This window comes from Donghicola mangrovi, assembly GCF_013377535.1.
GTDB classification, from domain to species: Bacteria; Pseudomonadota; Alphaproteobacteria; order Rhodobacterales; family Rhodobacteraceae; genus Donghicola; species Donghicola mangrovi.
On sequence record NZ_JABCJE010000013.1, the window covers coordinates 55,511 to 98,425 of the forward strand.

Genomic DNA, 42,915 nt, shown 5'->3' on the forward strand with positions numbered 1-42,915 from the left:
CCGCTTGCAGCAGGCACATCCCGCTCTGGCGCAGGGTTTCGTCAAAGGTGTCCAGCAGCGCAAAGGGCATGTCCTCTTCGCTGCGGGTCATGTGCTTGGTCAGCTTGCCAGTGGTCGCCCCCGCAAAAGCGGTCAGCGCCTCGGCCGGAACCAGAAAAATCGGAACAGATGGAAATGGCATGGGGTCAGGTTTTCTTCAGATAATCTTCGACAAGGGTTTCGATGATCCTCTGGACGCTGGTCTCTTCTTCGATCGCGCGCAGCTTCAGGGCCTTCAGGGTTTTGCTGTCCAGCCGCAGAGAGGTGTTCTTTTTCTTGGATTTGTCCTCTTTGTCAGAGGACTTCTTCTCTTTGGCCATGGACCCACCCGTTGTGACGTAATGACGTCATTATTTCACCAATGCCGTGAATTTTCAACCGTTTCCAAGGTGTCCCGCCCCGACCCGAAGCCCCCGCTGACATAAAACCTTCGTTTTGGTGTCATTTGGCGTTCGCCTTGGGATGCTCTCTGCACACGTATGCACAAGAGCCAAGACCCGATCCAGATCACCTCTGTCAGCCGCGCATTCGGGGAAACCCATGCGCTGAAGGATGTCTCTGTTTGCCTGCAGCCGGGGGCGTTTTCGGTGCTTCTGGGGCCGTCGGGCTGCGGGAAATCCACGCTGCTTCGGCTGATCGCGGGGCTGGACCAGCAGACCAGCGGGACGATCCATATCGGCGCAAAGGAAGTCACCGGCACCTCGCCCAACGACAGGAACGTGTCGATGGTGTTCCAGTCCTATGCCCTGTTTCCCCACCTGAACGTGGCCGAGAATATCCTGTTCGGTCTGAAGGTCCGCAAAACCCCCAAAGCCGAGCGCACCCAGCGCCTGACCCGCGTGGCCGAAATGATGGGCCTGAGTGCGCTGTTGGACCGCAAACCGGCACAACTGTCGGGTGGGCAGCAGCAGCGCGTGGCCCTGGCTCGCGCGGTGATCAGCGAACGGCCGATTTGTCTGATGGACGAGCCTTTGTCGAACCTTGATGCCAAGCTGCGGACTGAAATGCGGGTGGAACTGCGCGCGCTCCAGCAACAGCTGGGACTGACGGTCGTTTATGTGACCCATGATCAGGTCGAAGCGATGACCATGGCCGACCAGATCATCGTCATGAACCAAGGCCGGATCGAACAGACCGGCACGCCCCACGACATCTACACCCGCCCCGCCACGACCTTTACCGCGGGCTTTATCGGCACGCCCCCGATGGCGCTGTTTGATCCTGCGGATTTGGCGGACGGCCCCTTGCCCGATGTGCGCCAGCCCCACCTGATCGGCCTTCGGGCCGAGGATATGCACGTGGCCCCCAGCGGCCCCTCAGCACGGATCACCGGCGTCGAATACCTTGGCGCGGATCGTCTGGTCAGCGCCACCGCGGGCCAGACACGGTTCATCATGCGGATGCCCGCCGCTGCCCCCGTGCCCCCGTCCGAGTTTCCCCTTGGCTGGTCGCCCGAGGCTGTCAGCGTCTTTGCCACCAACGGCCAGCGCCTGACCCAGTACGATTTTCCCACCCCGTCCCTAGCTCAAAAGGACACGACCCATGAAACTGCGTAACGTCTTCTTCGCAAGCTCGGCGATTGCCGCTCTGGGGACCGGTGCTTCGGCGACCGATCTGGAATTCTACTTCCCCGTGGCCGTTGGCGGCGCGGCGGCGGACACCATTCAGGCCCTGACCGAAGAGTACATGGCCAACAACGCGGACGTGAAGATCGACGCGATCTACACCGGCTCTTATGCGGACACCACGACCAAGGCGATCACCGCCGTCCGTGGCGGCAACGCGCCCCAGCTGATCATCTCGCTCTCGACCGACATGTTCACCTTTATCGACGAAGACATGATCGTCGCGTGGGATGATTTCGTCACCGAAGAAGAGCAGACCGACTGGATCGGCGGCTTCTACCCCGCGTTCATGGCGAACAGCCAGACCGAAGGCAAAACCTGGGGCATCCCCTTCCAGCGCTCGACCCCCGTTCTGTACTGGAACAAAGAAGCGTTCAAAGCCGCTGGCCTGAACCCCGAAGAAGGCCCCAAAAACTGGGCCGAAATGGTGGAAATGGGCAAAGCCCTGACCGTCAAGGACGACGCGGGCAACGTCACCCAGTGGGGCGTGCACATCCCGTCGTCGGGCTTCCCCTCGTGGCTCTGGACCGGCATCGTTGCGGGTAACGGCGGCAAACTGGCGGACGATACCGGCACGCAGGTGACCTTCAACTCTGACGCCGCTGTTGGCGCGCTTGAGGCTCTGGTCGCCCTGTCCGCCACCGACGAAGTCATGGCCCCCGGCATTCTGGATTGGGGCGGCACCCCCAAGGCGTTCTTCGACGGCCAAGCCGCGATGATCTGGACCACCACCGGCAACCTGACCAACGTGCGCACCAACGCGCCCTTCGACTTTGGCGTGGGCTTCCTGCCCGGCCTGCAGCAGAACGGCGCCCCCACCGGCGGCGGCAACTTCTACCTGCTGAAGGGCTCGAGCGACGAGGAACTGCAGGCCGCTGCGGACTTTGTCAAATGGGTCACCGCGCCCGAGCAAGCCGCCAAGTGGACCATCGCAACCGGCTACGTCGCGCCCCGCCCCGATGTCTGGGAAACCGACACCATGAAGGCATACACCGCCGACTTCCCGCAGGCGCTGGTGGCCCGTGACCAGCTGGAATACGCCGTTCCCGAGCTGTCGACCTTCGAAGGCCCCAAGGTCACCCAGCTGCTGAACTCGGCTCTGGAATCGGCGATCACCGGTCAGACCGAGCCCAAGGCCGCTCTGGACGGCGCGCAGGCCGCTGCCGAAGCGATCCTGAAGCCCTACTACTAAGTCTCTCTGGGGCCTCCGTCAGCGGAGGCCCCTTTTTTAGGGGTGCGTTATGATCAAACGGGAATGGATCTACGCTTGGGCGCTGCTCTTGCCGGCGTTCGTGTTCCTGATCACGTTCACCCACCTGCCTGCGGTTCAAACGCTGCTGAACAGCTTCTGGACCACGCCCAAAGGCCGCCGCGCCTCGGTGTTCACGGGCCTTGGCAATTATGAGCAGATGCTGACCGATCCGATCTTCATCAAGGCGATGGTGAACTCGGCGATCTATGCGGCGATCACGATCCCCGCCTCGATCGTTCTGGCGCTGGTCATGGCCCTGCTGGTGCACCGCTCGTTCCGAGGGGTCGGCCTGATGCGCATGTCCTTCTTCACGCCAACGGTTCTGCCCTTGATCGCGGTCGCCAATATCTGGCTGTTTTTCTACGCGCCGGGGTTTGGCCTGATCGACCAGATCCGTCTGTTCTTCGGCCTGCCCTCGGCCAACTACGCGGGCCAGCCGGACACCGCCCTTTATTCCGTGGCCATCGTCGCCATCTGGAAAGAGGCCGGTTTCTTCATGATCTTCTTCCTTGCTGCCCTGCAAACCGTCCCCCAAACCCTGCGCGAAGCCGCCGCGATTGAGGGATGCTCGCGCTGGACGTTCTTTCGCCGCGTGACCCTGCCGCTGATCATGCCCACGACCCTGTTCGTGTCGGTGAATGCGGTGATCAACGCCTTTCGCCTTGTGGACCATGTGTTCGTGATGACCAAAGGCGGCCCCGATAACGCCTCGATGCTGCTGCTCTACTACATCTACGAGACTGGCTTCCGGTTCTGGGACACGGCCTATGCGGCGGCACTGACGGTGGTGCTGATCGCGATCCTCGGGGTTGTGGGGATCGGGCAGTTTTTCATCGCGGACAAGCGGGTGCACTACAAATGATCCACGACACGCCCCTCGACCGCATCCTGATCCGTAGCGCGGGCACCCTGCTGGCGCTTCTCTGGATCGTGCCGCTGGCCTATGCGGTCTGGGCCGCGATCCACCCGCCCGCGTTCGAGGCCCGCTTTGACCTGACCGCCCCCTTAACGCTGGCCAACTTTACCAGCGCGTGGGACCAGGCGCCCTTTGCCCGCTATTTCCTGAACACGATCCTCTTGGTCGCGATCATCCTCGGCACCCAACTCGTGCTGTGCACGCTAGCGGCCTTTGCGTTCGCGCGGCTGGAATTCCCCGGAAAATCGCTCCTGTTCGCCCTGATCCTGATGCAGATGCTGGTGATGCCCGACATCCTGCTGGTCGAGAATTACCGCACCATGCGCAGCCTTGGGCTGGTGGACACCATCCTCGCCATCGGCCTGCCCTACTTTGCATCGGGCTTCGCGATTTTCCTGTTACGCCAGACCTTTATGACCATCCCAAAAGAACTGGACGAAGCCGCACGGATCGAGGGCTGCTCCCTGCTCGGCGTCCTCTGGCGCGTCTATGTCCCCTTAGGCAAGCCCGCGATGCTGGCCTTTGGCCTCGTGTCCGTGAGCCATCACTGGAACAACTTCCTCTGGCCGCTGATCATCACCAATTCCGTCGAAACACGGCCCCTGACCGTGGGCCTGTCGATCTTTGCCACCACCGATAGCGGCACCTCTTGGGCGGTGATTAACGCGGCGACCCTTATGACCTCTGCCCCGCTTTTGCTGGGATTTTTCCTGTTCCAACGCCAATTCGTGCAGAGCTTCATGCGCGCCGGCATCAAATAAAGGACCACCCTTATGGCTCTTTCGACCTTTGGCGCGGCTGTTGAATTTGACAGCTACCTGACCATCAAAGATTGGCTCTGCGAGGCGGATCGCCCCATCGAAATTCAGGATTTCGTCATGCCCGACGTGATTGCGGGTGATTGCAGCGACCTGATCGGCCAGTACCAAACCGCGCTCGACGGGCACAATGGCCTGCGCGGCATCCACGGCCCATTCTTTGGCCTTGAGCTGTCCAACCCCGACCGCGCCATCCGCGCCATCATTCAGGACCGCTTCCTCAAGGGGCTCGAGATCGCCGAAGCCTTGGGCGGCTCCCATATGGTCATTCACAGCCCGTTCACCATGTGGAACGTCCTGAACCGCCGCAACTACCCCAAGGTCGAGGCCCAGATGTTCGAGGCCGCGGCCGACTGTCTGGCCCCCGTTCTGGCCCGCGCGGCCGACATCGGCTGTACCCTTATGCTGGAAAATATCGAGGACACCGACCCCGCCTCACGCATGGATCTGGTCCGCCAGATCAACCATCCGAACCTGAAGGTCTCCATCGACACCGGCCATGCGGATCTGGCGCACAACAACTACGATGCACCGCCCGTCCCCGACTTCATCGCCGCCGCCAGCGGCCAATTGGGGCACGTCCACCTGCAGGACGTTGACGGCTATGCTGACCGCCACTGGCACCCCGGAGAAGGCCGCATCAACTGGGCACCTGTGTTGAACGGATTGGCGCAGTTGGAGGAAGCACCGCGCCTCATCCTTGAGGTGCGCGATCGTGCCGCCAAAATCCCGCAAACCGTTCAGTGGCTGGAAACGCTGATCTAAATCTGCTGCGGCGCCCGAAAACTAGGGGCGCCGCATCTAGAATTAGCCCTCCAGCAACGCCACCATGCGGTCGGGCAGCACCGGATAGTCATAGGCCCGCTTGCTCGTCGCATGGCTGATCGCGTTGATAACCGCGGCTCCGGCGCCAGAGATGCCCAGTTCCCCGATGCCCTTGGTCTGGATCGGGTTGGCCCAGTCATCGCGCTCCTCCAGGAACACCACCTGCATATCGCCGGGCACATCCGCGTGGGCTGGCACGTGGTAATTGGCAAGGTCGCGGGTCACGATATGGCCGTCGCGCGGATCGCTCTGCATCTCTTCGGTCAGGGCGGCACCGATACCCCAGATCATCCCGCCAAGCGCCTGACTGCGCGCGGTTTTCTCGTTCAGGATACGGCCCATAGACATCACCCCCAGCATCCGGCGCACGCGGATTTCTCCGGTCCATTCGTTGACCGCAACCTCGGCGAAATGCGCGCCAAAGCCCGAGGAAAAATGGCTTTTGGCGGTTTTCCCCTTTTGGATGGTCGCTTCGGCTAGGATTTCCTCGGACACAAGTTCCGTCAGGGCAGCCTCTCGGTTATCGCCACGGGCCTGACCGTTTTGCAGGGTCAAACCCTCCGCGTCACAGCCGAGCCGTTCAGCAATCTCTGCCCGCAGCTTTCTCGCAGCTAGGAACACGGCGGAGCCTGCGGAATTCGCTCCGAAGCTACCGCCAGAGCCCGACGCACCGGGCAAATCGGAATCCCCCAGACGCACCGTCACATTCGCGGCAGGCAAACCCAGCATCTCGGCCGTGATTTGCGCCAGAATGGCGTAGGTGCCGGTGCCGATATCGGTCATGTCGGTCTCGACGATGGCTTGATCGCCGGTCAGGCGCACGCGGGCCGAGGATTTCACCAGCATGTTCGATCGCGCGGCCGAGGCCATGCCGATCCCGATCAGCCAGTCCCCTTCGCGGCGAGTTCCGGCTTGCCAACGGTCGGCCCAGCCAAAACGAGCAGCGCCTTCGGTCAGGCAATCGGCCAACCGGCGGGCGCTATAGGGGCGACCGTCGATGGGATGCTTTTCGGGCAGGTTCTTTAGCCGCAGCTCCAGCGGGTCCATCCCCAGCGCATCGGCCAACTCGTCAATCGCGGCCTCGAAGGCCAGCATTCCGACAGCCTCGCCCGGCGCGCGCACGGAACCCGCAGGCGTTGCCGCAATGCGCGCCACGGTCTGGGTAAAGCTCAGTCCGTCCGCGCCATACAGGAACTGCGAGGCTTGGCTCACGGGCTCGGCAAACCCCTCTCCGTCGATGTTGGACACGCGGTCATCGTGGGAAATCGCGGTGATCCGGCCGTCCTTGGTGGCCCCAAGGCGGACGCGCTGCGCGGTTTCAGACCGGCGCAGGACGGTGTCGAACACTGTCTGGCGGGTCATCACAACGCGCACAGGGCGGCCCAATTTTTGCGCGGCGATGGCGGCGGCGGCAGCTTCGGGGCCAAGACCCAGCTTGGAGCCGAACCCGCCCCCGACAAAGGGCGCGAGGATGCGCACCTTGGAGGGGTCGATCCCCAGTGTGTCGGCTAGCTCGGCCTTGTTGAACCGCACCATCTGGAGGGCGCTGCGCAGGGTCACGTGGTCCCCTTGCCAATCGGCGATGGCGGCGTGGGGCTCCATCGCGGCGGCGGCCTGAGAGGGCGTGGTGTAGGCACGGTCAATCTGCACTTCAGCAGCGGACCAAGAACTGTCGAAATCGCCCGCGGTGACGGGATCGTCGGTTTCCGTGTCCGGCGTTGTCTCGGGCGAAACTGCGGCGGCTTCGGCATGATAGTGCACGGTCAGGCGCTGAGCGGCGTCCCGTGCGGCCTCGAAGGTTTCGGCGACGACCAGCGCGATGGGTTGGCCGTGGTAATGGACCTCGTCCCCGGTCTGCACGGGGGCTGATCCGGCCATGCCTTGGGCAGGGTTGCGGATCATGCGGGGGTCGGTGATCACGTCGATCACGCCGTCGATCCCGAGCACCGTATCACGGTCCATGCCGGTGATCCGCCCGCGCGCGATGGTCGCCCGCACCAGCACCCCGTGAGCCATCCCGTCCGGCGCATGATCGGCAGTGTAGTCCGCGGTGCCTGAGACTTTGCGCGGGCCATCTGGGCGATCCATCGGGGTGCCGATCACGCCTTGTTTCGTTTCGTCCAGCAGGCGGGGCTGCGGACTGTCCATGGTAAAGTGATCTTTCATGCCTCTGCCCTCGCGATGTCGGTGCCGGTTGTGTCGGCCAGCCCGGTCAGCTGGCGCATGGTGGCGACGAAGGTCCGGCGCAGCAGTGCGCGTTTGTATTCGGTTTCGGGGTGTGGCGCGGGATCAGGGGCCAAGAGGTCCGCCGCGCGGCGGAACAGATCGTCCGAGGCCGGTTGCCCCAGCAGCATCTGCTCCACTTCGGGGATCGTCCATGGCTTCGGCGCGACGCTGCCAAAGGCGAGGCTGACGTCCGTGATCGTGCCACCCTCCATCGTGACCGCTCCGGCCACCGACACCAGCGCAAAGGCATAGGACGCCCGGTCGCGCACTTTGCGATAGCCCTGCCGGCTGCCCGACTTCGGCGCGGGCAGGATCACTGCCGTGATCAGGTCGCCGGTTTCAAGGATCGTCTCGCGGTCCGGTCGGTCCGCGGGCGGGACATAGAGGTCTTGCAGGGGGACGCGGCGGGTGCCGTTCGCGCCGTGGATTTCCACCTCGGCGCCTAGGGCGGTCAGCGCCACCGCCATGTCCGACGGGTGCGCTGCAAGGCAGTGATCGGACGTCCCGAACAGGGCCAGCATCCGCCCACCCCCGCCAATGGCCGCGCAGCCCGCACCGGGGGTGCGTTTGTTACAGGGCTGCGAGGTGTCGTAGAAATACGGGCAGCGCGTACGTTGCAGCAGGTTGCCGCCGGTTGTGGCCTTGTTCCGGATTTGGGCCGACGCGCCCGCAAGGATGGCCCGCGACAGCAGCGGCCATCCGGCGCGCACGAGGGGATCGTAGGCCAAGGCGCTGTTCGTCACCAATGCGCCGATGCGCAGGCCGTCGCCCTCGGGCACGATGGCGGACAGGCCTTCAAGGCGGGTGATATCCACCAAGGCCTCGGGCGTCATGACCTGAATCTTCATCAAGTCCAGCAGGTTGGTGCCGCCCGCGATGATCTGCCCGCTGGTCACGTCATCAAAAGTTTCTGCGCGGTGATAGTCAAAGGGCCTCATTCCTTGCCCTCCGCTGCCATGGCGATCGCCTCGCGGATCAGCGGATAGGCCGAGCAGCGGCAGAGGTTGCCGGACATACGTTCAGCAATCTCGGCGTCGGTCAGGGCCGCGCTGTCCAGATCATCGCTGACGTAGGAGGGCGCGCCATTGGCGATCTCTTGCAAGAGCGCGGTGGCGGACATGATCTGGCCGGGCGTGCAGAAGCCGCACTGGTAGCCGTCTTTCTCGACAAAGGCCTTTTGCAGTTCAGACAGCAGTTCCGGAGAGCCGATGCCCTCGATCGTGGTGATCTCGTCGCCGTCATGCATGGCGGTCAGGCAGAGGCAAGCGTTCACCCGTTCGCCGTTCAGCAGGATCGTGCAGGCCCCGCATTGGCCGTGATCACAGCCCTTTTTGGTGCCGGGCAGGCCCAGATCGTCGCGAAGTGTGTCCAGCAATGTCCGGCGTGGATCATGCTCGACCGCGTACGATTTCGCATTCACTGATAAATAGGTTTTCATGGGAACTCCGATGCGTCAGGGCGGCGCGCGGCAATGCCGCACTTCGTAGGTTAACGGGCCCCACGGCCGTTGGTTCCCGTTTTGGGTCAGGACATCGGGGCAAGCGGCGTGTTTGGCACCCTGCCCCATCCAGATGCGAAAACGCGCAGCGGGCTGGTTCATCCGGTCCCCTGCGCGTTTCCTGACCTAGCTTTTCAAGCCCGATTTCAGTCCTGAAGCTCCAGACACTCGGCCCCCATACCCATCTTGGCAAGCGCATCGACAAAGAACGGCAAAAAGCCCTCTGGGTGTTCGCTCATGGGGAAGTGGCCCAGTTCGTCCATCACGGCCAAGGTCGCGCCGGGGATCTGGTCGGCGGTGCGCTTGGCATCCTCGGGGGTGCAGGTCAGATCGTAGGCACCGAACTGATCCGCGTGCAGCGCCGCCAGTTGCAGGGCAATCCGCCCGCCCATCGAACAACCCGCAAGGATCGGTTTCTCGAGCCCCAACCCTTCGATCACCGCGAGCACGGTTTTGATATAGGCGTCGGTTTGCAGCAGGTATTCTTGGGTCTGGAACCCTTCGGGCGGCAGGGATTTCCCGTGCCACGGCATGTCAAAGGCAATCAGACGGTGCCTTTCAGTAACGGCAGGCGTGTTCATCAGGTGACGCCACTGGCGGTGTCGGTCGCGGGGATCGGGATGGCAATCAACTGGAATATCGCGTTCCAGCTGCTGCCCCTGACCATCTCCGAGGCGGTGCTGTCCTATGATCTGGCCGTCGTACCGATGTTCATCCTGATGGGCAACGTCATCTCCAAGACCGGCATCGCCCATGATCTGTTCCGTGCGGCCCATGCCTTTGTCGGGAATGTGCGGGGCGGTCTGGCCCTGTCCACGATGGTGGCGTGCTCCGGCTTTTCGGCGGTCTGCGGGTCCAGCTATGCGACCGCGGCCACGATGTCCAAAGTGTCGTACCCCAGCATGAAGCAGTACCGTTATTCGGACGAACTGGCGACGGGCACGATCGCGGCTGGTGGCACCCTTGGCATTCTGTTCCCGCCCTCGATCATCATGGTGATCTACGGCATCCTGACCCAGACCAACATTGGCGACCTGTTCATCGCGGGCGTGGTGCCGGGTCTTTTGGGCCTTGGCTTTTATATGCTGGCGATCCGCATCGTCGCGGGCCTGAACCCCGAGCACGCCCCCAAAGGCGAGCGCACCCCCTGGGCCGAGAAGATCAAAGCCCTGTCCGGCGTCTGGCCCTTTCTTCTGCTGTTCGGGATGATCATCGGCGGCCTTTACGCCAAGCTCTTCACCCCGACCGAGGCTGCGGGCATGGGAGCGGGTCTGGCGATCATCATCTCGATCCTCCATGGCCGCCTGTCGTGGTCGACCCTGCGGGCGATCATCGTGGACACCGCGTATACCTCGGTCTCGCTCTATACGGTGCTGTTCGGCGCGCTGATGCTGTCCAAGCTGCTGACCCTATCGGGCCTTGCGACCGGCGTGTTGATGCTGGTGCAATCCACCGGCCTCGAAGGGACTGCGCTGATCCTTGTGATGGTCTGCGTGTTTCTGGTTCTGGGCTGCGTGATGGACTCGATGGCGATCATCCTGATCTTCGTCCCCCTATTAGCGCCCATCGTCATCAGCCAAGGGTTCGATCTGGTGTGGTTCGGGATCATCGTCATCGTCGTGACCGAGATCGCCCTGATCACCCCGCCCGTCGGCATGAACGTCTTTGTCCTCAAGGCCGTGCTGCCCGATGTTCCCGTGGTCAAGATTTTCCGCGGCCTGATCCCGTTTAACGCCGCAGACGTGGTGCGGCTGGCGGTCCTGATCACCTTTCCGGCGATCAGTCTGTGGCTGGGCAGTTTGATGGGCTAAGCCACCCCGCGCTCTGATCTACGATCGACGAGAATTAACGCGCTGTCCGCCCAAGCCATCCGGTGCAGGCGGGCAGCGTTTTCTTAGCCTGCTGCCTCGCCCTGTAGCCGCGCTTTCTGCTCTCCCTCATCGAACTGAAAGAGCTGCCCCGAACGGCTGAGTTTCAGACGCTCCACATGGGCCCGAGGGCTGAGCCCAATAATGCGCTTGAACATGCGCGAGAAATAATAGGGATCGCCGTATCCCACCCTCGCGGCGGCTTCGGTGACGGAATGGCCGGCCTCCAGATACTGCATCGCGCGTTCCATCAGGCAGAATTGCTGGTACTGGCGCGGCGTCCGGCCAATCCGCTTCTGGAACGCCCGTTGGAAATAGTCGCGGTTATAGGGGGCTTCGTCCATCGTGGCCTGAACGATCGCAGGGTCCAGCGGATGGGCGCTGATCTTTGACGCCGCTTGCATGACCGCCAGATCAATCCCCGCAGTTCCTTCGATCGGTTGGGCCGCATCGGGCCGCCACCGGATGAAGGCCGCGTTGATATAGGCGTTCAGCAGCACCATGAACTGATGGTGCTGGGGCAAAGTCACCGACCCCGGCGGGGACTGGGACCGGAAGTGGCGGGCCAAGGGCTCGTACACGGGCCAAGGGGCCAGATCGGCGATGGGGCGCAGTTCCATCAGGGACAGCAAGTCGTGCTCGCCATAGGCGCGCAGGGTAAAGTGTTGGGCGATGCCGATATATTCGTCGCAGGCCTCCATCCATCCCTCAAAGCGGGTGCGGGGTGGGATCAGCATAGCTTGGCCCGGACGCAGGGTCAGGCGCTGGCCGTTCATCAGGTACTCGCCCTGCCCGTCCAGCGCGATGATCAGGTCGTAGACCTCGTTTGATTTATCCACCTGCCAAGAGGGCGCGTGCTGCATACGGATGGTCGAGCGTGTGAGCGTCAGGCTCAGGGCGCTGACGGGCACACGGTCCAGAACGCCGCCTTCGATTTCGTCCATGGGATGCCCCCTTTGGCCCGATAGGCCTGACTCATCATACCTATTGTTATTGCCACGGGGTTCATCGCGGGCAAGGACGTTCCTGTCTCAGGACATTTTTGAACTCCTACGGTTGTGACGACACTTGGAGTAGCACTTGGCACCCACCATCGGGCCAAGCAGGTTATTTTCCGCTTTTTATCAGGCAAATAGACTGCACTCCGACCCCCAAACCTCCCCCAACCTTCCGCAAAACCCGGCTTCACCGACCTTCCATATCGTCCATCTTTTTCCCCTTTATCGTGTATCCAAAACCTGCCCCGCCCCCTGATAACTTGTATGACAACATCGGGAATCGTGCAGGAGAGAGGCACGCCCCGATCTGCAACGGCACTGGACAGACGTCTTCGCAGTCCCGCCCGCGCAGCCACGGAGGAGAGGAATTAATGGATCAAACAAGAGTGCCGCCTTCGGGTGGCAGGTTAGGTGCGCCATGACGGCCCGCCGCTTGCTGGGGCTCGGCTATCTGGCGCCGTATATCGTCGGGTTGCTGGTGTTTACCTTGGTGCCGTTTCTGGCGTCCCTGTACTTGAGCTTTACCGACTATAATCTGATGTCGGCTCCCGTCTGGACGGGACTGCAGAACTATTTCGATCTCTTCACCTCGGACCGCACGTTTCGCCGGTCTTTGACGGTGACGCTGATCTATGTGTTCACCACGGTGCCGCTCAAATTGGCCTTTGCGCTGTTCATTGCGTACATCCTGAATTACCGCCTGAGGGGCATCAATTTCTTTCGTACCGCGTTCTATGTGCCCTCGATCCTTGGCGGGTCCATCGCGATTGCGGTGCTGTGGCGCTATATTTTTGCGACCGATGGCCTTGTGAATATGGGCCTGACCTCCATGGGGTTCGAGGCCGTCAACTGGTTCGGCGATCCCGGCAATGCCCTGTTCACCATCACGCTGCTGCGCTGCTGGCAGTTCGGCTCGGCCATGGTGATCTTTCTGGCGGCGCTGCAATCCATCGACAAATCGCTCTATGAAGCTGCCGCGATTGACGGCGCGTCGAAACTGCACAGCTTTATCTTCATCACCATTCCGCTGCTGACGCCGGTGATCTTTTTCAACCTGATCATGCAGATGGTGCAGGCATTCCAAGAGTTTAACGGCCCCTACATCATCACTGGCGGTGGCCCGCTGAAATCCACCTATCTCCTGCCCCTTTACATCTATGATGAGGCCTTCAAGCGGTTCGACATGGGCTATGCCTCGGCGATCGCATGGGTGCTGTTTGTCATCATCATGATGCTGACGCTGGTCGCCTTCTGGTCGTCGAAAAAGTGGGTGTTCTACGCCGGCGACAAGCGGAGCTGACCCATGACCCAGATAACTGACACATCGCTCGACTTTGCCCGTACGCAGGCCAGTGCCCGCATCCGTAAGGCCCGCATCAACGCCGTGATCCGCTATGTCATCCTTGGCCTTGTGGGGCTGGTGATGCTGTACCCGCTGATCTGGCTGGTGGGCGCCTCGTTCAAAACCAACAGCGAGATTTTCGCCAACCCCGGCTTTCTGCCCCACGAGCCCACGGCAGACGGCTATATCGAGGGGTGGAAAACCTCGACCCCTTACACCTTTGGTACGTTTTTCCTGAACAGTTTCAAGATCATCCTGCCCAAAGTGATCGGCACCGTGATCAGCTGTACCTTTGTGGCCTATGGCTTTGCCCGCTTTGAGTTTCCGTTCAAGAAGATCCTCTTTGGCTCGGTCATCGCGATCCTTCTGCTGCCCAATGTGGTGACCCGCATTCCCCAGTACATCCTGTTTCGGGATCTGGGATGGCTGGACAGCTTTCTGCCGCTTTGGGTGCCCTCGGCGCTGGCAGGGGATGCGTTCTTTGTCTTTATGCTGGTGCAGTTCCTGCGCGCCATCCCCGGCGACATGGAAGAGGCCGCCCGTGTGGACGGGGCCAACAGCTGGCAGACGCTGGTGTTCATCGTGGTCCCAATGCTGGCCCCTGCCCTGATCTCGGTCGCGCTGTTCCAGTTCATGTGGACCATGAACGATTTCCTCGGGCCGCTGATCTATATCAGCTCGGTCGACAAATACCCCGTCAGCCTTGCCCTGAAACTGTCCATCGACACCACCGAGGCCTTTGCGTGGAACCGCATTCTGGCGATGTCCGTGCTGACCATCACGCCTGCGCTCGCCGTGTTCTTCGCCGCCCAGAAATACTTCATCGAAGGGATCTCCGCCGGGGGGATCAAAGGATAAAATGGCACGTCTTCAACTGCATAACCTTGAGAAAACCTACGGCAACGGGTTCCGCGCCGTGCATGGCATCAACCTTGATATCGAAGAAGGGGAGTTCATGGTCTTCGTCGGCCCTTCGGGCTGCGCGAAATCCACCACCCTTCGGATGATCGCCGGACTAGAGGAGATCAGCAGCGGCGAGGTGCGCATCGGCGACCGGATCGTCAACGATCTGCAACCGGGCAAGCGCCACATCGCGATGGTGTTCCAGAACTACGCCCTTTACCCCCATATGAAGGTGCGCTCGAACCTGTCGTTCGGCCTGCGTCTGGCAGGTGTGCCAAAGGCCGAGCGCGCCAAGGCCGTGGACGAGGTTGCCCGCATCCTAGAGATCGAGCCCCTTCTGGACCGTCTGCCCAAACAGCTGTCGGGCGGTCAGGCCCAGCGCGTGGCATTGGGCCGCGCCCTGATCAAGAAGCCCGAAGTGTTCCTGTTCGATGAGCCGCTCTCGAATTTGGACGCGAAACTGCGGGCATCCATGCGGGTGCGTATCACCGACCTGCACCGCCGCCTGAAGGCAGAGGGCAAAGCCTCGACCGTGGTGTATGTGACCCACGACCAGACCGAGGCGATGACCATGGGCGACCGCATCTGTGTGATGCAGTCGGGCCATATCATGCAGGTGGCGACGCCCAAGGTGCTGTACGACCAGCCCGCAAACCTGTTCGTGGCGGGCTTCATCGGCAGCCCCGAGATGAACCTGATCGACGGCCGCCTGACCGGCAACGCCTTTACCACCGGCGCCCAGCAGATCGACCTGCCCCCGCACCTGATGGCCCGCCTGTCTAGCTATCCCAAAGAGGCCGTTCTGGGCATCCGGCCCCAGCACCTGCGGCTGGCGACATCCGGCCTGACCGCCACCCTCAGGAACGTCGAGTTCATGGGCCATGAGGTTTACCTCTATGCCAATCTGGAGGGAACGGACGTGGTCTGCGTGGCCTCGACCGCCGAGTTCGACGCGATGGACCGCAGCGCGGACCGCCTGACGCTGCAACCAGACCCCGCCCACATGCACATTTTCGACCGCGAAAGCGGAGCGAATGTTTCGCTGCCCCGTGGGGCCGCGTGATTTCGGAAGATAGAGGAGGAGCTCCGAAATGAAGACCCTGATGACCAGTGCCGCCCTTGCGGCCATGCTAACCGCCAGCGCCGCGTCTGCTGCCGACCTGCGCATGTCGTGGTGGGGCGGTGAAAGCCGCCACGTCGCCACCCAAGAGGCGCTGAAAATCTGCGGCCAGAAATACGGCCACACCATTGCGCCCGAATTCACCGGCTTTGACGGATACCTCGAGAAGCTGACCACGCAGATGGCCGGCGGCACCGAGGCGGACATCGTGCAGGTCAACTGGCCTTGGTTGCCGCTGTTTTCAAAGGACGGTGACGGTTTTGCCGATCTGAACAGCCTGTCCGATGTGATCGAACTGACCCAGTGGACCGAAGACCAGCGCGCCGCTGTCACCGTGGATGGCAAGCTGAACGGCCTGCCCCTGTCGACCTCGGGCCGCGTGTTCTTTTTCAACCTGACCACGCTGCAAGAAGCTGGCATTGCCGTCCCAACCACGTGGGACGAATTCCTGACCGCCGCCGCAGCCCTGCGCGCGGCCAAGGGCGACGACTACACCCTGTTCAACGCAGTAAAAGAAACCGCGCAGCTGCTGGTCACACTGGCCGTCGTGCAAAAGACTGGCAAAGATCTGGTGGACCCCGAAACCAACCGCGCCGCTTGGACCGTCGAAGAGCTTGCCGTCGGAATTGAGCATTATGGCAAACTGGTCGCGACCAAGGCCGTCCGGTCGATGCAAGAAGACGCGGCTGCGGGCAACGTGAACCTCTATGAAAAGCCCGAATGGGCCGAGGGCAAGATCGCGGGCTCCTATGAATGGGACTCGACCTACAGCAAATACGCGGACCCGCTGAACGATGGCCAGACCTTGCAGGCCGTTCCGCACATCCGCTTTGCAGATGCGGTCGTGGACGGGATTTACGCCAAACCGTCGATGTTCTTTGCGGTATCGGCCCATGCCAAAGACCCCAAAGCCGCCGCCCAGATCGTGAACTGCCTCTTGAACGAGCCCGAGGGCATCGACGCCTTGGGCGATACGCGGGGTCTGCCTGCCTCGGCGATTGCGGCCAAACGTCTGACCGATGCCGGTGCGATCAACCCCAATGTGGCAGCGGCGAATGCCATCGTGATGGCGGCCAGCGGCCCGACCATCTCGCCCTTTAACGAGCATCCCGAGGTGCGCGGCATCTTCATCGATACGCTCGAAGAATACGCCTACGGCATGATCAGCGCCGAGGACGCCGCCGAGGTCATCCTGAACAGCACCAACAAAGTGCTGCGCGGATTTGACCCCAGCTAACCCCTCTGCCCTGCCGCGACACTCCCGGCGCGACAGGGCGTTTTTGACAGACCTCAAAGGGTACAACGGACATGCTTTCGCTGACCGCACTTTCGGTGCGCACAATCGCCTTTTGCTATGCGCCTGACGGGGCACGCTACTACCTGCCCGAAATGGTCCCGTGGACCCTGAGCAGCGCGGGCACGGTGCAGCACGGCCAGACCGGCACAGCCCTGACCGTGATAGACGACCTGATCCCCGACACCGACTATGCGCTGACCGTCGTGGGCGAGACCCTGCCCTTTCGCACGCCCCCCTGCGCCGGGCTAGTGGACATCACCGATCATGGCGCGATTGCCGATGGCCCCGACACCGCCTCGCACGCAGCCGAGAATGCCCGCGCCCTGATCCGCGCCATTGGTGCGGCGCCAAAATGCGGCACCGTCCTGATCCCCGAGGGCACTTGGGTCTGCGCCCCCATGGCCCTGCGCAGTGATCTGACCCTCTGGCTCAAGGGCACTCTCAAGGCCCCCGCTGACCGCACAGGCTGGCCGATCCTGCCTGCGCGCAACCACGCAGGGAAAATGCTGGGATCGTGGGAGGGATTGCCCGCCGATTGCTTTGCCGCGCCCATATACGCGGTGGGAACAGAACGTCTGACCATCGCTGGCCCCGGCGCGCTCGAAGGTGGCGGGGATCGCGGCGACTGGTGGAGTTGGTCCAAAGACACCCGCCAAGGCGCCCGCCGCCCCCGCGGCCTGCATCTGGTGAATTGCCAGCACACACAGTTGATCGGGTTCTCGGTGCGCAATGCCCCTTCGTGGACGGTGCACCCGCAGGGCTGCCATGACCTGACCATCGCGGGCCTGCATATCAGCGCCCCCGATGACAGCCCCAACACCGACGGCTGCAACCCCGAAATGTGCCAAAAAGTGCGCCTGACGGGGGTGAGATTTTCGGTCGGAGATGACTGCATCGCCATCAAAGCCGGCAAACGCGGCGACCAAGGCCAAGAGGATCACCTGACCCCTACTCGCGACATCGCTATCACCCATTGCCTGATGGAGCGGGGGCATGGCGGCGTTGTCCTTGGCTCTGAAATGAGCGGCGATATCACCGACATCACCGTGGCCGCCTGCGAGATGACAGGCACAGACCGCGGCCTGCGCCTGAAAACCCGCCGAGGGCGCGGTGGCCGGATTGATCGCGTAACCTTTCGCGATGTGACGATGACCGATGTGGAGACCGCCTTTAGCGCGAATGCCTTCTACTACTGCGACCACGATGGGCACGACGATTGGGTCCAGACCCGCACCCCCGCGCCCGTCACCCACCTGACCCCGCATATCGGCCGGATCGAGGTTTCGGACGTCACAATCACCGGCCTGTCCCATGCGCTGGGGGCCTTTATCGGCCTGCCCGAGCAGCCCATCGGCCCGATCCACCTGACCCGCATCACCGTGCTGGGCTTGAACCCCGATGCCGTGGCCACCGCCCCCGTTATGGCCGATCACATCCGCCCCCTGTGCCATGCGGGCTTCGCCCATGAACACGCGCAAATCCTCGCGGACCCCGACATTCCGATCGAAGAAGGCGGGCTGACCCTGCTTTCGGAAAGGACAGACTAATGGACTTGCTAGACTACTTCGACGCCTACGCCCGCGATTACCGCGCCTACAAAGGCGGACGCTGGTGCTATGAGGACGGCCTGCTCTATCTGGCGCTGGTGCGGCTGCATCGCACCACGGGCGAGGCGCGTTGGCTGGCCCATCTGCGCCGTCTGGTGGATGCGCAAGTCACCCCCGATGGCACGATCCGGGACTATAAGGCCCACGAATACAACATCGACAACATTCTGGCAGGCCGCTGCCTGTTCCATCTGGCCGACACCACTGGCGATGCCCGCTATGAGGCCGCCGCCGATCTGCTGGCAGGTCAACTGGCCAGTCACCCGCGCATTCCAGCAGGCAACTACTGGCACAAGCAGCGCTATCCCAATCAGGTCTGGCTGGACGGCCTCTACATGGGGCTGCCGTTCCAAGTGGAATACGGGCTGCGGAGGGGCAATGATGCGCTGGTGCAGGATGCCCTGAGCCAAGTCGAAACCGCGCTGGCCTTCACCAAGGGGCCAGCGGGCCTCTATATCCACGGCTATGATGACGCGCGACAGCAGCCTTGGGCTGATCCGGAAACGGGCCTGTCCCCTGCGGTTTGGGCCCGTGCTGTGGGCTGGCTGGCGATGGCGCTGGTTGATCTGGTGGACCTAATCCCCAATGACCCCCGCGCCCCCCGCGATGCGGCGCGTGATCTGCTAGAGGCGGTGATCGCCCATCAGCGCCCCTCGGGGCTCTGGCATCAGGTGATGTGCATGCCAGACCTGAAGGGCAACTACGAGGAAAGCTCTGCCAGCGCCATGTTCGCCTATGCCATTCTCAAAGGCGCGCGGTTGGGGCTGATCCCCGATGCCTCTGATGGCCACCGTGCCATGACCGCTCTGGAAGCCAAGCTGGCCCCCGTAGATGGCCGCCTGCAACTGACCGACATTTGCTGTGTCGCGGGGCTTGGTGGTTTTGACGGGGTGTATCGGGACGGCACGCCCGAATACTATGTCTCCGAACGCATCCAGCCCGACGACATCAAAGGCGTCGGCCCCTTTGCCTATGCCCTGACCGAGCGCCTGCGCGCATCTGCCCTCGCCTGACCAAGACCCAAAGGACCCCTTCATGACCCTGACCGTCACCACCCGCCACGCCATCCACCCCGACCACGCCAAGGGGATGGACACCGCCGCCCTGCGCCAGAATTTCCTGGCCCAAGACATGTTCGCAGACGGCGAAATCCGCCTGATCTACACCCATTACGACCGCTTCGTCATGGGCGGCGCGGTGCCAGCGGGGAGCGATCTGACCCTCGATGTGGTGGCCGAGACCAAGACCGCCACCTTCCTTGAGCGGCGAGAGATGGGCGTTGTGAACATCGGCGAGACGGGCACCATCACTGCGGATGGCCAGACCTACACCCTGGCCCATGGCGAGGTGCTGTACCTTGGCATGGGCACTGGCGCGGTAACCTTCAGCGGTTCGGGGCGGTACTACATCACCTCGGCCCCAGCGCATCGGGCCTATCCCACCCGCCTGATCACCATGGCCGAGTGCAAAGAGGTCCACATGGGCGCCTCTGAAACCAGCAACAAGCGCACCATCAAGCAGTTCATCCACCCTCTGGCCATGGAAAGCTGCCAGCTGATCTTAGGGTATACCACGCTGCATGATGGGTCGGTCTGGAACACGATCCCCTCGCACATCCACGACCGACGGATGGAGGCGTACCTCTATTTCGGCATGGCGCCAGAGGCCCGCGTTCTGCACCTGATGGGCGAGCCGCAGGAAACCCGTCACCTGTTCATTGGCAACGAAGAGGGCGCGATTTCCCCGCCGTGGTCGATCCATTCCGGCGCAGGGATCGGCGCCTACACCTTTATCTGGGCCATGGCGGGCGATAACGTCGACTACACCGACATGGACTTTATCCAGCCAAAGGACCTGCGATGAGCCGCTTTTCCCTATCGGGCAAGACCGCCCTTGTGACCGGCGCAAACACCGGCATCGGCCAAGCCATCGCCCTGTCGATGGCCGAAAACGGCGCCCATGTGATCGCCGCTGGCCGACGCACCTGTGCCGAAACCGTGGAAATGATGGGCAGCGGAGAGGAGCTGCTGCTGGACCTCTCGGACCCCATGTCCGCCAAGGATATCTTTGCGGGCCGCCAGATCGACATTCTGGTGAACAACGCTGGGATCATCCGGCGGGCTGATGCCGTGGACTTTACCGAGCAGGACTGGGACGACGTCATGGACATCAACGCCAAGGCGCTGTTCTTCACCTGCCAAGCCTTTGCCAAGGCCGTCTTTGCCCGCGAGGGCACGGGCAAGATCGTCAACATCGCCTCGCTTCTGTCGTTCCAAGGGGGCATCCGCGTGCCCTCCTACACCGCGTCCAAACACAGCGTCGCGGGCCTGACCAAGCTGCTGGCAAACGAATGGGCCGCCAAGGGCATCAACGTGAATGCCATCGCGCCCGGCTATATCGAGACGAACAACACCGCAGCCCTGCGCGCCGACCCCGCCCGCAACCAAGCGATCCTGGAGCGTATCCCCGCAGGCCGCTGGGGCCACGCGCGGGATATCGGCGATACGGCGGTCTATCTGTCCGCTCCGGCCTCGGACTATGTCCACGGGGCCGTGCTGAACGTGGATGGCGGCTGGTTGGCCCGCTAAACTTGTCAGCGCCGCCCCGTTATCGGGCGGCGCCACGCACCATTAGGCCCAAGGGGTCACAAGGTACTTCTCGCCCGTGCGCATAGCGCGATAGTCCAGCACAGCCTCTCGGGTCAGCATCTGTTCCAGGGTGACGCGGGTCTTGTAGTGGCTGGCAAAGGTGGTCGTCAGGTTGTCCCTGACCCGCTGGCGCATCCGCGCCACGGTCTCTTGCCCGATGGATTGCAGGAACGGGAACATGAGCCAGCCCGAAAGGCTCCAGCCAAAGCCATAGCTGCGGGTCAGCACCGTGGGACTGTTGTCGAGGCGGCCATAGATATACATGCGCTTCATCTGGTTCGAGCCATAGCGCGAGTATTCCGTCATCCGCTCATAGGCGACCCGTTCCATCGCTTTGAAGGCCGTGTCCACCAGCGTACCGCCCCCGATGGGATCAAACCCGCAGAACGCCCCCGTGGTGCGGATCGCATCGGTCAGCTGTTCATAGAAATCATCATCGGCAGCATTCACCACATGGCGCGCGCCCTGCCCCTTCAGCAGGTCCACATGGTCGGGTTTACGGACGATGTTCACCAGCTCGATCCCGTCCTCAAGGCAGATCCGCGTCAACATCTGCCCAAGGTTCGAAGCCCCGACCGTGTGCAAAATCGCGCTGGCCCCGTCGGCCCGCGCGGTTTCGACGAAGCCCAGAGCGGTCATCGGATTGATAAACGCGCTCGCGCCCTCTTCTGACGAATGGTCCCCCAAGGGCAGGCACAGGGCGGCATCGGCCAAGCAGTACTGGCTGTAGGCGCTGCCCGGCACGCAAGAGACCCGCTGCCCGATCAACGCCTGCGCTGCGGGGCTGTCACCGGCGGCAATCACGGTGCCTGCGCCCTCGTTGCCTGCGGGCAGTTTCAAGCCATGACGCGCCTTCGAGGCCGCATTGACCGATGCGGGCAACTTGGCCACGAATTTCCCCGCCGAGTATTCCGCGTTCTCCACATCCGCGCCGCCCACAAGAATGGCCAGATCCGAAGGGTTGATCGGCGCGGCCTCCATCCGAACCAGAACCTGAGTGCCGGTGGGATCGGCAAGGGTCACCTCTTCTAGCGCGACAGTCAGGGTGCCGTCAGCGTCGAGCGTGGTGAACAACTGTTTACCGGTGGTGGGCATGGGGAACCTTTCAATCTGGGCTATTCCTGCGAGAAGGTAGCTTAGCCGAACCAAGCCGCCCAGCCGGACGTTAGGTCAGGGCCTTTGGCGCGCAGCCCCTGCGGTCGTGGTGGAGGGTGCGCCTCTTCAAACAGGCCCTCCTGAATGCGCCCTCATTTTGCGCATCGCCCCAAATTTACGCCCTAAAATTAGGCATCGCCCCGCACTCATGCGCGAATTGCTAATTTGGAATGCAGGTTCTCGCGGATCTCGCATAACTGCTCATCCATCATCGCATCAGCTTGACGACACGGAGACCGCAATGTCTGCTTCGGGATTCAACATTTTTTCCTTCTCGGGGAAGATGAAGATACTTCATCTGTCCTGGTTCGCCTTCTTCCTGACATTCGTGGTCTGGTTCAACCTTGCGCCCATGCTTGGCGCGATCAAGGAAAGCCTTGGACTGACCAAGCCGCAGATCACCACCTTGCTGATCCTGAACGTCGCGCTGACCATTCCGGCGCGGATTATCATCGGGATGCTGACCGACCAATATGGGCCCCGCAAAGTCTACTCGGCGCTGCTGATTTTGGCCTCGATCCCCTGTTTCGTGTTCGCGGTCGCTGAGAACTTTACCCAACTGGCGCTGGCCCGTTTCGCACTGGGCTTCATCGGTGCGGGCTTTGTGATCGGTATCCGCATGGTGTCCGAATGGTTCCCCGCCAACGAACTGGGCACCGCCGAGGGCATCTACGGCGGCTGGGGCAACTTTGGCTCTGCGGCGGCGGCATTCACCCTGCCGACGATCGCCCTCTGGTTCGGCGGCGCGGACGGCTGGCGCTGGGCCGTTGGCCTGACCGGTGCGCTGTCGCTGGTGTTCGGCTTTATCTACTACGCATCGGTGCAGGACGTTCCCAAGGGCTCGAAATACTTCAAACCCAAGAACGCGACCGCCATGGAAGTGACCTCGAAGGGCGACCTGTACTTCCTGCTGATCATGAAGGTGCCGCTGTATATCGCGCTGGGTGCGCTGGCATGGCGCCTGAAGAACGTAGACATCTTCACCCCGATGACCACCAACGTGGTCTACTTTGGCCTACTGCTGCTTTATGCCTATGACGCGATGCTGGCTGTCCGTGCGAACCGCACTGTCTTTACCGAAGAAGTGCCCGAGTTCCAGCGCTACAAGTTCAAACAGGTGGCGATCCTGAACATCCTGTACTTCGCGACCTTTGGCTCGGAACTGGCGGTTGTGTCGATGCTGCCCCTGTTCTTTGCGGAAACCTTTGATTTGTCGCCGGTTGTGGCGGGTATGGTGGCCTCGGCCTATGCCTTTATGAACCTGATGTCGCGCCCCGGTGGCGGTCTGATTTCCGACCGGTTCGGCCGCAAGAAAACCCTGCTGATCCTGACCGCCGGTCTGGCTGTGGGCTATGCGCTGATGGGCATCGTGGACGCCTCTTGGCCCGTCTGGTTGGCGGTTGTGGCGGCCATGGCGTGCTCGTTCTTTGTTCAGGCGGGCGAAGGCGCGGTGTTCGCGGTGGTGCCGCTGATCAAGCGTTCGCTGACCGGCCAGATCGCGGGCATGACCGGCGCTTACGGAAACGTCGGCGCGGTGATCTATCTGATCATCTACTCGGTGGTGGATGCCTCGACCTTCTTCCTTGTGATTGCGGGGACTGCGGTGATCGGCTTCCTCGCGCTGCTTCTGCTCGAAGAACCCTCGGGCGAGATCGCCGAAGTTGACGAAGACGGTTCCGTCACCATGATCAAGGTCTCCTGACCGGTTCGCAAAGTGTTGACAGCAGGCGGGTTTTTACCCGCCTGTTTTCGTTAAGAGGAGAGCCCCATGACCCCGCAAACGCCCAAAGGCTATGCCGCCGTAAAAGGCCAGTTCCCGACCCACCCGCTGAAGGCGGTGATGGGGGGCTATTCCTCGGCCGGGGTCAAACCGCGCAATGATGATGCGATCTCGGGGCGCATTCCCGACCAGCTTTACGAATTGCACACCAAGGGCGCGACGATCTGCATTGCGGACGGGATCAGCACGGGGCGCAATTCCTATAAGGCGGCGCAGACCTCGGTGATGCAGTTCGCGCAGGACTACTATTCCGCGCCCGAAAGCTGGCCTGTGGCCGATTGCGCCAGCCGTTTGATTCAGGCCCTTAACGGGTTTTTCTATACCCAGAACAAGTCCGGCTCGCCCGAGGCCGAAGGTCAGGTGACCACCTTTACCGCGATGATTGCCCGCTCGACCACCGCGCATGTGGTCCATGTGGGGGACACGCGGTGCCTCTTGCTGCGGAACGGCAAGCTGACCTGCCTGACCAGCGACCACACCAGCCGCTACATGGGCGAGAAAGAGGTCCTGACCCGCGCGCTTGGCATCGATAGCCGGTTGAACGTGGACTACTCTGAACACGAGATGAAGGCCGGCGATGTCTTTGTGCTGCTCTCGGACGGGGTGCACAGCTTTGTCCGAACCGCCGCGATGGCCGAACTGCTCCAAGGCCCCCTAACCACCCAGACCCAGCTAGAGCGCGCCGCCCGCGCCCTGTGTGACGCCGCGCTTGCTGCTGGCAGTGACGACAACATTTCGGCGATGATGATGGCGCTGACCGCCCTGCCCTCGGAAACCCTGACCGAGGCGCACCGCCGCCTGACCACGCTGGCGATCCCGCCCGCGCTACAGCCCGGCAACAAGATCGACGGCTGGAAGGTGATCGAAGTGCTCCATGCCTCGACCCGCAGCCACGTGTACAAGGTCCGGCGCGTTGATCACGGCGATGAGGATTTCGTGCTGAAAGCCCCCTCGCGCAATTTCGCCGACAGCCTGCAATACCTCGAAGGGTTCACGCTGGAGCAATGGGTAGGCCGCAAAATCAACCACCCGCAGGTGATGAAAATTCTGCCCCACGAGGACAGCAGCTTCCTCTATTGCATCGCTGAATGGGTTGAGGGCGAAACCCTGCGCGACTGGATGAAACGCCATCCAGTGCCCCGCATTCGCGATGTGCTGCCCATTCTGGAATCCTTGGTGACGGCGGTTCGGGTGTTTCACCGTCTCGGGATGGTGCACCGCGATCTGAAACCCGAGAACATCATGATCCTCGCGGATGGCACCGCCAAGATCATCGACTTCGGCTCGGTGCAGGTCGCGGGGTTCAAGGGCCTGCTGACTGGCGCGGACGAGGACCTGCCCGAGGGGTCGGTGAACTATATCGCCCCAGAGGTTCTGGCGGGGCGCAGTGCCTCGAACCTGTCCGATCTGTTTTCGATTGCCGCCATCGCCTATGAAATGATCGCGGGCAAAGTCCCCTTTGATCACGAGAAAAAGGGCGATCGGCTGTCCACCGCGGCCAAGGATTGGGTTCCCAAAGCCCTGACCGATTTGCGCCCCGACATGCCCTCGACCCTGCAAAAGGCGCTGGAACGCGCGCTGTCATATGACCCGTCGAAGCGGCCTCAGGTGATGACAGAGCTTCTGGGGGAAATCCGGAATGCGCGGAAAGAGTTGGCTGCGGGGGGCGATTTCGTTCCCCTGCTGGAACGGGGCTCCAAAACATTCTGGCGGACGTGGGCGCTGACGGCCACCGGAGTGGCCGCCGCGTTATTGGTTACTCTGCTGGTACGTTGACGGAGGCCAACAGGCCCGCCAGTTCCGATTTGCACGACCCGCAGTTGGTGCCTGCCGAAAGGCACGCGCCAATCTGTTCCACCGTCGTCAGGCCTTTTCCTTCGATCTCGCGCAGGATGGTGTTGCGGCCCACGGCAAAGCACGAGCAGACCACCGGACCCGGATCGGGCGTGTCGCCCTTGGCCTGCCCTGCCAAGGCCCACAGAGTCTCGGTCCCCGGCAAACCGGCCAGAAAATCGCGCATTAGCGTCACGGGCTGGAGCCCCGCATAGAAGGCCGCCAGCAGGATTTCCCCGTCAAAGAACGCGATGCGGAAGGTGCCGCGCTTGGCGTCCCGCAGCACCTGCGTATCCGCATCCGGCAGGCCGAACAGTCTACGGGCGTAGGCTTCCCAATCCTCGGGCGTGGCATCGCCCGCCAGTTCCGCGCGCCACCCCTGAACGGTCCGCGCCCGCGCCCAATAGGCGCAATCGGGCGCCAGATCGCCGGTGGAAATGGCGAACCCGTACCAAGCGGGCACAAAAGCCTCGGCCGAGACGGTGCTGGCTTTGCTTTCGGGCTGGCCCGAAATCGGGTCCACGACCGGTGCAACCAGCGCGTCGATCCGCGCCGCCGGAGCGGTCTCGCCCGTCCAGTGCATCGGTACGAACACATCGCCTTTGGTCACATCGTCAGTCTGACGCAGGCGCAGGATCGCCGTGCCGTGGGGGCTGGTCAGGCGCACCAGATCGGCAGGCTTCAGCCCCAGACGCGCGGCATCCTCGGGGTGCATGTCCACAAAGGGTTCGGGCAAATGCGCCGACAGCCGCGGGCTGAGCGCCGTGCGGGTCATGGTGTGCCACTGATCCCGCAGACGGCCCGTGTTCAGGCGGAACGGACGCGCCCCGTCCTGCGCGGACACCGGCGGACGGTGGGTCAGCGCCAGCATCTTGGCCTTGCCGCCCGCGTGATAGAACGCGCCGTCGGCAAAGAACCGGCCACCCTCTTTGGCGGGCCCTTGGGGCCAGCGGAAGGGCTGCATCGCGTCATAGGCAACCCCGTCAATCTGCGACAGGTTCGAGATATCGAAATCACGGCCGAACTGGCCAGCGATCCCTGACAGCGCGGCGTATTCGCGGAAAATCTCGACCGGTTCCTGCCAGTCAAAGCCCGCATAGCCCATGCGCTGCGCGACCTGCGCCATGATCCACCAGTCGGGCTGCGCCTGACCGGGGGCCTCCAGAACGGTGCGCTGGCGGGAAATGGTGCGGTCCGAATTGGTTACCGTCCCCGATTTTTCCGACCAAGCACTGGCAGGCAGCAGAACGTCTGCCAGACGCGCGGTGTCCGTGCGTTCGGTGATGTCGCTGACCACGACAAAGTCGCAACCCTTGACCGCATCGCGCACCTTGTCCGCGTCGGGCAAGGTCACGGCGGGGTTCGAATGGATCACCCACAGGACCTTGATCCGGCCCTCGGACAGGGCCTTGAACATATCAACAGCCTTGAGGCCCGGTTTTTCCGGCATCGCGGGCGATGACCAGAAGCCCTGAACAGCGTCGCGGTGCTCGGCGTTCTCCAGATCCAGATGGCAGGCCAGCATGTTGGCAAGGCCGCCAACCTCGCGGCCACCCATCGCATTGGGCTGACCGGTCACGCTGAACGGTCCGCACCCGAGGGTGCCGATCCGCCCCGTCGCCAAGTGGCAGTTCAGGATGGCGTTCACCTTGTCCGTGCCCGCGCTGGATTGGTTCACCCCTTGACTGAAGATGGTGACGACCTTTTGCGTCCCGATCCACAGATCATAGAACGCTTGCAGGTCCGCGTCGGACAGGCCGGTGATTGCCGGGTCGCAGGCGTGGGCGCTGGCAATCGCGGCCTCGGCCCCTTCGACATGGGCGTCGAGCCAATCCTGATCCAGCATCCCGCGGCGATCAATCTCGGCCAGCAGCGCGTTGAACAGCGCCACATCGCTGCCCGCTGCCAGTTTCAGGTGCAGATCAGCACCGTCACAGCTGGCCGTGCGGCGCGGGTCAATGACCACCAGCTTCATCTCGGGACGGGCTTTGCGCGCCGCCAGAATGCGCTGGTACAGAACCGGATGACACCACGCCAAATTCGAGCCGGTCAGCACGATCAGGTCGGCCTTTTCCAGATCCTCGTAGGTGCCGGGGACGGTATCGGTGCCGAACGCCCGCTTGTGCCCCGCCACGGTCGAGGACATGCACAGCCGCGAGTTGGTGTCGATGTTTGCCGAGCCGATGAACCCTTTCATCAGCTTGTTCGCTACATAGTAGTCCTCGGTCAGTAACTGACCCGAGACGTAGAAGGCCACCGCATCCGGCCCGTGTTCGTCGATCACGGCGCGGAAGCGATCCGCCACCAGATCAAGCGCGCTGTCCCAATCGGTGTCCTGTCCGTCCACGCGCGGCGCGAGCAGACGGTGATCGGTGCCGACGGTTTCCGCCAGCGCCGACCCTTTGGAACACAGGCGGCCAAAGTTGGCGGGGTGGTCAGGGTCGCCCTTGACCGTCAGCCCGCCCTTTCCATCCGGCGTCAGCAGAACGCCGCAACCCACCCCGCAATAGGGGCAGGTCGATTTTACCGTCGTCATCAGGCTGCGCTCCGCGCCGCCACGGTGCTGACGTCCAGCAACAGGCGACCGTCCTCGATGCGGATCGGATAGGTCGCGATCTGGCCTTCGTCAGCGCCCTGCGCCTCGCCGGTTTCCAGCGAATAGACCCAGTTATGCAGCGGGCATGTCACGGATTTCCCATGCACGATCCCCTCGGCCAAGGGGCCGCCCTTGTGCGCGCACGTGTTCGAGGTCGCGAAAACCTCTTCTTCGGCGGTGCGGAACACGGCGATGCAGCCCGCTACGGTTTTGACAATACGCGCCCCGCGCAGGGGGATGTCGTTCAGGGCTCCGATATCGGTCCAGCTCATTCTGCGGCCTCCTGGCTCAGATCTGCGAGGGGGGTGTACTGCGCCATGTTGTTGGCGACGTGATCGGCCCACGGGTCTTTCTGGTAGACGCTCTGGCTGATGTCGAAGCGTTCAACCAGCGCAGCGCGGTTGGCGGGGTCGGACAGGTGCTCTTGCACCCAGCCAAGGCCCACTTTGGCGACCCATTTATAGGCGCGGTCCAGATATTTGCCGTTCTCGCGGTAGAGCTGCATGAACGCGACGGTCCATTCCAGCACTTCCTCTTCGGTGGCGACATCGATCAGACGCTCGGTTTCCTTGACGTCCATACCGGCGGCACCAGCGACCCCGATCTGGTAGCCCGAGTCCACACAGATCACACCGATGTCCTTACACGTGGCCTCTGCACAGTTGCGCGGGCAGCCTGACACGGCCAGCTTGACCTTGTGCGGCGTCCACGATCCCCAAAGGCGTTTTTCCAGCTTGATGCCAAGGCCGGTCGAGTCCTGCGTCCCGAAACGGCACCAGTCCGTCCCCACACAGGTTTTCACCGTCCGCAGACCCTTGGTGTAGGCGTGACCAGAGACCATGCCCGCATCGTTCAGGTCCGACCAGATCGCCGGTAGGTCCTCTTTCTTGATGCCCAGAAGGTCGATCCGCTGGCCGCCGGTCACTTTGACAGCGGCGTCGTATTTCTTGGCGGCTTCGGCGATGGCGATTAGTTCCTCAGGGGTGGTCATGCCGCCCCACATCCGCGGCATCACGGAATAAGTGCCGTCTTTCTGGATGTTTGCGTGGTTCCGTTCATTCACAAAGCGCGACTGCAGATCGTCCTGATACTCGAGCGGCCAGTCGGCCAAGAGGTAGTAGTTGATCGCAGGGCGGCAGACGTGACAGCCGTTGACGGTCTTCCAGCCCAGTTCCTGCCAGACGGCGGGCTGGGACTTCAGTTCGCGCGCCTTGATCAGGCGGCGGACGTCTTCGTGGGTCAGGTCGGTACACTTGCAGACGGGCTTTTCGGCCTTGGCCTCAAAGCTGTCGCCCAAGGTCACGGCCAGAACCTGCTCGACCAGTCCGGTACAGGTGCCGCAGGACGCAGAGGCCTTGGTCAGCGCCTTGACGTCGTCCAGAGTGTGCGCCCCGCCCTCGATCGCGGAAACGATGGTGCCTTTGCAAACGCCGTTACAGCCACAGATTTCGGCGTCAGCCGGCAATGCTGCAACGGCTGCCAGAGGGTCCGCGGCGGCTGCGCCACCCCCCTGAAATGCCGGGCCAAAGATCAGCGTTTCGCGCATCTCTTCGATGTCGGTGCCATCCTTGATCAGGCCGAAAAACCAGTTGGAGTCCGCGGTGTCGCCGTACATCACGGCGCCGATCAGCTTGTCATCCTCGATCACGAGACGCTTGTAGACGCCACGCTTGGGGTCGCGGAACACGATATCCTCGCGGCCTTCGCCCTCGGCAAAGTCGCCGGCGCTGAACAGATCGCAGCCGGTGACTTTCAGCTTGGTGGACAGCTCGCGCATTTTGAACACGTCGTCTTCGCCAAGCAGGGTTTTCGCCAGCACTTTCGCCTGATCGTACAAAGGCGCGACCAGACCAAAGAGGTTGCCGTTAAACTCGACGCATTCGCCAACCGCCAGAATATCGGGGTCAGAGGTGCGCATCTGCGCGTCCACCTTGATGGCTCGGCCCATGTCCAGACCGGCCGCCTGCCCCAGCGCAACGGCGGGACGGATGCCCACAGCCATACAGACGATGTCGGCCTTCAGTACGGTGCCGTCTTCCAGCAGAACGCGCTCGACCTTGCCGTCGCCTTCGATGCATTTGGTCTGGGCCTTGAGCAGCACGTTGATCCCGCGCTTTTCCAGATCCTTTTTCAGCAGGTAACCAGCCGCCTCGTCTAGCTGACGCTCCATCAGGTGACCCATGATGTGCAGCACGGTGACTTCCATACCGCGCAAGCGCAGACCGGCCGCCGCTTCCAGACCCAAGAGGCCGCCACCGATGACCACCGCGTGGCCGCCCGGCGTGGCCGAGGCTTCGATCATTGCGTTGGTGTCTTCCAGATCGCGATAGGCAACCACGCCGGGCAGATCGTGACCGGGCATCGGGATGATGAACGGCGCGGACCCCGTGCCGATCACCAGCTTGTCATAGGGAACTTCGCCGTTCTCGCCGATGACCACTTTGCGCTCGCGGTCGATGCCGGTGACCTTTTCGCCGAAACGGGTGGTCACTTTGTTCGCCGCGTACCACGCATCGTCATGGGTGACGATTTCCTCAAAGGTCTTTTCGCCCGACAGAACCGGCGAAAGCATGATGCGGTTGTAGTTCCCGCGCGGCTCGGCGTTGAACAGGGTTACCTCGAACGCATCGGGTGCGGCGTCGAAGAGATGCTCAAGGACACGGCCGGACGCCATGCCGGCACCAATGACGACAAGTTTCTGCATCGGTTCAATCCTTCTTTACAGGTACCAAGCGACCACGTGGGCCAGTTCACCGTGTTGATAGACAGGCAGGGCAACCATCAGGGTATAGCCCGCAGGCAGACCGGTTGCGCCGGTGTGGACTTGGGGCAGACCAGAGCCGACCACCTGACCAACGGGCCCTTGCCACGCGCCAACGGTTTCCGCATCAACGGGCGGGTTTTCCTTGGGCCAGAGGGGGCCTTCGATCTCGCAAAAGCCATCAATGCGCAGGGCTTTCTTGGTCGCTCCGACAACCTCGGGACGGGCATCCCAGATTTCAAAGCGGCGCGCGATGGGCGTGCCTGCCGACGACAGCAGCGTCAGAACAAAGGTTTTGTCACCGGGCACAGGCACCGGCACGCCAAGGCCATGCTTGAGGCCAATCTCGCCCGCTGCTTCGGCACGCAGGAAGGCCCCGACGCGGGAAAGATCGCGCATCAGGATCGGCGTATTTGCCGCCCAAACGCCGCCGGGCAGCCCCTGCCCGTAGCTGAACGACACGTCCTGCGAGATTTCCTCGAATTTCTGCGCGGTCCCGTAATAGCCATCGGACAGGTGCAGTTTGTTGCCCTGATCTTCCCAGACCTCGATCGCGCCGTGATGCTCGGCGTCATCGCCGCACAGGATCACCAGAACTGCCTTGAGGGTTTTGCCCGCAAACACCGGCACCGCAACCGCGCAGGTCAGACCGGCCTCGAGCGCGGCTTCGGTCCGCTGGAAATACGATCCGTCGAATTCCTTCAGAACCACAGGGCGCGCTTCGGCCCAAGCCTTGCCCGGCAGGCCCTCGCCCTTGGCAAAGCTGGTTTTTCCCGAGATTTCCGCGAATTCGGAGGCATTGCCATAGGCACCCCCACCATGAACAAGGGTCTCCCCTTCAGGCAGCCAGACCTCGGCAATCCGCGCAAAGGTTCTGGCCTCGGGTGTTGCTGTGAGCTGCATCCTCGGCTCCTCCTACATGTCCGGCGATCGCGCATCCCTCGCGCTGGCCGAACGAAAAAACGGCCTGCATTTGACTGCAGGCACCCAAGTCCCACGCTGAATAGGGAGCGTCGCTTCGTCCATACAGAGCGTCTCTTTTGCGGTACTAGGAAGGGGTGGAAGCGGTGAGAGGAACACTTTTCGCCTAATTTATGATCCATATGATTAAACTTTAATCACAAACAGAACGTCGCCTCAGTTAGCGTGGCCTTGAGGCCCCTGTCGCATATTTCATCACAGATTGAGGGGATTACGTTGTCGCTGGCGCAAATTCAGGCAGGCTCATTGGGACCATTGAGCGCCACCGCACAATGCAGCGCCCTGCACCCGAGGAATCAGCCAATGCTGTCAATCACGGAAAACCTTTTGAGCCACGTTTAGTGGCGGAGGATCAGTCCGACAGAACGCCACCAAATGGATCAATAACCCACTGTTTATAATTGACTTTTAAAGATCACAAAAGACGCAGCGTTGCAGTTTGTGTGGCAAAATGTGTGGCAAAAATTTTCGCCTAAAGACCACATACCTAACACAACCATGGCCCAATTTCGGCCTGCGCAGACAATCTCGCCGCCGCGCCACGCGAGCTTCAAGCTCCGCATGACGGGCGATTGCCCAACCCGCGCCATTCGGTGGAAGCAGCCACCAAGGCCCATAGCTCCGATGGATGACCGTTCAGTGGCAGGTCTAGGCCAACCAAATTGTAAACGCGCCTTTGCGCTTGAACGTGTCGTTATAGGCTGGCCAATTCTTGGAACTGTAGGTTGAAGGTGTCGGCCTGCCTATACATTTCAGCTAGCCCTAATGCTGTACGAGATGAACGCCTCAGGGAATTTGCACAACAAAGCCTCTCAGAGCTCACTATAGGTCTTCAATATGACGGCATTCAGAATGTTGAAGTTTGCCGGCAGAACCGTCTTGATCAGGGTGATATCCTTGCCATCAAGAGCCAACACCGTGTACCCGTCATCATTAACCGAAGCCGTCAGTTCAGGCCGACTTATATAGAAGGAAGCACCTTCACCCCAGTACTTGACCACCAGAGAATCTTCGGAAGGATTGAAATCTTCGACCACTGCTATGTCGGCACTGCCGTCGTGATCGATCAGGAAAAATGTATCGTCACCTTCGCCGCCAACGGCTGTATCTCCTGCGCCAACCAGTAATACGTCATCGCCGTAGCCGCCGTTTAAAAGATCCGTTCCATCGGTCCCTACTTGATTATTATGCTCCATGATGATGTCAACGGAGTCAAAACCGTTTGGGTTTGAATAGCTCCAGTAGTAGACATCAAAGAATTCGGAACTACCCCCGTTCAGAACGTCGTCGCCTGTGCCGGCATTCAACGTGTCACTCCCATCGCCGCCCATCAACCAGTCATTACCGGCACCGCCATTCAGCGTATCCCTGCCATCGCCACCATACAGGGTGTCGTTGCCATCCTCGCCTGAAGCTTTGTCATTGCCGCCCTGCAGGTATAAGGCATCATCTTCCGCTCCACCGGTAAGATCATCACTTCCCGCACTTGCCGTCACCACAGAAGAAAGACTGATATCATCCAGAGTGAAGCCTTCGGTATCACCACCGATCACCATCACCAGCTTTCCACCGTCATAAAGGTTCACACCAGTGTCCGTATGCTCAATGCTCAGGTCGGGTTCGCCGGTGGTGACCGAGTACATATACTCGATCTGATCGGCATCCTCGTAGTCCGTGATGGTAGCGGGTGCGTCTCCAGATAGTAGGTGATGCTGAACCACAGCAAAGGTGTCACCGCCGGCACCGCCGGTGGCGGTATCACCAGCCCCGAATGCCAAGGCGTCCCAACTGCTGCCACCATCCAGAACATCCGCGCCGCTTGTGTCCTCTTGGCCAAGTACCAGAGCAACGGCCTCGAACTTCAATGGCTGCGATCTGGGGGTCAGATCTGTAAAGCCACTCTCCCAGTCGACATACAGCGTTGAGAGGCTGCCACTGGCATCGTCTGGAAAATCACCTGCCGAGATCAAGACATCCTGACCAAATCCACCGCGCAGGGTGTTGTCACCACGGGTATCAACTAACCAATCATGGCCAGTGTTACCTATCAGATTGTCATCGCCTTGCCCGCCGATCAGCGTGTCGTAGTCGCTTGCCCCGTTAATAGAGTCATCCCCGACCCCGCCAAACAGCAGATCGTTAGAGTTGCCGCCATCAAGGGTATCGTCACCATCACCGCCGCTGATCGTGTCGTTCCAGCTCTCACCTCTCAGTAGGTCGTCACCCGCAGCGCCGGAGATCAAATCCGAGCCATAGCCACCTAGAACGGTGTCATCGCCACCACTGGCGTCAATCACATCGTTATCGTCGGTGCCCACGATACGCTCGCCAATATCCTGATCCGAACTGTCGTTAGAGGAGGTATCAGCGGAGTCGTCAACTATAACCGAATAGACCCCGTAACTCGCGAGGAGGGAGAACAGCATTATACCAATCATTTTCGCACCAATACAGCGCCTTAACTGACGCATTCACTTTTAAAAGACAGGTGCTAATCACCTGCCCAACCCGTAAGTAAAAGTTTCAAGATATATACCGAATTTCAAGAAATAATTTTTATTTACGATTAATCGTAATGAATTCAGGCGCTTGGAAGGAAACGCAAACCCACTAAATTGGAACAGAATATCGGAATTCCGGACCTTCTTTACGTGCGCAATAAACAACGCGAACGTGCCGATAGTTGCCGTACCGCGTGAAGGCGCCGCGACCAGCAGGTCCGTCAATTCCGGCTTATATTTTTCCTTTAACCAAGGTCTGCATCGCCCCAATACAGCCCTACCAGACCGGACTTTCGAGGCATTGCGGAGCAATTCGGCGGGCCAAAGTCGGTAACGCGCGGGCAAGTTGCCCCCTCTGCGCTTAAACCTCCGGAGATGACCCTCAATAAGGACTTCAACAGGGCCAAAAAATCGCGTTCGATTTGTCGATATGGATAGATTTCGTTGGCAAGGGTCACGTCATGCTTGGCGTTGGAGTGGCCCGAGAAACTACTCGCAGCTCAGGTGTCACACCAAGGCTGCATTGCCTGCGACAACTTGAGCCTTCACATTCGGTTTTTTGAATACTAATATATTCAATATCACGAATGTGAAAGGAGGCTCCAATGTCAATCCAGCACGCTAGACCCGCAGACACCTATGTTCCGACCTACTTTCTTGGCTCCGTCGGGGCCGGAGGCTTGGCCGTCACCTTCTTTATGTACCTGATGTTCTGGGTCAAACACCCCGACAAACCCGTGCCGGTCTTCGAGGATATCGCCGCCGCCTTTGCCACGGGATCACCGCTACTCCAGGCAGCGATTGTCGTGGCGGCCATTGGCATCGCTGTCTTTGCCGTGCTGAACATCAAGGGGTTGATCTGGAACCTGTCCCAACTGTCCAAATTCAAACGAACCGAGAGTTACCACAAGCTGCGCAATTCCAACGGGGAAACCACCCTACTGGCCGCCCCGCTGGCCGTCGCCATGAGCATCAACGCAGCCTTCATCGTAGGTCTGGTGTTTGTGCCTCAGCTTTGGAGCATTGTGGAATACCTGTTCCCGATGGCGCTGGGGGCCTTTGCGCTAACCGGGATTTGGGCCCTGCGTCTGATCGGTGATTTCCTTGGCCGCGTGCTGTCCAAAGGTGGGCTGTTCGATGTCACCGCGCACAACTCCTTTGCCCAGATGCTGCCCGCGTTCGCTTTGGCGATGGTGGCTGTGGGCCTGTCGGCCCCGGCTGCGATGTCCCATACCCCTGCCACTGTGGCCACTGCGCTGGTACTGTCCACCGCGTTTGGCACCGCCGCGCTGATCTATACCGCGCTGGCCGTTGTCACCGCGTTCAACTCGATGCTGCACTACGGCACCGCCAAAGAAGCCGCGCCCACCCTGCTGATCATCGTGCCGCTGATGACCGTTCTGGGGATCATGGTGCTGCGTCAGGATCACGGCCTGCACACCACCTTTGACGCCCATACCAGCGCCGCCGACACCATGATGTTCCTTGCCCGCCTGCTGAGTGTGCAACTCGTGTTCCTTGGGCTGGGTCTGACCGTCCTGCGCCGCCAAGGGTACTTTGCCGATTTTGTCTTCGGTGGGAAAACCTCAGCGGGTTCGTACGCGCTGGTTTGCCCCGGCGTGGCCCTGAGCGTGATGCTGCATTTCTTTGTGAACAAAGGGCTGGTCGCTGCCGCTGCGATCACCAAGTACGACGCGACCTATTGGGCCCTGACCGCCGTTGCCCTGATCGCCCAATTCGCGATGGTCGCGCTGGTGATCCGGCTGAACCGTCAGCACTTTGGCAGTCACGCGTCGCAGGCTGTCCCCGCCGAATAATCCCTCCCCGACCCTGGAAGCACTTGGGCGCCCTTCGTGGCGCCCCTTTTTTCTGTGCCAAGGGACCTTGATAGCATCCCTTCCAGGAGGCCGTTTTCGCGCGAAACAGCATCAGCGCCTGATCCCGCGTTACTGCGCCAAACTTGGCTGTCCAGCGTTTGACGGTCTCGTCCATACTCTTACTCATGGCTACTTTCTTCCTCTATAGCATGAGCAGGAAATCAGTGGGTCTTTACACTCACACCCAACCGCTCAGAAACCTCCTTCATCGGATAGCCCCGTTCGGTGATTTGTGCGACCGCATCGCGCTTGAAATCATCTGTGAAATTCCCTGTGACCATATAGCCTCCTTGCCTCGAAGTTAGCTAAGAAGGCGTCCACATTACACAGGGCTATTGATAGAGGCCATGGGCGGCCCGTTACCATAGATGTGTTGGTAGAGGGCCCCCATGAAGTTAAATGAACGCAATGTCATCTATCAATACAGATGCGTCCGTAAGTCCTTCAATCACCAACTTTTCACTTCCAAAGTTTAGAACGACGCCGTTTTCGTTCTCTGTCGCAAATTGCGAAAGGACTTGGGCTTTGCGTAGCCCGCCCCCCCATAAATCAATATCCAAGAGAAGAGTGTCTATGTCATCTTCGAAGTCTAATATGGTGTCGGTTCGACTTCCTATTTTAAATTCAAATCTGTCTTTCCCGGCACCACCCTCCAAAAGGTCTTTTCCACCGCCACCTGAAAGGCGGTCATTGCCGCTTCCTCCAAACAAAGTGTCGGCCCCGCCGCCTCCAATCAGGATATCTCCGCCGCCGCCGCCGAATATGATATCTTTGCCAAAATTCCCGCTCAAACTGTCACGACCGAGCCCACCATCAATGCTATCAGAGCCACCGCCTCCGACCAGATCGTCATTTCCAGCTTCGCCACACAGGCTGTCGTTGCCACTTCCGCCGTTCAGATGGTCCTTTTGGTTACCACCAAAAAGGGAGTCGCTACCCCCACCGCCAATCAGGATGTCATTTCCAGAATTTCCGAAGATTTGATCATGTCCAGATTTCCCGAGTAGGAGATCATCGCCTTCACCGCCCAAGAGAATGTCGTTTCCAGCGCCAGCATTCATCGTGTCGTCACCTGTGGATCCGAACAGGCTATCATTTCCTCCGAATCCAACAATTACATCATCAGCAACATCTCCATTAATTGTGTCGTTTGACTCAGTGCCGTCTAACTTGAGACTGCCTGGCGTCTGTAGCGACCCAGATATCTCAGTGGGAACTCTTTGACGCTCCCTGCCTATGGATAGGTCGGTGAAAATAATATATAGGTCAACAACCTCAACCTGACCTGCAATGTTCGACCCTAAGAATGTGATTTCAAGCAAATCCGACAAATTTAGATCAGTGCTTGGAGATATCGCTCCGCTAATCGTAAGCCCGTTTTCAGTAGCGACTTGACTTGAGTAAATGCTACCGGAGCCGACAAGTGACACATCGCTCGCTGTAATTCCAACTGTCGCTAAGGTGACGCTGAATTCAACAAGGCTTCCCGCTGAGACAGTTTGATCGTTTGTTGTTAAAGTCGCCTTGCCACCGTTTCCCTCTTGGGTCAAAGAGATAGTCCAAGGCTCCACATCTTTGGTTTTAATAAGTTCAAGAGAGTAAGGTACGGATGAGTCAGTACTTGTATTTACCAGGCCGGAGAAAATAAAAACCATTCCTCCATCGTCTACTTGAAATTCTTTCGTTAAAAGTGAATTTTCTTCATCAAATATGTCGCCGTAGTCATTGAAGATCAAACCCACATATTCGTTGTTCGAGCCACGGACGTTAAACTGAACATTGGAATCAAAAGACGTTGCATCTGAAACTGTAAGCTTGATTTGATACGTGTCGACTGGATCAAGATTCGCTACGAAAGTATCGTAGTCAAATTGCAGGCGGCCCTGAGTGTGAAGGAAGGCCGACGTCTCTTGACCTTCAATGAGTTCTGAAACGAGATAACTTTCGCTCGAGAGAATTTCTTCAAAATCTAATGATGATGGGAACAATCCTGAGCCCGATAAGTCGATGGAAACGGTCTCTGTCGTATACTTCATGAACTCAGTTCTTCCTTAACTCGTACTGATAATTTGCGGTGATTAAAAATTCCCACTTAAACCAGTTGACCTGTTGGCTGCAACTTTTGCAACATATGATTACATTTTATGACGCTTTTAAAACGCAATACTGGAGTTGCTCTGCCTACCAACTCTGGACCACCCGAAGCTGGAGTTTTCGGGCCTTGCTCACGATGACGGGCTGGTTGCGTCACCGGGAAAGTGCAATGCGCTTGGGACTGACCTGCCTCTAAACTTTCATCCAACGGCTATGAGCCTTTGCCAAATGCGCGACGCGGCAGAAAAGCGTTTGACGGAAGAAGCGGAGTGACGCTCAGTCTGTAGGTCAGAAGTCAACATCCCGCAGGCCCCTCCCTTGACCAAGCGCCCCAGCAAATTTATCGGCACACTCTATGCCTTCAAATTTGAAGGGCGCGAGGCCTATGGCATCTGCACCCACGAAGTCATTGACGGCTGGGGGCCGAGGCTCGGGCAGCTCATCCGGTTTTTCGAGGGCACCGCTCCCGAAGGTGCGCGGTCTGCTCCTGATCCCGAGACGGCTCCGGTCATGTTCTGGGCCTTTGTCGATCTGCGCAGATTTCTGCGCTTGGGCCAGGCCGAACACCTCGCAGACTGCGGTGTGCCGGAACACATGCAAGGCACACCGCGACTGCGGCAGGGGCTGCCTCTGCTCCACTATTCCGAGGCGGACCCCATTTTTCTGACAGAGGGACTTGGGGACGACGCTGTTGTCGTCGAAGACCCCGTCAGTGAAGCGGAAATGGCCGCGACGCCTGATCTTGTGGTGCTGGACATCCTCGGGGTGAGTGACTGCTTTCGTTATGGCCTGACGCCCGAGCGGCAGTACGCGATCGCCCACGGCACCCACGTGTTCGACCCCGTGCGGGATGCCCTTTTCTGACCGCCCTTCCCTACCGCCACTACATCTCCAGCCCATCTTCCGGCTCAGACCGCCTTTCTTCCCCTACCAGCCAGGCCTTGATCATCCATCCTCTTGAGCCTTCTCGAGGGCTTCGCCAAGCCACTGCATCATCCGGGCTTGGTTGTTGTGAATAGCGTCGATCTGTGCGGCCATGTGTTTCAGGTCTTGCTGCTGTATCAGGGCGACGCTCAGTTTCTCTACGATCAGCTGGGAATAGGTGTTCGAGGCGATGATCGCGTCCGTGATCTCCTGCAAGCGGTCCGTGAGGGCTGCGTCCTCCGAGCGTCCCAGCATCGCTTCGAGGCGGTCCATCATGGCGCGGAATTCGAGGAGCATGGCACTCAGGCTCTGTAAGTCGGTGGATATAGTCATGAAGGGTTCTCCATTGCTTCTGGGTGGTTTGGAAATCGGTGAGATGGCGAGCGAGGACCCGCGCGATGCGGCGCGCCGCGCGTTGGTCTCGCCAGAGGTCCGCAAGGGCGTTCAGACGCGCCATCAGCGTTTGCAATAGGGGCGGTTTTGGCAGGTCGGATTTTCGAGATTTGGCAATTTTCGCGCCCGCTGCATTCTTTGCTTTTTGAAAGATCGGGATCGGCCGCCACGCGATGCATTCCTGTTCTTTTACAAGGACATGGCGCGGATCAAAGGGCTGCGGATCCCAACCCTCTTTTCCATATTTCCCATATTTTGCGGCGGTCATTGCTTTGCAATCTTCCGATTTCTCGAAGAGCTGATCTTCGAGATCTTCCGCCACAAAGCGGGCGTCGAACTCCGCCTGATCCTGCCGCACCAGCGCGTAGGGGCGGTCTTCAAACAGGCGGCCTTTCAGCACAAATTTCTTCGGCTTTGTGCGCTCGGGATCAATGGCAACGAAGCTCATCGATTTGTCATTCGGTCGCCCGATCCGGTAGCCCGCTTTCCGCGCCAGTTTGCGCAGATGCCGCCGCAGCGCTTTGCGGTGCGGAACAGCTTTTGTTGCCGCTAGGTCTACAAGCTGCTGCCCGAATTCCAGAATGGCCATGTGGGCTGAGGCCAAACCATGCCGCTCCAGTTCCGCGGTGCTTTTGCTGAGCCAAGGCGGAAAGCTGACCCACTGGGTCCGGCGCGGGTCTGTGGGTTCGGCCCATCCGAAGCGCGCGTTGATGAGCTGCCGCTGCAGGTCCCACATCGCGCGGTGCCGTGGCGTCGGTGGACAGGGGTTCCACGACAGATAGCGGCCGTGGCCTGCCAGAACCGCGCGGGGCAGCAGCAGGTTCACTTCCAGCCGCCCTGTATGGGTATGGGTCCCGATCAGGACCGGAGGGCGGCTTTCCTGCGGGACGTGCAGATAGGCCAGTTCCAGCACAGCGGTGACGGCCTTGCCCACACGATCCCTCTGCTCCCGATCCCCGCGATTGAAGGCCGCCACGGGCACATCGCCCTCGGCAAAGGTCATCGTCATGGCGCTGAACCGCCGCGTGAAAGGCAACTGCTGCAGGAACCGCACCATTTGATCCGGGTCACCTGCCAAGAGTTCCGGGGCAGGATCGCGGTTCAGTTGGAGGCGCAGCCCTTCCGCCGACTTCCCCACGGTCGGCGCGAGAAAGTAGGTCAGGATCCCGCGTCCGGAACGATCAGAGGCGTCATATTCGTACCACCCGATCAGCATTTTCCGAGCTGCTCCAAGAGGGCGTTCAGGGCCGCTGTGTTCGCCCAAAGCGCCGAGGCCAGCGCCGTGGGGATTGGGGTGATGCCATTGTTAAAGGCGAGATGGACATCTTCGTTCTGTCGTATGGCGTAGTGCAGTTCCTGGATCAGCCGATCCGGAACACCACGCCCCGCGGGCTTTGCTGACCGATTAAAAATCCACAACGCCACCAGTTGGCTTGCAGAGATGCGCCGCTGTTTCGCCGCGCCTTGCAGCGCCGTCCACTCGGCATCGGTCAGATGAACGCGTCGGGCTTTCTTTTTCTGATCAACATGAGGATCGTCACACAACATACTCTTACACCTTTCAAAGTTACACACGCCTCCCGCCCTAAGGTTCCGGTTGCGGAATGTAACTTTCAAGAGGGGGTGTCCGTTATCCCCAAAAATATTTAAGCCTATGTTTTTTAATTCGAAATAGATCACTACGATTATAGTGATTTTGTGAATTTTGGGGTGGTTTTCCACAAAATTCAGTCGCACTCCCGGCCTTCGATGTTGCGCCTCTCGGGCAGACTTTTCTAGCGTCCAGACATGCCCCACCCATGGGGATTTCCATTCAGCAAGCACCCCTGCGGAGCCCCGCACGGGGCCACAGGAGACGCACGCCATGGCGCGCGACAGGACCGACTTTGCCGATCGCATCCGGCCTCCCGCCCCGAAGGGCGCGGAGAGCGCCGTGGCGCGGTTGGAGGCGGCCCTCCTGCAAGTGGCGGTACTGATGGAACGCCAGCCCAAGTTCGTACTGATCTTCGTGCGGCTCGAAGCCGAACTTTCCGCCGCCCAAGAGGCCGAAGTGAACGGACCTCTGGCGCGGGCCAAGGCCCTGCGGGATCAGCAAGCCCGGAAAGATGTGCGGCGCACTCAGCGCACCAATGTGATTGCCTTGGCGCAGGCCAGATCCTGATTTCCCTCACCTCAGATCATCTCGGATGACCCAGTCTGACCGCTGATGCGCCCGCGCACTTCAGCTGATGTGACTGGTCTGCGAGTGACCCCATGTATTTACATTTTGAGCGTCCGGGCGGGCCCGCAAGAGCCCTTCCGTCTGGCCTGCACGCTTGTTTCCAAGATGGTCGATAATCATTCTGGCAAAACAGCAAGCGATTGGGAAAACGGGCCCGTTCGGGGAGCCTTGATGGTTCAAAAAAAGACGGTCGGTAATATCATCCGGCGCTTTGGACCCTATTCGAATAAGGTTTGCGCAAAACCGGTGTCATTCCACTCGCACAGAGAAGCCCCTGAGCACACCACCAAGATCGACAATCGCAGCGCCGCTTCGAGGAACATCTTCCCCCAGCCACCCCACCTGCGCCTCTCTCCGGACCTCTGGGGTCACGCGGTCCTCAATGTCCAAACCCTGCCGAATTCCCAGAGGTGCAGCAGGATCGACCTGCCGCTTGAGCAGCGCCCCATCTCCGATCTCCAGCGCGATCTCCACCATGGTCCGCGTGGCCACCACACCATGCCCGTTATCCACGACGAATGTGTCCGTCACCAGATCCGTGAGCCCCGCATCGAAAAGGTCCTGCTTCCATTCGCGGATGTCATCGAACCAGGATCGCCCCTCGGGACTGGGATCAAAGGTCACCACCGTCCGCCCCGAGAGCGGCCCCCGCCGCACAGTGAATGACCCACGCTCAGCGAAGCCCTCGGACAGCAGGCTTGTGGTCGCCGCGAGAAGCGGATTTTGCTTGCTGCGTCTGGCATTGAACCTGCCGGTCGCAATCTTGGGGAGCAATCTGCAGATGCTAAAGGAGGTGACTAGTCTGGGATTTCCAGAG

The 42,915-nt window shown here is 60.7% G+C and carries 36 protein-coding genes and 1 pseudogene (1 of these 37 running past the window's edge); 19 read left to right on the forward strand and 18 right to left on the reverse strand.

Translation table 11 applies throughout. The features are described 5' to 3' along the window. A protein-coding gene (locus HJ536_RS18235) for a CHAD domain-containing protein (RefSeq protein WP_177158844.1) crosses the window boundary here: on the reverse strand, nt 1-181 show its beginning. Its footprint begins 1,346 nt before the window's first position; 181 of the gene's 1,527 nt are visible here — the first part of the coding sequence; its start codon is at nt 179-181; its stop codon lies off the left edge, out of view. 4 nt (nt 182-185) lie between these two features. Beyond that, nucleotides 186-359: a ribbon-helix-helix protein, CopG family gene (locus HJ536_RS18240; protein ID WP_176853689.1), complete on the reverse strand. Its 174-nt coding sequence runs from the start codon at nt 357-359 to the stop codon at nt 186-188. A 159-nt stretch (nt 360-518) separates the two neighbouring features. Here HJ536_RS18240 and HJ536_RS18245 point away from each other — a divergent pair, with 159 nt between their 5' ends. From HJ536_RS18245 to HJ536_RS18265, 5 genes are read left to right on the forward strand one after another with little or no spacing between them, the layout of a single operon-like run. Then, the gene (locus HJ536_RS18245) at nt 519-1,595 is read left to right on the forward strand and encodes an ABC transporter ATP-binding protein (protein ID WP_177158845.1); all 1,077 of its coding nucleotides are present in this window, start codon (nt 519-521) and stop codon (nt 1,593-1,595) included. Continuing rightward, the gene (locus HJ536_RS18250) at nt 1,582-2,856 is read left to right on the forward strand and encodes an ABC transporter substrate-binding protein (protein WP_177158846.1); all 1,275 of its coding nucleotides are present in this window, start codon (nt 1,582-1,584) and stop codon (nt 2,854-2,856) included. Before HJ536_RS18245 ends, HJ536_RS18250 begins: the two co-directional genes overlap by 14 nt. Before the next feature lie 49 nt (nt 2,857-2,905). Next, nucleotides 2,906-3,778, forward strand: coding sequence for a carbohydrate ABC transporter permease (locus HJ536_RS18255; protein ID WP_177158847.1), 873 nt, complete (start codon nt 2,906-2,908; stop codon nt 3,776-3,778). Beyond that, a complete protein-coding gene (locus tag HJ536_RS18260) occupies nt 3,775-4,593 on the forward strand; it encodes a carbohydrate ABC transporter permease (RefSeq protein WP_177158848.1) in 819 nt (272 codons plus the stop codon). The genes HJ536_RS18255 and HJ536_RS18260 overlap by 4 nt, the downstream gene beginning before the upstream one ends. Before the next feature lie 12 nt (nt 4,594-4,605). Next, nucleotides 4,606-5,415, forward strand: a complete 810-nt coding sequence (locus HJ536_RS18265; RefSeq protein ID WP_177158849.1) for a sugar phosphate isomerase/epimerase family protein — start codon at nt 4,606-4,608, stop codon at nt 5,413-5,415. 42 nt (nt 5,416-5,457) lie between these two features. Here HJ536_RS18265 and HJ536_RS18270 read toward each other — a convergent pair whose 3' ends face one another. The 4 genes from HJ536_RS18270 to HJ536_RS18285 form a co-directional block, all read right to left on the reverse strand. Continuing rightward, nucleotides 5,458-7,641, reverse strand: a complete 2,184-nt coding sequence (locus tag HJ536_RS18270; RefSeq protein WP_177158850.1) for a xanthine dehydrogenase family protein molybdopterin-binding subunit — start codon at nt 7,639-7,641, stop codon at nt 5,458-5,460. Next, a complete protein-coding gene (locus HJ536_RS18275) occupies nt 7,638-8,639 on the reverse strand; it encodes an FAD binding domain-containing protein (protein ID WP_177158851.1) in 1,002 nt (333 codons plus the stop codon). The genes HJ536_RS18270 and HJ536_RS18275 overlap by 4 nt, the downstream gene beginning before the upstream one ends. Next, on the reverse strand, nt 8,636-9,139 hold the full coding sequence (locus tag HJ536_RS18280; protein WP_177158852.1) for a (2Fe-2S)-binding protein: 504 nt from the start codon (nt 9,137-9,139) through the stop codon (nt 8,636-8,638). Before HJ536_RS18280 ends, HJ536_RS18275 begins: the two co-directional genes overlap by 4 nt. A gap of 206 nt (nt 9,140-9,345) precedes the next feature. Next, complete coding sequence (locus HJ536_RS18285; protein ID WP_420811100.1) at nt 9,346-9,891, reverse strand: alpha/beta fold hydrolase; 546 nt, start codon at nt 9,889-9,891, stop codon at nt 9,346-9,348. On the opposite strand from HJ536_RS18285, the gene HJ536_RS18290 reads away from it, so the two are divergent. Further along, the gene (locus HJ536_RS18290) at nt 9,784-11,010 is read left to right on the forward strand and encodes a TRAP transporter large permease (protein WP_338082460.1); all 1,227 of its coding nucleotides are present in this window, start codon (nt 9,784-9,786) and stop codon (nt 11,008-11,010) included. The genes HJ536_RS18285 and HJ536_RS18290 overlap by 108 nt on opposite strands. An 83-nt stretch (nt 11,011-11,093) precedes the next feature. Here HJ536_RS18290 and HJ536_RS18295 read toward each other — a convergent pair whose 3' ends face one another. Then, nucleotides 11,094-12,011: a helix-turn-helix transcriptional regulator gene (locus HJ536_RS18295; RefSeq protein WP_177158855.1), complete on the reverse strand. Its 918-nt coding sequence runs from the start codon at nt 12,009-12,011 to the stop codon at nt 11,094-11,096. 472 nt (nt 12,012-12,483) lie between these two features. Here HJ536_RS18295 and HJ536_RS18300 point away from each other — a divergent pair, with 472 nt between their 5' ends. The 8 genes from HJ536_RS18300 to kduD all read left to right on the forward strand — a co-directional run bounded on the left by HJ536_RS18300 (nt 12,484) and on the right by kduD (nt 20,922). Then, the gene (locus tag HJ536_RS18300) at nt 12,484-13,365 is read left to right on the forward strand and encodes a carbohydrate ABC transporter permease (RefSeq protein ID WP_177158856.1); all 882 of its coding nucleotides are present in this window, start codon (nt 12,484-12,486) and stop codon (nt 13,363-13,365) included. A 3-nt stretch (nt 13,366-13,368) separates the two neighbouring features. Beyond that, the gene (locus HJ536_RS18305; protein WP_177158857.1) at nt 13,369-14,265 is read left to right on the forward strand and encodes a carbohydrate ABC transporter permease; all 897 of its coding nucleotides are present in this window, start codon (nt 13,369-13,371) and stop codon (nt 14,263-14,265) included. Nucleotide 14,266: 1 nt separating this feature from the next. Then, complete coding sequence (locus HJ536_RS18310; RefSeq protein ID WP_177158858.1) at nt 14,267-15,373, forward strand: ABC transporter ATP-binding protein; 1,107 nt, start codon at nt 14,267-14,269, stop codon at nt 15,371-15,373. Nucleotides 15,374-15,401: 28 nt separating this feature from the next. Continuing rightward, on the forward strand, nt 15,402-16,667 hold the full coding sequence (locus tag HJ536_RS18315; protein ID WP_177158859.1) for an ABC transporter substrate-binding protein: 1,266 nt from the start codon (nt 15,402-15,404) through the stop codon (nt 16,665-16,667). Nucleotides 16,668-16,738: 71 nt separating this feature from the next. Next, on the forward strand, nt 16,739-18,274 hold the full coding sequence (gene pglA / locus HJ536_RS18320; protein WP_177158860.1) for a polygalacturonase PglA: 1,536 nt from the start codon (nt 16,739-16,741) through the stop codon (nt 18,272-18,274). Continuing rightward, nucleotides 18,274-19,347: a glycoside hydrolase family 88/105 protein gene (locus tag HJ536_RS18325; RefSeq protein ID WP_177158861.1), complete on the forward strand. Its 1,074-nt coding sequence runs from the start codon at nt 18,274-18,276 to the stop codon at nt 19,345-19,347. Before pglA ends, HJ536_RS18325 begins: the two co-directional genes overlap by 1 nt. Nucleotides 19,348-19,369: 22 nt before the next feature. Beyond that, nucleotides 19,370-20,197: a 5-dehydro-4-deoxy-D-glucuronate isomerase gene (gene kduI, locus HJ536_RS18330; protein ID WP_177158862.1), complete on the forward strand. Its 828-nt coding sequence runs from the start codon at nt 19,370-19,372 to the stop codon at nt 20,195-20,197. Further along, complete coding sequence (gene kduD, locus HJ536_RS18335) at nt 20,194-20,922, forward strand: 2-dehydro-3-deoxy-D-gluconate 5-dehydrogenase KduD (protein WP_177158863.1); 729 nt, start codon at nt 20,194-20,196, stop codon at nt 20,920-20,922. The genes kduI and kduD overlap by 4 nt, the downstream gene beginning before the upstream one ends. A 42-nt stretch (nt 20,923-20,964) precedes the next feature. Here the strand turns inward: kduD and HJ536_RS18340 are convergent, their stop codons facing one another. Continuing rightward, nucleotides 20,965-22,077 carry a zinc-binding dehydrogenase gene (locus HJ536_RS18340; RefSeq protein ID WP_177158864.1) on the reverse strand — a complete coding sequence of 371 codons (1,113 nt, stop codon included), beginning with the start codon at nt 22,075-22,077 and terminating at the stop codon, nt 20,965-20,967. Between the two features lie 343 nt (nt 22,078-22,420). Here HJ536_RS18340 and HJ536_RS18345 point away from each other — a divergent pair, with 343 nt between their 5' ends. Next, nucleotides 22,421-23,839, forward strand: coding sequence for a NarK family nitrate/nitrite MFS transporter (locus HJ536_RS18345; RefSeq protein ID WP_228028803.1), 1,419 nt, complete (start codon nt 22,421-22,423; stop codon nt 23,837-23,839). Nucleotides 23,840-23,905: 66 nt separating this feature from the next. Further along, nucleotides 23,906-25,693 carry a bifunctional protein-serine/threonine kinase/phosphatase gene (locus tag HJ536_RS18350; RefSeq protein WP_177158866.1) on the forward strand — a complete coding sequence of 596 codons (1,788 nt, stop codon included), beginning with the start codon at nt 23,906-23,908 and terminating at the stop codon, nt 25,691-25,693. On the opposite strand, the gene HJ536_RS18355 is transcribed toward HJ536_RS18350, so the two are convergent. The 5 genes from HJ536_RS18355 to HJ536_RS18375 form a co-directional block, all read right to left on the reverse strand. After that, nucleotides 25,674-28,286, reverse strand: coding sequence for a nitrate reductase (locus HJ536_RS18355; RefSeq protein ID WP_177158867.1), 2,613 nt, complete (start codon nt 28,284-28,286; stop codon nt 25,674-25,676). The genes HJ536_RS18350 and HJ536_RS18355 overlap by 20 nt on opposite strands. Continuing rightward, nucleotides 28,286-28,618, reverse strand: a complete 333-nt coding sequence (nirD, locus tag HJ536_RS18360; RefSeq protein ID WP_177158868.1) for a nitrite reductase small subunit NirD — start codon at nt 28,616-28,618, stop codon at nt 28,286-28,288. Before nirD ends, HJ536_RS18355 begins: the two co-directional genes overlap by 1 nt. Further along, complete coding sequence (nirB, locus tag HJ536_RS18365; protein WP_177158869.1) at nt 28,615-31,050, reverse strand: nitrite reductase large subunit NirB; 2,436 nt, start codon at nt 31,048-31,050, stop codon at nt 28,615-28,617. The genes nirD and nirB overlap by 4 nt, the downstream gene beginning before the upstream one ends. Nucleotides 31,051-31,065: 15 nt before the next feature. Continuing rightward, nucleotides 31,066-32,010 (reverse strand): GAF domain-containing protein, encoded by a 945-nt coding sequence (locus tag HJ536_RS18370; protein WP_177158870.1) that lies wholly within the window; start codon nt 32,008-32,010, stop codon nt 31,066-31,068. A gap of 890 nt (nt 32,011-32,900) precedes the next feature. Continuing rightward, the gene (locus HJ536_RS18375) at nt 32,901-34,514 is read right to left on the reverse strand and encodes a calcium-binding protein (RefSeq protein WP_177158871.1); all 1,614 of its coding nucleotides are present in this window, start codon (nt 34,512-34,514) and stop codon (nt 32,901-32,903) included. Nucleotides 34,515-35,194: 680 nt separating this feature from the next. Between HJ536_RS18375 and HJ536_RS18380 the strand changes: the two genes are divergently transcribed. Further along, nucleotides 35,195-36,406 carry a TsoY family (seleno)protein gene (locus HJ536_RS18380; protein WP_177158872.1) on the forward strand — a complete coding sequence of 404 codons (1,212 nt, stop codon included), beginning with the start codon at nt 35,195-35,197 and terminating at the stop codon, nt 36,404-36,406. Nucleotides 36,407-36,642: 236 nt separating this feature from the next. Here the strand turns inward: HJ536_RS18380 and HJ536_RS18385 are convergent. Together HJ536_RS18385 and HJ536_RS18390 are read right to left on the reverse strand one after the other, a co-directional pair. Continuing rightward, nucleotides 36,643-36,747 (reverse strand): annotated as a pseudogene (locus tag HJ536_RS18385) (transposase); the annotation flags it as partial. Between the two features lie 114 nt (nt 36,748-36,861). Beyond that, the gene (locus HJ536_RS18390) at nt 36,862-38,502 is read right to left on the reverse strand and encodes a calcium-binding protein (protein WP_177158873.1); all 1,641 of its coding nucleotides are present in this window, start codon (nt 38,500-38,502) and stop codon (nt 36,862-36,864) included. Nucleotides 38,503-38,878: 376 nt separating this feature from the next. Between HJ536_RS18390 and HJ536_RS18395 the strand changes: the two genes are divergently transcribed. Next, nucleotides 38,879-39,424 (forward strand): hypothetical protein, encoded by a 546-nt coding sequence (locus HJ536_RS18395; protein ID WP_177158874.1) that lies wholly within the window; start codon nt 38,879-38,881, stop codon nt 39,422-39,424. 19 nt (nt 39,425-39,443) lie between these two features. Here HJ536_RS18395 and HJ536_RS18400 read toward each other — a convergent pair whose 3' ends face one another. Both HJ536_RS18400 and HJ536_RS18405 read right to left on the reverse strand, forming a co-directional pair. Then, nucleotides 39,444-41,093 carry a hypothetical protein gene (locus tag HJ536_RS18400; protein WP_177158875.1) on the reverse strand — a complete coding sequence of 550 codons (1,650 nt, stop codon included), beginning with the start codon at nt 41,091-41,093 and terminating at the stop codon, nt 39,444-39,446. Then, entirely contained in the window at nt 41,087-41,425 is a 339-nt protein-coding gene (locus tag HJ536_RS18405) for a hypothetical protein (RefSeq protein ID WP_177158876.1), read from the reverse strand. Before HJ536_RS18405 ends, HJ536_RS18400 begins: the two co-directional genes overlap by 7 nt. 385 nt (nt 41,426-41,810) lie before the next feature. Between HJ536_RS18405 and HJ536_RS18410 the strand changes: the two genes are divergently transcribed. After that, nucleotides 41,811-42,038: a hypothetical protein gene (locus HJ536_RS18410; protein ID WP_177158877.1), complete on the forward strand. Its 228-nt coding sequence runs from the start codon at nt 41,811-41,813 to the stop codon at nt 42,036-42,038. 309 nt (nt 42,039-42,347) lie between these two features. On the opposite strand, the gene HJ536_RS18415 is transcribed toward HJ536_RS18410, so the two are convergent. Then, nucleotides 42,348-42,915, reverse strand: a 568-nt coding sequence (locus tag HJ536_RS18415; RefSeq protein WP_228028804.1) for a hypothetical protein, incomplete at its 5' end; no start/stop codon positions are given.

Coding starts and splice junctions, on each gene's coding strand:
- kduI (WP_177158862.1), top strand. CDS start 19,370: ATGACCCTGACCGTCACCACCCGCCACGCCATCCACCCCGACCACGCC.
- nirD (WP_177158868.1), bottom strand. CDS start 28,618: ATGAGCTGGACCGATATCGGAGCCCTGAACGACATCCCCCTGCGCGGG.
- HJ536_RS18295 (WP_177158855.1), bottom strand. CDS start 12,011: ATGGACGAAATCGAAGGCGGCGTTCTGGACCGTGTGCCCGTCAGCGCC.
- HJ536_RS18305 (WP_177158857.1), top strand. CDS start 13,369: ATGACCCAGATAACTGACACATCGCTCGACTTTGCCCGTACGCAGGCC.
- HJ536_RS18255 (WP_177158847.1), top strand. CDS start 2,906: ATGATCAAACGGGAATGGATCTACGCTTGGGCGCTGCTCTTGCCGGCG.
- HJ536_RS18310 (WP_177158858.1), top strand. CDS start 14,267: ATGGCACGTCTTCAACTGCATAACCTTGAGAAAACCTACGGCAACGGG.
- HJ536_RS18390 (WP_177158873.1), bottom strand. CDS start 38,502: ATGAAGTATACGACAGAGACCGTTTCCATCGACTTATCGGGCTCAGGA.
- HJ536_RS18375 (WP_177158871.1), bottom strand. CDS start 34,514: ATGCTGTTCTCCCTCCTCGCGAGTTACGGGGTCTATTCGGTTATAGTT.
- HJ536_RS18355 (WP_177158867.1), bottom strand. CDS start 28,286: ATGACGACGGTAAAATCGACCTGCCCCTATTGCGGGGTGGGTTGCGGC.
- HJ536_RS18265 (WP_177158849.1), top strand. CDS start 4,606: ATGGCTCTTTCGACCTTTGGCGCGGCTGTTGAATTTGACAGCTACCTG.
- HJ536_RS18400 (WP_177158875.1), bottom strand. CDS start 41,093: ATGCTGATCGGGTGGTACGAATATGACGCCTCTGATCGTTCCGGACGC.
- HJ536_RS18315 (WP_177158859.1), top strand. CDS start 15,402: ATGAAGACCCTGATGACCAGTGCCGCCCTTGCGGCCATGCTAACCGCC.
- HJ536_RS18345 (WP_228028803.1), top strand. CDS start 22,421: ATGAAGATACTTCATCTGTCCTGGTTCGCCTTCTTCCTGACATTCGTG.
- HJ536_RS18405 (WP_177158876.1), bottom strand. CDS start 41,425: ATGTTGTGTGACGATCCTCATGTTGATCAGAAAAAGAAAGCCCGACGC.
- kduD (WP_177158863.1), top strand. CDS start 20,194: ATGAGCCGCTTTTCCCTATCGGGCAAGACCGCCCTTGTGACCGGCGCA.
- HJ536_RS18275 (WP_177158851.1), bottom strand. CDS start 8,639: ATGAGGCCCTTTGACTATCACCGCGCAGAAACTTTTGATGACGTGACC.
- HJ536_RS18325 (WP_177158861.1), top strand. CDS start 18,274: ATGGACTTGCTAGACTACTTCGACGCCTACGCCCGCGATTACCGCGCC.
- HJ536_RS18250 (WP_177158846.1), top strand. CDS start 1,582: ATGAAACTGCGTAACGTCTTCTTCGCAAGCTCGGCGATTGCCGCTCTG.
- HJ536_RS18340 (WP_177158864.1), bottom strand. CDS start 22,077: ATGCCCACCACCGGTAAACAGTTGTTCACCACGCTCGACGCTGACGGC.
- HJ536_RS18245 (WP_177158845.1), top strand. CDS start 519: ATGCACAAGAGCCAAGACCCGATCCAGATCACCTCTGTCAGCCGCGCA.
- nirB (WP_177158869.1), bottom strand. CDS start 31,050: ATGCAGAAACTTGTCGTCATTGGTGCCGGCATGGCGTCCGGCCGTGTC.
- HJ536_RS18270 (WP_177158850.1), bottom strand. CDS start 7,641: ATGAAAGATCACTTTACCATGGACAGTCCGCAGCCCCGCCTGCTGGAC.
- pglA (WP_177158860.1), top strand. CDS start 16,739: ATGCTTTCGCTGACCGCACTTTCGGTGCGCACAATCGCCTTTTGCTAT.
- HJ536_RS18280 (WP_177158852.1), bottom strand. CDS start 9,139: ATGAAAACCTATTTATCAGTGAATGCGAAATCGTACGCGGTCGAGCAT.
- HJ536_RS18350 (WP_177158866.1), top strand. CDS start 23,906: ATGACCCCGCAAACGCCCAAAGGCTATGCCGCCGTAAAAGGCCAGTTC.
- HJ536_RS18370 (WP_177158870.1), bottom strand. CDS start 32,010: ATGCAGCTCACAGCAACACCCGAGGCCAGAACCTTTGCGCGGATTGCC.
- HJ536_RS18300 (WP_177158856.1), top strand. CDS start 12,484: ATGACGGCCCGCCGCTTGCTGGGGCTCGGCTATCTGGCGCCGTATATC.
- HJ536_RS18260 (WP_177158848.1), top strand. CDS start 3,775: ATGATCCACGACACGCCCCTCGACCGCATCCTGATCCGTAGCGCGGGC.
- HJ536_RS18240 (WP_176853689.1), bottom strand. CDS start 359: ATGGCCAAAGAGAAGAAGTCCTCTGACAAAGAGGACAAATCCAAGAAA.
- HJ536_RS18380 (WP_177158872.1), top strand. CDS start 35,195: ATGTCAATCCAGCACGCTAGACCCGCAGACACCTATGTTCCGACCTAC.